This is a genomic window from Haladaptatus sp. AB643 (genome assembly GCF_024136975.1).
In the GTDB taxonomy this organism is placed as follows: Archaea; Halobacteriota; Halobacteria; order Halobacteriales; family Haladaptataceae; genus Haladaptatus.
Genome location: NZ_JAMYJW010000007.1, coordinates 173,015 through 230,028, shown reverse-complemented (window position 1 = coordinate 230,028; position 57,014 = coordinate 173,015). Strand labels below are relative to the sequence as shown.

Genomic DNA, 57,014 nt, shown 5'->3' with positions numbered 1-57,014 from the left:
GAGAGCCGCCGTTGTAGGAAGGAGGGTGTGGCGAGCGCAGGGGGAGTATGGATCAGGAGTGATAGCACCAGACCCACGCGAGACCGATTCAGGGTGTCAGAGATAACCGCGCCACAACTGGTCCCTTCTGGGCTTCGGTATATGCTTTGTGCAACTGTTTGAAAATAATATAGTAAGACAAACAATAATAAGTAGGACTGTTTTGATGCCGTCCACACCTCGGGAGAAGAGTTAGTACACTATCCATAGAACATGTATTGTGATGTCGACGGACGATCGAATCGCGAAAACGCCCTACCCCGAGGAAACGTTCAACGACCTCCTCACCTTTGCTGAACTCCTGAACACACCCCAACTGGCCCGCCTCTACATCTACATTCTCCAGAGCGAGCCGGTTGCAATCGAGACTATCAAAACGGATCTCGACATGGCCCATTCGACGACCTACAAATATATCGGGCAACTCGAGGAGATGGGTGTGCTGTCCCGCCACGACGATGAGACCCCAACAATGGTCACTGTGGAGCCGATTCGTCTCCAAATCGAGACCGATCATGGCGACGTGACTGCAACACCAACCCTCATCGACGCGATTGGCCGCCAGCACGATACGGAGGACATTCGTGTCTTCATCGAGCGACAGGGCATCGCGAAACTGGCCGCGGCGCTCCACTATACGCTCCGGGTGATGAACGGTGAGCTCACACAACGGACTGGGGCATCCAAACTCGGTGTTCATCCCGTCGAGGGAATGACCGTCTTCACTGCGCTACAGGATGTCGTCGAAGAGGCGGCTGACTACGATCCCTATCTGGAGCGGGCCGAATAATGCCAGGGGCGGAGATTCCGAGCGACAGCACCGCAATCATCGACAGTAGCGTCCTGTTCGCGATGGGTGGGCGGGCCGTCGAACGAGAAATACCAGGCGTTCGAGCGATTCGTTCGCCAGCGAAACCTCACCGTCACCGTTCCTGAACAGGTCGCCACAGAGTTGGGTGAAAACCCCGATGCATACGCCTATCAGCGTGATCGATTGCGAGCAGCCCAAGATGCGGGATGGTTAGAGCCGGGTCGGATTGATTTCTCAACTCCTCGTGTTCCGGAAGTCGTCGACAAAACGCGGAGACGAATGTTGAGTCTCTCTGCAGATGATGTCACCGAAGACGAGATTGAGAAAACGGATACTATTCTCGCCGGGTTAGCCTATCAATACGTCGTCGAAGATGCAGCTCACGTTGCGGTACTTGTGAGTGATACGATTGCGGAACAAGCTATTCGAGATGTCTTGGTAGCCGTCGGTGTTGAGGACCGAACATCGGTTGTCGAGGGGCGAGTGCTGTTGAACGATCTTATTGACTGATAGCGGCGCTGCACGAATAACGCCATTTCAACTCTCCCGTGCCCGGTTTACAGGCATTTTTGAATACAACTAAGCAGATCACACTCTGAGCGACTTCTTCGGTGCCCCCAGACTCATCGACGTCACCAATGAGAGTTGCGAGATTCCTACAGACCACCAATATGCGCTCTCCATCGACGACGTGACCAAGGAACTGATGGCCTGCACGTGCCCGCATCACGTCCACCGGAACGGCTTCTGCAAGCACATGGCCGCCGTCGAAAACGCAACCGACGACGGGATGATCGACGCGTTCCCAGCGGAGGACAACGACGATGCCGAACCGGGCGACTGTGACTGCGACTGTGAGGGCCTCGGTGGTTTCCCGTGCTGGCCATGCGTACAAACGGGACGAAAGGAACTGCCGAACTAACCACCGCTTCAGTCTTTTTACTTGAATCCACCGAGTTCTGTAGTGATACTGACCAACAACACGTCCAATACTCTGACTCTACTATTCCTACTGTATGTCACTAAGTACCATGGAGATGAGGAAACGACTTGGCATTTACGTGTTCGATGGCGTCGAAGTCGTTGACTTCACCGCTCCCGTCGGCGTTTTTGCCGTTGCCCAGCGAATGGATCCTGAATTAGAAGTCTTTCTGATCGGGGACAGCACAAGCTCGGTCAAAACGACGGCGAACATGCGTGTCACACCACGCTACTCCCTTGATCAGAACCCGACGATGGATGCATTCCTCATTCCCGGTGGGATCGGTACTCGACGAGAGATGCATAACAAGCGCCTTCACGAATTCATTCAAGACCTCCCAGACGAGACGCTTCTGGTGAGCGTCTGCACCGGCTCATGGATCTATGGTAAAATCGGGCTCCTCGATGACCGGAAAGCCACCAATCGAAAACACGGCGACCCGAGCGAAGAAACAGTACCTATCGAACGACTCGCCGAAATCGCTCCAGATACCGATATCGATGAGCACCGAGTTGTTGACACCGGTCGAATAATGACTGCTGGGGGCATCTCGTCCGGGATTGAGATGGGCTTTCATCTCCTCTCTCGGTTTGGATACGACGAGGAGTTCATCACAGAGGTTGCCTACATCATGGAGTACGATCAGCAGTGGGAACTCATGAAAGACGACCTACTCGTGGTTAATGATTCGTAGTCATCGCTTACAGTTTCTCACTCGCTGAGCTTCGTTTCTACTAGTGAATAGATTCGCTGTCGGGCATCGGAAAAATAAATATCCTCATTGTACTGCGAGAGCTTTGCTTTGGCACTCTCGTACCCGAGCTTCTGGAAGTAATAGAGCAGGCTGTCTCGCTCACTGACTTTGCCATTGAGCTCGTCGTACGCGAGCGGTTTGTAGATTTCAAACGGTTCGAGGCTATCGGTCGCGTTGCCTATCTACTAAGCCCAGACGATGTGTGATCCATTCTCAGACATCCTCATCGTGTTGACGAGTAAACGCCTAGAGCGGAGGTATCGAGGCTGCCTTCGAGAATTGAAGCAGCCTTCTCGAAGGGGTCTTCTCGATTCTCACTGTGATTCGGATGAGGAATGTCAGCCCGTTCAAAGAGATGGGTGACGAGGGCTGTTCGAACGTTTTCGTTCTCGAAGAGTCCGTGGAGATACGTCCCTAGAACTCCGTCAGTCACAATGCTTTGGTCGCCAATTGGGCGCGGTATCGAACTCTCATTCAGTTCTCCGTCCGCCAGACTGGTCTTTCCCATATGTATCTCGTACCCCTCCACAGTGCCCGACGCTTCCGCAATTGGACCCATACCATCGACGGGAACAGAAACTCGTTCGAGTCGTTTCTCCGTCTCGAAGGTGGTGGTGACAGGGAGCAGACCAAGTCCTTCGACATAGTCTATCTCCTCGGTACTTTCGAGTGACGCATTCGTGATCGCCTGCCCAAGCATCTGATAACCGCCACAGAGTCCGATGATCGGCCCGAGGAACGTCCGAATCTCCTGGTCGAATCCTGTCTCGTAAAGCGCACGCAGGTCGTCCACGGTGTTCTTGGTGCCGGGGAGGATGACCGCGTCTACATCGGACAGAACGCCGTTGAGGGGAACATACCGAACGCGAAGGCCGAGCTCGTCTGCGAGCGGCTCGAAATCGGTAACGTTCGAAATATGTGGGAGTCGAGGGACGGCGACGGTGACGGTCCGCTCGTCAGGAACTCCGTCCTCGTCACCCATCGTGAATACCTCATTCACGTCGGGGAGAGAGAGGCTGTCCTCCTCGGGAAGTCCCGGATCGTCATAAGGAAGGACGCCTAGTATCGGTACGCCGATTCGTGATTCTATCGCCTCGATGCCTTCCTCAAGCAAACTGGGATCGCCTCGAAACTTCGTTATGGCTGCGCCGACGACCCGTTCTCGGATGTCGTCGGGGAGCAGTTCGAGCGTGCCGTAGAGGCTCGCAAACGCCCCACCACGCTCGATATCGACGAGAAGCAGTATCGAGGCGTCGGCGAAGCGCGCCGTCTCGAGGTTAGCGAGGTCGTGATCATGGAGGTTGATTTCTGCAATGCTCCCTGCACCCTCGGCAACGACAACGTCGTAATCAGCCGCGAGCCGCTCGTACGCTTCGGTTGCGGACTCACGGGCCCATTCCCAGTACCCCTCATAGTAGTCGCTGGCTGCAAAGTGCCCGACGGCCTTCCCGTGAATGATGAGCTGGCTCTCACCGTCACCGCGCGGCTTCAAGAGAACGGGATTGGCGTCCGTCGTCGGTGTGATTCTGGCAGCGCGGGCCTGCGTGTATTGGGAAACGCCGATCTCTCCCCAGTCGCCATCCGGCGTCGAGACAACCTGCGCGTTATTGCTCATATTCTGCGCCTTGAACGGCGCGACCGAAACCCCTTGGTTTGCGAGGAGGCGACAGAGCCCAGCACTGACCGTGCTCTTGCCGACGTGACTCGCCGTTCCCGCGACGAGAAGTGTTTCCGTCATCAGTACTCGGTGCCTTTCCTGGCGCGCTGACCCGCGTCGATCGGGTGTTTCTCCTTTCGGACCTGCGTTACGAGGTCGGCGTATTCGTAGACGTAGTCTGGCTTCTCATGACTTCCCGTCAACACGAGTTCGAGACTCTCGGGCTTCGATTCGACGAGATCGACGACGTCCTGTTCGTCGAGGAGGCCCTGCGCGACGGCGTAGAGGATCTCGTCGAGGATGAGCATGTGGATGCCGTCGTCCGCGTCGCCGTCGAGTGGGAGCGGGCCGTCCACGTCCTGGGCGGCCTCTTCGAGTTCGTGCGCGCGATGCAGCCCGCCGCGGGCGCGAGCGGCGTGCTCGTCGTCGTTCGAGCCGTCCATGAAACCGTGCCAGCCGAAGTGACCCGAGTTCTCGTACGTATAGCCGGGAAATGCATCGATGGCATTGTATTCGCCGCGGACGTCCTCGACGCTCGACGCGCCACCCTTCATGAATTGGAGCATGTGGACGCGGTAGCCGTGGCCCGCAGCCCGGAACCCCATCCCCATCGCAGCGGTCGTCTTCCCTTTCCCATCGCCCCACCAAACCTGCACGAACCCGAACTCCTCCGGCACGCTCGGCTCGATACCGCGAGGCGTCGGCGTTCGGCCCTTACCAGGTGTGTGTCGAAGCTGTTCTTCTCGTCGGCTCTCGTCTGTTTGAGTTTCTTTCTCAGTCATAGTTACAGTTGGTCGATTAACGACTCGAACGCACCGCTCTCGGCGTGGCAGTGGCAGTATGTGCCGAGTGTCGCGTATTCGGTGAGCCCATCGGCATTATCCGTGATGCCGCTCCCGCGAGTGACGTCGAACGCGAACTGGGCGTCAGCTGCGACGTCGGCGCTCGAGTAGTGGAATTCGTGGCCGCGCCGCGTCTCCCCCACGTCGGCCGTTAGCGTATCGCTCCGTGCACGTAACTCGACGTGGTCAAGCGCCTGATACCGCTCGTGCATCCGGACATCCGCGGGGAGAATTCCTGCCATCTCGTACGTCTCTCCGTCGGTCGTCGTGAGCGACTCGGTGAGCGCCATCAACCCACCACACTCGCCGAGGACGGGAAGGTCGTCCGTCGCGCGTTCACGGAGCGTGTTGAGGGCTGGTGAGTCGGCGAGCGCGTCCGCATGGAGTTCCGGATACCCTCCTGGAAGGTAGACGCCGTCGCACGCGGGGAGGTCATCACCTGTCGTCGGGGCGAACGTCTCGATGCGCACTCGGTCGCCGAGTGTTTCGAGTACTGCCGGATAGATGAAGCGGAACGCGTCGTCGCGGGCGACAGCGACCGTCTTCTCGTGTGTCGGTTGCCGAGGAGTCGACTCGATTGCAGGTGGTTCACGAGCGTCATCGAGTAGGCGTTGGACGGGGATCGATTCGGCGGCTTCGTCGAGCACATTAGAATCAACGGACGATTCGTCGCCCATCTCGAGGCCGAGGTGGCGCTCGGGTATTTCGAGGTCGGGGAGCGGCGGAATCCGCCCGAGGTACTCCATACTGTCAGGGAGGGCGTCGCGGATTCCGGCTTCGTGGCGGCCACCGTGTGCGCGCTGAAGGAGTACGCCGACCACGTCCACGTCGGATCCATCGTGCGCGGCGTACTCGCGGAAGCCGAGCGCGGTCGCGGCGACGCTCTCCATCCCCGCGCTCGCGTCGACCACGAGGACGACGGGAAGGTCGAGCGCGGCCGCGACGTCCGCGGTACTGGCGACCGTGCCATCGTAGAGGCCCATCACGCCCTCGATAACGCAGACATCCCCATCGCCACGATGGTAGTTCCGGAGGACGCCGACCTCTCCTTCGAGCCAGACGTCGAGCGTCCGCGATGGTGTTCCGGTGACAGCGACATGGTGACTTGGGTCGATGAAGTCCGGGCCCGCCTTCGCGGGTTGGACCTCGTAGCCAGCGTTCTCTAGGGCGCGGCAGACAGCGAGCGTCGCTACCGTCTTTCCCACACCCGAGGCCGTCCCTGCAAGCACGATGCCTCTCACGGCGTGAACACCTCCGCTCGCCGGTCCGTGATTGTCCCGTATTTCGCGTCGTCGACGGACGCAGGGAGTTCGCGGTCCGCGTATCGCGAGGTGAGACTCGCCTGAACGGCCTCACGAACACAGACACGCGTCGATGCGCCAATCGCAGTCGCGCTTCCCGTGAACGTCGTCTCCTCTCCCGACGTCACCGTCCCGGCGATGACCGCGTCGGTCGTGGTCCCTGTGAATCCGGTTTCCGCGAGGAGCGTCGCGGTCTTCGCTTCCACGACGACCCCGAGGAGATTCGTGAGAGCACCTTCCGAGAGCGCGTGCGTCGTCCCGACGATCACGTTGACGGTACCGACCGGAGAATCGGACACACCATTATCGCCGTCCATCGACCCGTTTCTCCGCCGTTTAACCGGATTCATCGGGAGTGCAGCCGGATTCGAGACGCCTGCCGTCGCGTACACAACGACCGAGCGGTCCCGAGCGCCCTGGAGATGCCCAAGATCGACACCTGTCAAAAGGGCAGGACCCGACGATACGAATCCCGCTCGCTTTCGGCGTTCCCCGACGTACTCAGTGAGGTCCGTTCGCTCCCAGCCCTCGGGAACCGAGATATTGTATGCGACGTCCGTGTCGTGGAACCCACCGTCCCATCCGGAAGATAGCCAGCGAGCGCCTGGCTGCGTTACCTGGAGGACGCCATCCGTGACGGTCGCATCAAACATCTTCGAGTACCTCCAGCAAGCGATCGTTCTCCTTGGAAAGACGAACGGCGACGCGAATGTGCGAATCGAGCCCGCGGAACGTCGTTGCATCCCGAATCGCGATACCTCGTTCGCGTACGGCCTCGACGAGCGCGGCGATGTTTCTACCACCAACGTCGAGGAGAAGGAAGGGTGCATCAGACGCATGTACTTCGTAGTGCCCCGAGAGAGTGTCTCGCATCCGTTCACGTTCTTCGGCGACACGCTGGCGTGTCTCGGAGACGAATTCCTCCCGTTCGAGGCAGTAAGTCCCGACATCGAGAGCGGGCCGACCCACGTTCCACGTCCGCCGCGCAGCCACAAGCTCATCGAGGAGTGTCCCGGTCGCGACGGCGAATCCCGCCCGGAGGCCAGGGAGGCCGAAGAGTTTCGTGAGCGAGCGCGCGACCACGACGCCCGGTGTTCCTGCGAGCGACGGCTGGTCCGTGAATCCGAGGAACGCCTCATCAACGAGGAGCGGCGTCCCCGCCTCGCGGCAGGACGCGGCGAATGATCGGAGGCGCTCTGCATCGTAGCATTCGCCGGTCGGGTTGTTCGGGTTGCAAACGATTGCGAGCGCGTACTCACTCGGGTCGGTGTCGGGAATGGCGTCGTGCGTGACGAAGACTGGGTCAGCGCCTTGAAGTCGGACTTCCCGTGTGTACTCTGCGAAACTTGGTGCGGGGACCAGGACCGAGTCGCTAGGTTGGACCGTCGTCTCGATAGCGAGTCGGATGGCGGCGAGTCCTCCAGGCGTCGGAACCACTTGATCGGCTTCACATCCGGCGAAGTCTGCTGCGGCTGCACGATACGCGGTGGGTGACTCTGGTGGATACGTGCGCGCGTCGTGCAGGGCGCTCATGTAGACATCCGTGACGCCGTCGGGGATCAGCGGGTTCGTGTTCGCGCTGAAATCGAGGATGTAAGGATCGTCACTGCTCCCGTGGGGCACGCGCTTCACGGCACGAATCGCGTCAGGGTCCATTGTCCCCCACAAGGTTGTCGTACCGTTCGATTAGCCGTTGGCGAACCGCATCCATCGGGACGTTTGCTTCTGCCGCGAGGTAGAGTGCGCCGCCCATGCCGACGCCTTCCTTCGCGACACCCGCGAGGTAATGGTCCATTGCGACGTGCACGCCCTCCTCGAACTCGGGGTCGGTAATGTGCAACTCGACGTCGAGGCTGTTCGCGGTCGCGTGGATGTCGACGCTGTCATCGTCGGCGACGAACGAGGTAGTCGCGACGTCGAACGACTCCGTCAGTTCCGCGTGTCGGGCGAGCGTCGCCGCGGCGAGCATCTGCGTGCCACCTGCGAGCGTCACGTCGCCACCGCGGTTGAGGGCGCCGTCGAGAAGTCCCATCGAGACGGCGAGTGTCGGATCGCCCATCCGTCGGACGGCTTCAACCGGCTGGCCAGAGAGGTCGCCCGGCTCGAGGTTGCTTGCGTCGAGCGCATCCGAGACGACCTCTCGTTTGAGGTCGAGCGGATTCGCCGGGAGTGATGAGGAGATGCTGTAATCTTCGCCGAGTGCCCGGAGGACGCCCATCGCGGTCGTCGTCCCACCCGGGATGCTTTCAGCGATTACGAGTTCGTCGTCCGGTATCCCGACTGCATACTCACGTGCCGTCTTGTAGAGTTCGCGAGCGTTCGGGACGGGATCCGATTCGCGAATATCCGCTCCGGGGGATTCACCGATAGTGACGGATGGTGCGGCGGTGCGGGCTGTGAGGCCAGCGTTCGCAACGACAAACTCGAAGTCCACATGATCCCGGACCGCACGGGTTACGAGTCCGGGTGTCGGACAACCATCGGGGCTGACCGGGACGATTGGCGCGAAAACCGGCTGTCCATAGGCAACAAGTTCCGCGTCTGCGCACGGTGTGTGCGCCATCAGCGCCGGGTTCTCACCGGCGGCGCTGATGCCGTCGATAGTCGCAGTTTCAGTCGTGCCCGCGACGAGAACGAACTTCATCGCAGGGTCTCCGCGATGGTGGCATCTTTGAGACGATTCACGTTGATTGCGTATCGAGTGTTGTATGTCAGGAACATGGTTTCAGTGTCAGTGTTGGTGACGATGTTGATGCCAGCCGGTGCGACCTCACGACCAGCGGAATTGTACGTTGTGTCCGCGCTCACGCCGAGTTGGTGCTTGAGCGTGGCCGGAACGCAGACCTGGACAGCGGCAGTACCGTTGTACTGATTCAAGACACGATTGACGGCGTCCCCGGAAAGAAGCGGGAGATCCGAAGCGACCGTGAGTACGGGAGGAGAGAGCCGTTCCAGCGCGGTGCGCAAGTCCGAGACGTAACCTTCGCCGGGGGTTTCGATGAGGTCAACATCTCTCAATTTGAGATAGTCTGTCGTTTCGGGCGTGTCCGGACTGATGGCGGTGTGGACGCTCTCGACCTGGCTGCTCTCCAGCGCTTCGAGGACGTGACCTATGAGGGGATAATCACCGACCTCAAAGAGTGGTTTCTCACGGTCAGTATCGAGGCGAGTTCCGCGACCACCGCACATCAGGAGTGCGTCCACACGATCACCCCCGTGAGGAGTGCGGCCAGCCGCGCAAGCTCGTTCGCACCGCCCATGACGTCCCCGCTCACGCCGCCGAGCCGCCGGGATGCCCACGCGAGCATGACGAGCGCAGCGGCGAACGCCCCGACGAGGCCGATGGCGGCAGCCGGATTCGGCCACGTGAAGGCGGCCGCTGGAAGTGCAGCGACGATTGGGAGTACGAGCGAGCGAGGACCGTGGTCGTCGGCGACAGCTGAGCCGAGACCCTCATGAGCGGGCGTCCCGAGACAAGCGATAGTTGCCATTGCGAGCTTTGCACCGACTTCGGCTGTCACGACGAGGCCGAGCACTCCTAACGTAAGACTCGAGAGTTGGAGTCCTACCGTCCATAGGCCAAGGAGGACGAGTCCGAGTGCGAGGACGGCGCCAACGCCGACTGTCGTATCCTGCATGACGGTCTGTCGCTCGTCAGGGGGGCCGTGAACGACCGCGGCGTCGCCGAGGTCTGCAATCGCGTCTGCGTGTGGGATTCCAGTGACGATGTATATCAATGTAACAAATGCGAACGCGGTGAATGGCCCACTAATCGGGAGAACGAACGGGAGTGCGAGAACGAGCCCGATCGGGTAGCCAGCGAGAGGGAAGGAGGTCGGTGTCGAACGGAATGCGTTCCACGAGTCTTTGTCCTGGCCGACGGGTGCTCGCGAAAGAAATCCCACAGCACCCCGGAAGGCGGTCAGAACCACGTGACCACCCCTGCGAAACCGAACGCGACGAGAGCTGCACGGTCAACGATTCGGACACTGCGTTTCGCCCGCTCGTCCGCCGGCAAATCGGCATCCAAGTTCAGCGTGTAAACACCAGGCTTCGTGAGGCGAACATTGAGGATGGTTGCGAGAGTCGCCATCGGCCAACCCGAGTTCGGCGACGGAGGTGCATCCACCCACCGCGCGGCGCGGGTCGGTGCGGTGAGGTCGCCTGCGGCGATGGAGAGTAGAACCGCGCTTACGCGAGCAGGGAGCCACATGACGAGGTCGTCGAGTCGGGCACTGGCGGTCCCATGAGGCTTTGCGGGGTAGCCAAGCATCGAGTCGAGCGTGTTTACAGCCTTCACCCAAACGGCTGCCGCAACAGCCATTGAAAGTGAAAACTGGGCGGCGACCATGAACGCGAGCAGCGGTGCGACGAGGCCGTCCGCGAGATTTTCGGCGGCGCTCTCGACCGCGCCGCTCCGGAGTTCTGCCGGAGAGAGGTTCGTTGTGTCGCGGCCGACGAGTGCCCGAATCGAGTTTCGCGCTCGTCCTGGATCCGTCTCGATGTCGTCGAGGACGCCGTGAGCGACATCAAGAAGCATCCGACGACTCGTGGTCGCAAAGAGCCACATCCCTGCTACGCACCCGAGGAAGACGATCGAAACGACGTTTTCTGTCGGTGCGATTTGGCTGAGGAACGTGATCGTCACACCTGCGACTATGGCTGCCGTAAAGGGAAACACGCAGGCAATGAGAACACCGGTGAGACGCGGATACCGCCAGGATCGATCGCACGCACCGACGACGCGGCCGAACCACGCGACCGGATGAAGGCACACCGGCGGTTCAGCAATTGTTTCGTCAAGTATGAACGCTAAGAGAACCGCGACGACTGGGGTGAGCGTCATCGCAGGCCCTCCAGAACGGCGGGGAGATCGGTCAGTGGCGTCTCCGAGACGAGTACGCTCGTGGCGCCTACTGCGTCGGCGCCCCCATCGGCTTGTGGATCGTCACCAACGTGGACGAGTTCGTCGAGCGAGCCGTCGAGCCGATCCGTGACAGCTTCGAACGCGTGCGGGTCGGGCTTACGCCAACCGCACTCGACACTGCTCACGACTGCGTCGAAGTGTGCCTCGTCGAGTGTCGACTGTTCGAGTGTGCGGGATACGAGATTCGGAACTGTGCAGTTCGAAAGTATCGCCACATCGCCACGCTCGGACGCTACGTCCACGGCGGCAATTGCACTCTCGCGAGTTGTCACAGGTCTTGGATCAAAGGCATCGAATACGGCTCGAGCGACGAGATCGCTGTTGACACCAGTAAGAGGATTCTGATTGTTTGGGTTGATACCGCGGCTGGCAAGTGCGGCTTCTGTATGCTCGGGAAGCGAGAGTTCAGCGCCCTCGGGCAGGTCGAGGTGGTACTCGCTAAAGGCGTCTGGCCAGTCGTCGGGAATTGGAACGTCGCGGGCTTCGAGCGCCGCTGCAATCGCGGACGCTGGATTCTGCGGCCGCGGTGCCTCAACGAGCGTCCCGAAGAGGTCGAATGACGTGATCATCCTCGTCGTATCCTCGGTTGTAGTCTTATTCCGACTGTGCTCGCGGGTGCTACGGTCATTACGTGTTTCTCCTCATCGCGATGACAATGAGAGTGCCTACGATTCCAACGAGCGCGATTCCGACCCCGAAGCCAGGATTGCTCGTCGAAGTCGTCTCCTGCTCAGATTCCGACGTACTGGTGGTCGACGTTGATGTATTCGCATTGCCAGTCTGTGTCGTGTTGGGTCCAGCAAGCGTTGTCGACACGTTTGTCGCCGCATACGCATCGGGGTGAAGCTTCTTCGCAAGCTTCGTAATCGGTTGGATAACTCGTGGAGCGGGCTGACTGATGTAGTTGCGATTTAGAACGATAACATTTCCGTGCTTCACCGCACCGGTACTATTGTAGGCCGGGGTGTGTGGAACGGTCGGCTGTTGGTCGTTTCGGATGATCCACTGTGGGTTCTGGTTGACAATCGTCTCCTTACTGATCTTCTTGTATCCTGAGATGCCGGCGTCGGCGGCGACGTTGTCTCCACCCGCCGTTGTAATGATTTGGTTGATGAACGTTCCCTTACCTGCGGTGTACCCAAAGAACGTGTAGAGGACGCGCGGTCGGTTCGTCCCGTTAACCGCATGGTGAATCGTTGCGAGTCGAGATTGCATTTGTGAGGCAGCCTGTCGAGCGCCTGAACACTCACCCGTGAGCTTGCCCGTGAGTCGGGTCTGGTTCTTGATGTCGGTCATTGACGCAGCCGCTCGGTACCGGTAGACGATTACGTTCGCCTGACGGAGTTTCTGAACGGTACTGTTCGGAACTGTGTCTGGTGCCAAGACTAAGTCTGGCTTGAGTTTGACTACTTTCTCTTCGCTGACGTACGCGTTCCCGGAGCCAGAGATGTTCGTGCGCGAACTTGCTCCATCGAGATAGGCTGCATACTGGGAGGCGCCGACGACCTTGGACTTTCCACCGATTTCCCACATCATTTGCGCAGCGCTTGGATTGAGCGTGACGACCCGCTGTGGCTCCTGCGTGATGGTGATTTGTGTCCCGGTTGCATCGGTGACGGTGATCGGGAATGAGCACATCGTATTCGCCGAGTGGACAGTCCTACTCGTGCCTGTATTTGCTGTAACTGGAGCAACTGCCCCAGTGGTCAGGAGAATCAAACTGAAGATAGCGATGAGTCGAGCTCGCATCAGTAGAAACCAATATTGGAATGAAATAAAAATTTATCTATAGCAAGCTTACTTGATCAGGTGCGTCTGCTATTGGGCATGAACGTCTGGAGTAGCAATTGGTAAGGAAGAACGGTGCCCTCGGGCGTGTGTAGAAACGCGCCGGGTGCTCTAACACCCGGCACCGGTCTTCCGTAATGCTACCCAGAAGACCATGTCAACGAAATCGCCTAGTGAACTTGAAGCTGACGAGACGGCACAGAAACGCGCACAGGCCGAGCAATTCGCCTTCGACGTCGATGCCCCCGGACTCGTCGAAGTCACCAACGAGAGCCACGAGAACCCCACAGACCACCAGTACACAGTTGCCATCGACGATGTGACCGACGAACTAATGGACTGTACCTGCCCGCATCACGTCCACCGCAACGCCTACTGCAAACACATGGCCGTCGTCGAAACCGCAACCGACGACGGAACGCTTGACGTTTTTCCCTCCGAGGACGACAGCGAGACCAAACCCGAAGACTGTGACTGCGACGGTCTTGACGGCTTCCCGTGCTGGCCGTGCGTACGAACGGGACGGAAGGAACTACCGAACTAACCTCGTATTCATTCACTATCAATCAATTTCTTTTGTGTCTACGTTTCTTATCCCCCCGATTAGCGGATAGCTGTGTACACCACTGCTCCGAGTGCGATAGATCAAAACCATGTCTCGAGTCAACAGAGCGACGACTGAACTTGGAATGGGCAACCATGTCCGAGTGGACGGAACCAATGAAACGGTCGAACGGCTCGACTGATATATCTCGATACAGTTGATCTCCGAAAAACGTGGTCTAGCGCTCCAGTTCGGACCAAACGTGACGGAATTTCCCACTTCGTGTATTCCGTTGTGGTGCCTCTGATGCGGCTTCGATGGCCACTCCACTGATTCCCTGGTTCCGAAGAAACGAGTGAAGGTTCTGCTCGACTTGCTCCCAGACGTCTCGCTCGGTCGTATCAGAAGTACCCTCAATGCGAACCTGGAGTGTGTCGGGGGCTGTACGAACGATTTGCGTTCGATGTACTCCCGACACTTCCTCAACAACACTGGAGAGTGCGAGTGGAAAAATCGGAATTTCTTCTCCATCATTGGTTTCGAACCGGAGAACATCCCCTTGCCGTCCTTCGACTTCGATGATGGGGAACGCACTCCCACATGGGCAGCGTTCCTCGTACATCGTGATGCTGTCACCGAGGTCGTATCGGACGAGCGGTTGAATTCGGTTTGCTAGGTTCGTTATCAGCACGGTATCGGAAGGCTCACCGAATTCGACCGGTTGATACTCCTCATCAACTGGCTCGAGAACCACCCAGTCAGTATTAGCGTGGAGGTTTCCATGTTCACACTCGACCGCAATCGGGAAGAACTCCGTGGCACCGTAGATCTCACGCACCGCACAATCGAATGCCCGTACAAGTTCCTGTTTTTCTGGACCCGAGATTGGCTCCGCAGTCGGGGCAATGAATACCGGATTGAGGTCGAGGCGACCATCTCGTTGGGCTTGCGCCAGTTCAACGAGGACGGTCGAGTAGCCAACGAGGAAGGCTGGCTGGTATCGATTGAGTTTGTCTATGAGATCAGACATCGGCTGCATTGGCGATAACATTTCAATGCGATTTCGGTAGAACGTGGACTCACGGCGCATTAGCGCGACTCCAGACGCACCAGCGAAATGACCACCGGTGACTGCAATCTCTGCACCTCGAGCACCGTTCTTGACGATTCGGCTGAACTGCTCGACGCCAAGTAATACCGGTAGTGTCCACCGATCCGGGACGACGTTGAGGATGGTTAGTGCGGTCTCATCCTGAACGAAGATACCCGGTTCGCCGGTTGTCCCAGACGTTACCCAGACCGGATACCGATCGAGAAAACGCGTTCCGATCGTCGCTTCATCGGCGACGAACTCGTCGATTTCGGCTTTCGTCACGGCGGTGTCCGTGACCACGTCGTCGAAATTCTCCATCAGCACCGACTTCGTTACCGGTGGAAACGCTTCGAGGTTGGTAACTTCGTCAGGGATATCCGCAAAGTGTTGCTTGTAGAACCGTGACTGTCGCCGGACGAACGACAGTATGTTCTCCAGCCGTCGTTGTTGTTGTAGATCGATTTGCGAGCGAGTCGCTCGCCTGGCACGCCAGATTTCGAATGTAATCTTTCCTTTTGTAATCGGATTCATGATAATCGCTTCGATAGGACGATCGTTCTCGGATTCTCCGTGCTGCGTAGTTCATCTACACTTTGCCAGGGACAGACTTTGTTCTTGGCACGTCCCAAGCTGGCCGGTAGACAATATTCCTAATATTTCCCTGCCACAGGTCATCGTGGTGGACAGGAGGATCTCATAGTGACATCCAAAATTTGGTATCGTTTGATAATCGTTGCTGTTGATGGATAGACGATGGAAGGGCTGCTTTGGTCCACGCTGGTTGCCATCGTCGCCACCGCTGTCGTTTGGAAAGGGAGTGGGTGGCTCGAAGATGCAAGCGAACAGTTGGCCGCGTACTACGGTTTACCCGCCATCGTGCAGGGGGCAATCATCACTGCCATCGGTTCGAGTTTCCCGGAGCTATCGAGCACCGTCCTTTCGACGCTGCTGCACGGAGCGTTCGACCTCGGAGTCGGTGCCATCGTCGGGTCAGCAATATTCAATATTCTCGTAATCCCTGGGGTGAGCGGATTAGTCACCGACCGGTATACCTCAAGCCGAGATGTCGTCTACAAAGAGGCGCTCTTTTACATGCTGGCCGTGGCGTCACTCCTCCTGATCTTTGCATTGGCGGTTATCTACAATCCACTCGGTGGGGGCGACCTTACCGGGGAGGTGACACGGCTCCTCGTTCTTCCGTTGGTCGGTCTCTACGGACTCTACGTCTTCATTCAATATCTCGATTCTCGAGAGTACGGCGTCCCTCAGGTGACGAGTATTCGTGTGGGTCAAGAGTGGATCCGTCTCATCATGAGTCTCATCGTTATTGTCATCGCCGTGGAGGGGCTCGTCCGGGCCGCACTCACCTTCGGTGAGGCGTTTGGAACACCACCGTTCCTGTGGGGATTGACGATACTCGCCGCGGCGACGAGTCTTCCTGATGCATTTGTCAGCGTGCAGGCCGCCCGCAGAGACGAGGATGTCACCAGCCTCGCGAACGTACTCGGTAGCAATACTTTCGACCTGCTGGTGGCAATCCCGGCAGGTGTACTTATTGCCGGAGCAGCACCGGTCGATTTCGGGCTCGCCGTTCCAATGATGGGAGTGCTGGTCGTCGCGACTGTAATCCTGTTTTCGTTCCTCCGAACGGCGATGGAATTGACCACGCCAGAGGCATACAGCTTGCTCGTCGGCTACGCCCTCTTTCTCTGCTGGATGATACTCGAAACCACTGGCGTCGTTCGGACGCTCCCCGGAGGCTAACCGATCGACACTCCATCATGATAAAGAACGAGCATTCGTGGTTGGGAATGGTTGAGGTCACCAATGAGACTCACGAAAACCCCATAAACCACCAGTAGATGGCCACCCATCGACGACAGGACGACTCCGAACCCGAAGACTGTGACTGCGACGGGCTCGGTGCCTTCCCGTGTTGGCCATGCGTGCGAACAGGCCGGAAGGAACTGCCGAACTAACCACCGCTCCAGCTCTTTGTATCCATGACACGCCAAGTGACGTTCTCGAATATTACCGACCAGCGAACGCTCGTGAAGTGTGAATAATATCACTCGGCAGGTCTCCATCTAATGTTGGAAAAAATCGGTTCGAACACGAGCTAACAAAGAGTGCGTTTTATGTTTGAATACGTATATTACTCTCTTGGGAAGGGATTTTCATGACGGGGGAACATCACACATCACAGACACAGATTGAACCATGCGAGACTTGCAAGCGTGATACCACACATACAGTCTCGATCGAGATCCGAACGGAAAGTACGAAACAAGACAATACCGAGTTCTCGCGTGAACCATATCGAATTGCCACGTGCCAGAAGTGTGGTGAGACAACAAGCCAACGAATGAACAACGCATAACGGCACCAAACATCTGGAAACTGTCATATGATGTCTCCTCTGAAGTCGATTTCACATGATCCACTCACCATTATTGTCTGGTGGGCTATGAACGTGTTCGAGTAGACCGAAGAGTGATGCAGTCGCTCGCTGTATTTAGAGCGATTAAGCATGTTCCGTGGATTCTACATCGGTCGATTCCAGCCATATCATGATGGTCACCATGCGGTTATCGAAGAGATTGCGAGCGAAGTTGATGAGTTAGTTGTGGGTATTGGAAGTGCCGATCAGTCACACACCCAACGAAACCCATTCACTGCTGGCGAGCGCGTCATGATGCTCACAAAAGCTCACCGGCAGCTCGATATTACGACTTACGCTGTTCCGATTGAGGATTTGAATCGGAACGCTGTTTGGGTAAGCCATCTTCAAGGGATGAGTCCCCACTTCGATGTTGCGTATTCGAACAATCCACTTGTTATTCGGTTGTTCGAAGAAGCGGGTATCAAGGTTCAACGGTCACCGATGTTCGATCGGGACAAATTGCAGGGATCGGAGATTCGCGATCGGATGCTTCGTGGTGATCGCTGGCGCAATCTTGTACCGGACGGCGTTATTGAGGTTATTGAAGAGTGTGATGGTGTCAAACGAACGCAACAGATCGAACGATCTAATGGTGATTTGAGGGGCTGACCCCACCAACAGCCCTGCTCGACCGAGCACGACAGCACGCAACGAACGTTGCCACCGAACACTTCCCTGACTTGCCGGTCGAAACTATCGACTGGGAGATTTCACACCGAGCCCAACGACAGGTAGGCGTCACCACGTACGACCCTGCAACAGAAGAGATTACGATCTCGCTGACTTGGAAGGCCGACGAACAACACGGGTGGGAGCAATTCAGTTCCACCATTCAGCACGAACTTGTCCACTTCTAGCGATATCACAAGTTCGGTGAGGCAGATCACGGGCGAACGTTCACCCGCTGGACGGACGCCCTCAATACCTCGCGGCACTGCGAACGCTTCACTGCACCCAATTGGTGGCTTGTATGCGAGGACTGTGGCGGTCGGATTGCCCGGTTTCGACGCTCGAAGACCGTTCGCAACCCTGAGGAGTATAGCTGTAGTGAGTGTGGAGGGTCACTCCGTGTCGAGGAGGCCAACGACCACTGACCGATTCTCATTTAAGTAGTTCTCGCGATAAGGAATAGATATGAGGAAGATTCTCGCGGCTCACTGCTTTCTGGATGAGTCAGTTCTATCGCTTTTGCTTCGAGTTTTAGAGCAATCCTTGGTTAGTAGCTCATACTAACTTATGGTGCCCGCTCCGACGACGAGTGACACTCGACAAAGGGCCGTGAATATCACTCGAAGACGTACTGCGTCATCGTTTCGACCGCGGTATCCACAAACTCCGATGTAAGTCGAGCAACTGTACGATCAATATCAATGTCCATGAGTGAAACGACAGCCCACGGAGAGACAAACGACTCTCGATTCAGTGTGCCCGCCTCGAATTCGTCCACTAGTGAGAGTCCTTCGGGATACTCTTTGGTGGTGATTCCGAGAGCAATATACTGTTGCCCAGCAAACGGATGATTCTGACCGCTGATAATCAAATACGGTCGTCGAGGTGTATTTCCAAACGGATCAGAAGCGATGACCACGGAACCACGGTCATACATCACTCCTCCTCCGTCGACGCGCTCTCTTGCTCCTCTTCGTCAAGATCTGGCAGATCTTCGTCCCAGTCCGGATTCTCGTCGTAGTAGTCGCCCTCGAACTGAATTGCAACCGTCTCTAATCCGATGAGGCTCGCCGTGTGAGCATCGTACGCTTCAGGGTTGATTGCCCAGTATTCTCCCTTGTGCCGGACGAGTCCCCGCGTTTCAAGTCGACTCAGTGTCGTTCCAACACTCCCACGGGGGATATCGAGTTCCTTGGCTAATTCACCAGCACGGTATCCCAACTCTGGATCGTCGGCAAGAAACTCGAGGATGTACCGTCCATTCGTGTTTTCATTCGGTAGCTCTGTTGGGTGATAGCTCTCGAAGTCAACGGGCATACGTAACAGTATGTAATAGAGAGTAATAAGACTGCTGTAGTGGACTCCACAGGTACGAAACGATGCACCAATCACAGTCTCCATCGACGACGTGACCGAAGAACTGATGGCGTGTACGTGTCCGCATCACGTCCACCGCAATGCCTTCTGCAAACACATGGCCGCCATCGAAAACGCAATCGACGACAGGACATTCGACACCTTCCGGTCCGAGGACGACAACGAGACCGAACCCGAAGACTGTGGCTGCGACGGTCTCGGTGACTTCCCATGCTGGCCATGCGTGCGAACGAGACGAAAAGAACTGCCGAACTAACCACTGCTTCAGCCCTTTTTATCCATGGCACGCCGATTGACGTTCTCGGATTTAACGACCAACGAACGCTTACAGGAAGCGCGGATGTATCGACCGATGATACACCTGAGACACCGACAGCACTACTCACCGTTCGTAGACAGTACACAATCCGGAACAGTACAGTAGAACAAACCCGAGCAGGATAATTGTGTAAGCCATTGAATTTTCATCCCAATCAGTAGCCGTGCAGTGGCCGACTGTGATTGGATTTTGTTTGTCTTTCTGGTCACAAGCAAGAGGCTACTGGAGCCAAACGCGGCAAACGCGAGATCGAATAGTGTGGCTAGATATATCAGAAGTAAATGATTATTTGGAGGGGAAGAATATAGATATCGTTTTACAACATCTAATCCCACTCCTGCCTCCTCTCTTGCATTGTTCTCTTGTCTTTCATCTCTTAATAGTAAACAGACCCTGACTGTCGTACCCCTCCCTGTATGGGTGTACATTCTGACTGCAAACTCGTCAACGCGAGCTTTGATGGGAAATAAATGTAGGAGTAGGTGTAATCAAGAGTGAATTACTAAATAATAGCTAATAGTCGATGGACAGACAGATGACGGAAAGACAAACGCTGGGGCGACGAAGTGTTCTCAAACTTGGTGGGGCGCTCTTCCTGACACCGGCGGTATCGACGGTTGGAGGGGCAGAGTCCAGGCATCTCGATGAAAAATCGATGGGGCTATTGACGCAGATCGGCCGGTACGAAAGCGGCGTGTACAACGAAGATGCCGCGGAAATCCCTACCTACGACGCACGCACGGAGCGTGCGTTCGTCGTGGATGCGAACGAAACCAGTGTCGACGTCCTCGACATTTCCGATCCTTCGAACCCGACGCTGGTCGATTCGATTCGAATTACGGATGTCTGGCAGAACCCTGGCCCCGCAAACAGCGCTGCTGCTCGCGATGGCGTCGTTGCTGTCGCCGTCGCTGCCGACCCGGAAACCGAGCCGGGTCGGATCTTTTTCTACGATACCAAGAGTCTCGACCTTCTGAATTCGGTAACCGTCGGTTTTCTCCCCGATATGGTGACGTTCACCCCCGATGGTGAGTCATTGCTCGTCGCCTGCGAAGGCGAACCCAACGATTCGTACGACATCGATCCACCCGGTTCGGTCAATATCATAGATGTTTCCCGTGGTGTTCAAAACGTGGACGTTGCAACCGCTGGGTTCCAAAAATTCAATTCGGAAAAGGAGGCACTCCGCAAGAAAGGCGTCCTCATCTATGGGCCGAACGCGACGGTTGCACAGGACCTCGAACCGGAGTACATTGCGGTCTCCGCCGACTCGAAGACGGCGTACGTTATCCTTCAAGAAAACAACGCCATCGCCATTGTCGACATTGCCCAGGCGAGCGTCCGTGACATCGTTCCACTTGGAATTAAGAATTTCTCGCTCCCGAGGAACGCGCTCGACGCGATAGACGACAAACGGATCGATATCAAACCGCAACCGCTCTTCGGAGTCTACCAACCCGATTCGATAGACGCATATACAGTCGAGGGGGAGACATATTTGGTAACTGCCAACGAGGGCGACCCTCGTGGCTACAGTGGGTTCACGGAGTTCGGCACTCTCATCGAGGAGAATGGAACCTTCGGCGTCGACACGAATGATGACGGACGTATCGACGTTCCGATCGACGAATCACGGTTCGACAGGTGCACGCTCTCGTCATTAGTCGGTCTCAGAGTATCGAGCATCTTCGGTGACGTAAACGATGACGGAATACTCGAAGAGCTGTATATCTACGGCGGTCGTTCGTTCGCGATTTGGAAACCGACTGACGACGGTATCGACCTCGTCTTCGAGAGCGGCGACATGATCGAGAGCACCATCGCTGACCTCATCTCCAAAGGAAAGCTCCCTAAAGCTGCGTTCAACACCGGTTCGGACTCGATTCAGCTCGACGAAGAGAGTCCAAAAGCCGGCCCCCAACCGGAAGGAGTGGCAGTTGGCACCGTCGACGGAACCGACTACGCGTTCATGGGGTTGGAGGAAGTTGGCGGTGTGATGGTGTTCGACATTTCTACCCCCCAGAAACCTGTGTTCGTCCAGTACGTGAACAATCGGATATTCGATTTCACCGAACTGGGATTGACCGGTCCCAACCCGAACCTCGCCGAAGCACTCGAAAGTGGTGAACTGGCGGCCGGTGCAGCTGGTGACCTCGCACCGGAGGGGCTGACCTTCGTTCCGGCCGAAGATAGCCCGACGGACAACTCGCTTCTCATCGTCGCGAACGAACTGAGCGGGACGACGACTATTTACGAGGCCACAAAAATATGAATTGAGGTTCTTGGCTATCACCGAAAGCGCGAACGCTCACCGAAAGCGCGAACGCTACGACTGACGATACACCGGAGACACCGACAGCCCTCCTCGACCGAGCACAACAGCACGCAACGATCGTCGCCGCCGAGCACTTCCCAGAGCTGCCAGTCGAAACGATCGATTGGGAGATTTCACATCGAGCGCAACGACAGGCAGGCGTCACGAAGTATGACCCCACAACAGCGGCAATCACGATTGCGCTGACCTGGACGGCTGACGAACACCACGGGTGGGAGCAATTCAGCTCCACCGTCCGGCACGAACTCATCCACGCATAGCAGTATCACGAGTTTGGAGAGGCTGACCACGGACGAACGTTCGAGCGGTGCATCCGTTCATTACATGACTGAATGCTAACCAACTGAATCAACCACTTCAACGTCTGTTGTAGACGAATCCACGGCGTTAGCATTTCAGTCACGACAATAGACGTCTGTCACTCGGTCGTGGAACGAACGGTAGTGGGTGCTGTCACGGGATTGTAGTTCACAGTGGACCCTCGTGGGTTGTAACTCCTGTGGTGGGACAACTACACCCGTTCCACCACTACGGGTGTGAAAGAGGGTTGTGACAACGTGAAACGGTGATGGCTCCCATACATCCATTCAATCACTGGGGTAGGGATGTAGAATGATACCACCGTGATGGTCCGCATTCCGCTGGGTGTCAGTCTTTGCTTTGACACGCCAGCGGCACACGTAGTAATGTCATTGGTACATGTTAGGTACAGAATCACGCGAAAAACAGGGCGGGTGTTCCCTTTACAGACATGACGTTTCTGAAGCGGGGACTGTTGTCGAAGGAAATGTGATGTCTAAATACAGTTCTATCGACAGGTATTCATTAGTGTGGGGAGGGGGTTAGTAGATGGGTTGCATACGCCAACGATTTAAATAGCCCAATCTGTATACTTCTCTTCCCAATAGCCATGGTTAGTATTGTATATTAACGAGAACGCCAGTATCGAAAAGCCGTGGGAGTCATTGGGTTCAACAAGGTTCTACCACGGATGTCGGGTACTGACCAATTCAATTGTTGTGGATGACGTACCGACATTGTTCTCTATTACCTCCATCACCATCAATATTTTGATTATCTATTTATCGTGTAATTAAAATCAAGATAGTCTGTATACATCATGCTTGTTTTATCTGTTTGTGTCTGTGGGGTTGATTCTGGTGACGTGCCAGCCATGGTTGACCTAACCTGATTCTCTGCCGGTTAAATCCATAAGCGGAAGTAACACCACCCCGGGACCCCCGAATCAATCTGTGCGCAGTTCGTAGTGTGGTCCGATCATCGACCAGACTCTCAACTGAGGATACTGTTCGTCACGTTGTGTTGCATAGAGGGCGGTATCGGTTACAGGGAGAGGTGGTGTTCGACGGTGAGTGAAAAGAAACGGTCAGAAGAATGGTTAAGATAACAGCGAATAGAGGGGAGGTATGGCTGACTCATCACCCCCGCCAATTCCGCGAAGTTGGGCTGCCACGATAATTGTTCTATATGTACTATTTTTACTATATTCAATTCTGTTAGCGGGTTCACCTCTACTTGGACTGCTTCCCGCACTAATCATCATTCCGCTCTACTTACTGTGGCGATTTCTCGTCGCGATAGAAGCTATTGCCGACGCTCAACAGCGTATCGCCCACCAACAAGACCAGAAGAAATAGACACGGCAATCTACTGGTGTTCTATTACGATTTACCGGCTAAATACACGCTCTCTATTGCTCTTGGGTCTAAGAAACTCCATCTCTCCCAGATGAAGATGAGCGAGGACGGATCAATGATAGATTTTTAACGCTTGCTAATAAAGAAATAATCGGTATCAAATGACCAACTCTCTCAATGAATATCTTAAAGAAAGGCCGGCACTCGGTGGTCTTACCGTCCTTGGCATGCTCCTCATCGGAATGATGATCTGGGCAAAAATATACTATCCTCATCGTTCCGTCGGAACTATCCTCTTTGACCCCGGTCTTTGGTTTGTCTTTGTTCTCATCGCCCCTATCCTGTTCCTTAGCTACTATCTCAGTTCTAAATATTTAAACTGACCAATAACAAATGGCGTCTAGTCAATAATCCGAAGATAATACAAATTGTAGCTACAGATCGTACAAAAGACACGTGATGCCCGTTTTCTGCTTTCTAACCGCTAATCGCCACGATGATTGGCGGATGACGAAGAGGTATTAATCCCCTTCGTAATCACATAGAGTAATCCAGTGAGGAGCGCGGTATTTTGGATGACTGTGATGAGAGTACTCCGTAGTCCATAGTGGAGTTCAATACCGAACGCTGCGATGAATTCGTCGAGAAAATAGGCGAGGAGAAAGCCGATTAAGAGGATTGTTCCAACGCGGAGGCTTTCGGTGAGTAGCCACTGACTATTGATGCCGAGTTTATTCATAGAACTAACTGGTTTTCTATTGCCATAAATCTACGCTCTCAATTTAGCATCTTGCTCGGAGAGTTACAAAGTGCGTGATGCGTATTTAGCGTGCCATCTGTTGATGAAATCGACGACTGGATTCGGCTATGCCGAACAACTGGAGAAAAGTAGTCTACTTTCTGGGATTTTGGCGCGTTTCAAAATGCGTGATTGGTTCTATAACCGAAGTAGAACGTGCGACGGCAGCGAGGTCGATTTTCCAAAATCACCGATTTTGTGCGATTGACTTCCTGTGGGCAGTATAAGCGGCAGTGGAATTGGGGAACACCGGTCTAAAAAACGTATGAAATTTTTCGATCCTTAACGTGGCTCTTGTCCACTGAGAATCCCGTAGACCACCGATATGTCATCTCTATTGACGATATAACCGGCGAGATAATATCTTGCACATGTCTGCATTACATCCATCGTGACACCATCTACACGCACGTGATCACGAGTGAAACTTGACCAACAACAGCAAGCTGAGTGCCATCTTCTCAGAGGCTGACCAGAACGGCGAAGGCGATGCCGAGTCTACGACTGTGACCGTGACGGCCTTAAGACCGTCCCATACTGAGCGTGCGTAAAAGCGGAATCAACACTGCTTTCGTGGGTATCGCTGGAACCTCAGACAGAGGGCTTAACCACTTTGCGACCTTATATATCTTAACTAATCAATGGTACGTTCTTCCCGTCGGACAGAATGAGATAAGACAGAGCAAAATGCAGATGAACACGAGGTCGTCCAGGACTGTCTCGAGTGTGACTCAGACTGAATTCTCAATGGTACTTACAGTAATACTACCTACGTCATGTTATGAGTATTTTAGAGATTGTGTACGAAATAGAAAGAGCGAGGAAATGTGAGGTTGCATAAATTAATGGCCATGTTGAGAAATCAGGCTTAAATAATTGTGAAGCCACTATTGCTATTACAAGGAATACCAGTATAAAACCAGCAATAAAAAATAAATCTTGCTGGCGCGTATTGGACTCTTCTTCTGGGGTCGAAATCGATCTCTTGATATTCATATATCCATAGATGAACGGGATTATGATAGAAGAAAGAATTATTAGCCCGATAAAGGCCATAATTGGCGATGTTTGGAACTGACCGGCTCCACCTATTACATAGTAAACCGACACAAGAATTGATATCGTTGCATAGCTTATTAATGAAAGATAAAAGCCGGAAATTAGCTTTGTCGCAAAGGTAGGTTGGTAATTGGAAGGAACTTGAGTAGTCATGGAATTAGTGACATATCACCACATGGTTGCCATCTACATAAGCCTTAGTGCAAAAAGGTGCTAGTTTAGATAGCGGGCCAAAGAACTCTTAACTTGTTAACATTTGCGTACCCAGGAGTTCCGCAGACAGTGGGGAGACTATTATTGATTGGTTCGTACCAGTCTGAAGATCCATAAGCAATCCCGTCTGAAGAGGCAACTGCTTCAAGACGGATTCCTACTCGATATCTGTATCCCGCATAGACTGTACTAACGATGTTCTGGTTTGTATAGTTAGTACACCATTTTTTCTGACCCGCATATTGGATTGATTTGGTAAAGATAGGTTCTGTCTGCACCATTCTGTTCAGAGTCACATTATATAGGAATGCATTAATCTTTACAGATGCATATCCTATAATCGCTGACATTCCTCCTTCGTAGTGACCTCCAAATTGAATTCGGATGTCACCTTTATTCCTGCCATTTGCTTTAACAACATCTATAATCTGAAACACTTCGGCCCAGGATCCAGTTTGACTTTGTGCTAATGTTCCTGCACTAGCTGCTACGAACCCTGCACTGTCCCAAGCTTCAGCATGATTCCCTGCTACACCCCCGTTTTTAACATATGCACCTTTCCGACCGGTATACGATCCTCCACCTAAACCGTAGTCAGTTCCAATTTTTATAGTTCTAGCCATTTTATCATTTCCTATATTGGTGATTTGTTCGCTTTGTGTCTTGCCGAATCGATTTCTGAAGATTTCTTTCGGCCTTCAAATGTTCTTTTTCCATCTCTTTTTTGTCTTTATCACTGACAGTGCGAGTATATTTTGTACCATCAAATTTTGCTTTTAGAGTGGATGTATCCGGCAACTCCATTTTGAGCACCTTTTCAATACCGTTGCCATATTCGATATGTACAATAAAAGGTCCATTATCCGGAAAGATCTCTCTTTTCGGCCGTTCTCGATGAGTCTTTACAATAGGACCGTTTTTAGAGATTGATGATTCAATTTTATTCTGTATTTTATCCTTTTTTGTATCAGTGGTCTCCTTCCCCATAGTCGGGAGAATGCCGAATAAGGACGCTGCACCAATACTCCCTGTTGCTTGAAGGAGTTTTCTCCTTCTTTCCTTGTCGGATTTTTTTGAATCCATTAAGATATGATTCTCATCATCGCACATATATCTTATTGAGTTTAATATTATATATGATGTCTAATATAAAATAATAACATATGGGGATGTACTCAAAACAAATCTACCGATTACATCTGGTATCTGCCCCGACAAGAGAGTGGAACGATCTAAATCGGTTGCTTACACCAATGGATCTGCTCTACACGTTTCGGCGGAATCTATCCCACGATGATCACGGCTCACAGCTACTTGCGACGGGGTTTCTTCAACCATATTCCGGTGCTACTGATATCAGTCGCTCAGCGATCGTACCATCACCCTTGACCTTGCCCGTTGGCGTCACCGGATACTCGTCGCTCTCATCGGTCTGACCGTTGTCTGCCGACCGGTTGAAGTGTAGTAACCACCTCTTTGAAAACCAGTAGTGATGGACACTATTCGCTTGGGCGCACTCGAAGAGGTCTGCTGATCCTGCCTTGTACCATCCTGACATGCCCATTCATCGCGCTCTTGAACGCGATAATCACGAGCTCGCTGTAGGCTAGATACTCGGGGTTAATCTCAGCGGTATAAATTGATTGACCAGCGCTAATATAAGCTACTAACTTTCGAGAGGCCACACATGCATGTTATACACTACCAATTCGAAGGGTCGAAACTGGGTTCTGAAGTCTTCTTATGCTGGCAAGCAAGATTTCACGTTTCTCCAAGGGTGGGGAGCCACCTATTTCGACAACCGCTTAGTGCAACATGGAGGTGTGCGATCTGAGTATTTCTGTATACGATACCGCTGATTTCACCACTGGCTCCCAAGAGTACCGTCCTAAGTATCCATCGCAGAGACAGAAACCGTGTGATCGGAATCAATCGTAACGTGAAACCCAATATACTCGAAGCTCACTTTCGGTGAGCCATGCTGATAGAGATCCTCGAGTGCATCTGGGTCAATCACCTCATAGAGGGGCGTCACAGGCTTCGTGCCATTCGCTTCAGTCACTGCCGTCACCACGGCAGCAGTGATCGACTCGGTGTCCGGACGTGTCGTTCGTATCGATGGCTTTGACTGTGACGATGACGCGTTCTCCATACGCTCTGCTCAGGGAAGGTGTGCTAATAGAGTTTAGGGGCTAATCGGTAACATATCATTCGATCTTCAAACACTCTCAATGACTAGAATCCCGTCTCTGCCAGATAACCGCCCCCGCCCACGCCCAACACCAACCTATTAGCCCATCTCCCCTAACAAACTCTCCTACCAAGCGGACAGTCAGCCAGCAGATACAGGGTGTCCACTCCAGCGTACACCATCGTCAACGACGAGCGATGTCATCGGCGTCTCCTTGATTGTCACCTCCACATTTTTCACTACGGCTTTTTCGACCGCGTGCTGAATCGTGAGTGACCATCCCGTCGGCTTTGTCTGGAGGATTTTCGTATTCGACACTGTGCATGTTCCATCATCGAGGCGAATCGGGCGCTGCTCTGAGTAGAACTCGTCACCAAACGAGCAATCGGTCACGACCACACAATTGTGGATCCGTGAGCCAGCACCTCCGATGCGGATATTCGATGCTTGGCTGTTCGCTGCCACACAGTTCACCACGTCGACCGTCCCATCGCCTGTTCCGGGGTTGCCACCCTTGACGTAGATACCATTGTCTGGCCACCCACCGAACAACGAATTCTCGACACGAAGATAGCCCTGTGTCCTCGGATGCATCGTAATTCCCGAGGTTGCCCATGACCGACCCGAGTTTGGACCATTATCGTACGTATCTCGCGTGTTGATCGTCTTCTGGTAGGTGAGGCCACCAAACCGGAAATCGACGTTGTGCACGCGAGCTCGCGCTGCTTCTGTGGCCGGATTGACCCGAAGTGGACCTTGGCACCCGAGAGAATGCAGTCCAACCTGACGAAGCGAGCGAATTTCGGATGTTCCCGCTGTGTGGTGATTCAACACCTGCATCCCTTGGTCCTTCCCGCGCCAATCGAGCGTGAACCCGCCGAACACGAACTTCCCTCGATGTGGATCATCAGGAATTCCGATTTTGAAGTGTTGGGCAGGACCGTGGAACTCGCCTGCTGTCACATCGAAGCCTTCGATCGCATCCACTTTCCCGTGGACAAGCGTCGCGTTCTGGCCTATAATCCCGAGATTCCGAAGCCCGACGCGCCGAACTTGGCTATTCATCTTGTAGCGACCGGGCGGGAAGTAGAGCAGTGTGTGACTCGCAATCTCGCGCTGGATTATAGGCGAGACGTCTTCCTCACCGGTCGGATCCGCACCGGCCTTCGCCATATTTACGACATTCTGAAACTCTCCGCGCCACTGCTTGGGGTCGACTGCTTGGAAGTTACCGCTCGTTGCGTTCGTGCTGTTGTTCGTCGGTCTTGCTGGTGAGACACTTCCACCGCTCGTGCTAGCCGGGAGGAGACAGTCAGCGAGCGCCGTCACTCTAGCACTTGCACCAGCTGTGAGAAACGCTCGTCTGCGTGTCGATACGGTACCGGAGTCTTGCGTACTGTTCTCGCAGTCGTGCATTGTAGCTCACCCCGTGAGGACCCAGCACCGGGCGTTTATACGAACAAGCGATCCGTTGTACTGCTCTAAATCGTCTTGAGTGCGTTCATGTATAGAATGTAATAATATGTATAACTAGATAGTATTTATGGACAATATAGAAATTCAATATAGAAGTTAAAAATGAGACGCCGGTCACCCGACACGAGTAGCTGCAAAGCCCAAAGAGAAAACCGGTGGAATGTGTAGTTAGTATGGGATACTAACCGGTGAGCGACCGATTCCAGGCGCACAATCTCAATCTTCCTAATTGTCTCTTTGATCGTAGAGAGCACGATTATGACTCGTGCTATGCATCCTTCGCGCTACGAACGGTTGCCTCAACCGCTTCGATACCAGCGTCGTGGAGCACATCACCCACAACGACTGTGTCTGCCACTTTCGCCATCTCATAAGCTGAGTCGTAGTCGTGAATCCCGCCTCCATAGAAGAGTTGTGCTGACGAAAGTACATCTCGTGCGGCAGCCACGACAGCTGGATCACCAAGCATACCAGAGTATTCGAGGTAGACGATTTCTTGGTCGAGGATCTGTTCGGCGAGTTCAGCATAGGCAACGACGTCATCGACATCAAGGTCACAGTCTACCCGTGTGTACGTCGCAACTGACGACGCTGGATTCAGAACAATGTACGCTTCCGGCTGGACGTAGTCCCAATCAAGATCGACCGAGCGAACCCATTCATGGTGCGCTCCTGTGATCCACATCGTGTCACCGGCATTCAGAACGATCGGCAGCAAATAGCCAGAGATTGTCTCGGTGTGAGACGACGACGGGAGATAGGTCGGCTCGACAAATATGGGAATCTCGGTAGAAGAAAATGCATCGAGAATTGGTTGTACGCGTGCTTCTGTGACATTCGTGGTGCCACCGATGCATCTGTTCCAGTCGTTGGGCTCGATGTGAAATTTCCCAGTCGATCGCTTCAACCGGAAGGTCAGGGAAGTGCTCGGTGGCAACGTCGGCTGCGTGCTGTCGTGCTCGGCCGAGCAAATCCGTCGGGGTCTCTGGAGTATCGTCGGTCGCAGTGCTCGCGCTTTCCGTCAGCGTTCGCTGGTCGGTAATGTCCGAGACGGTCAATCGGCGTGCCATGAATAAAAAAGACTGAAGCGATGGATACAAGTCATCCAGTTTGCTAGTTTTGATTTGATGGCGCCCCAACAACTGTCTCTTCAGTGTTCCTGTACCCCGGCATACAAAACGTGGGCAAAGCCAGAAGGGGAGATACCCCCGTCTGCAGCAATTATTGAAGGACTCGCTGAAGTCGAAGACGCCAATCCATTAGAACTCGATCCGCTGCTTGAGCAGATTGACCTTGATGCTGTTGACCAACTGTTGGACCACTCTGACGGAGCCCAATCAGCACTCCTTAGTTACTCTCTTGATCGCTGGAACGTGTTCGTTCGACATGATGGACACATTCTCATCTGTGACTCTGACCGGCAAACAGATCCGTCGCCTATATTCGACTGAGTTAGCACGGAGAAACTCATGTTGATTCATTTAGGGCGTAGGTAGAGTAACATCGAGAGCGCTGCCCACCATACCAGGGTAAAAAGAGCTGTAGTGGTGGTTAGTTCGGCAGTTTTTTCGTCCCGTCCGCACGCACGGCCAGCACGGGAAGCCACCGAGGCCCTCGCAGTCGCAGTCGTATGGTTCGGAATTGTCTTCGTCTTCCGACGGGAAGGCCTCGAGCGTCTCGTCGTCAGTGGTGGTTTCGACGGCGGCCATGTGTTTGCAGAAGGCGTTGCGGTGGACGTTGTGCGGGCAGGTACACGCCATTAGGTCCTCGATCACGTCGTCGATGGAGACCACGTATTGGTGGTCTTCGGGGTTCTCGTGGCTCTCGTTGGTGACTTCGATGAGTCGAGAGACATTGTACACACTCACCTCTTCAGGTAAGTAATCCACCTCTCCGCTTTCACAGGGGATCCCTCAGCTTTTCTGCCACTTCAATAACGACAATGTTCACGTAAAACAATCCAAATGATAAATTTAGACTAATATCCATGGATTTATAATGGATAGATTTGAACCGAGATAGCATGGTCCACGTAAACGTCCCTCTAGTGTTAGGCGGACAAGGTCCGCTTGTCTCATTGCTCGTCGGTGTTATCGCCGTCGTACTTCTCCTCGTCGTGCTTGACCTTCCAGCATTCGTCGGACTCGTCATCGCGACGTTTGTCGTTGGAACAGTCTCTCCACAAGTCCCGTTGGGCGATGTGGTAAGTAAAACGGCCACCGGATTCGGTGACGGGATGGCTGGGATTGGAATCCCGATCCTGATGGCAGCGATCATCGGGAAGGCGATGACAGAGAGCGGTGCGGCCGACCGCATCGTGCGCGCATTCGGTACGCTGAGTAATGGAAAAACCGAGATCTCTCTGTTCGGCAGTAGTTTCGTGATGGCGATTCCCGTGTTTTTCGACAACGTCTTTTACTTGCTTGCGCCCCTCGCGCGGTCCGCTCGATCACGGACAGGCGGGAATTACACGCTTTACATAGTGGTTCTCGCCGCCGGTGGGGTGGTGACACACGGGTTCATCCCGCCGACGCCAGGACCATTGCTCGCAGTCGATAATATCGGAGCTAATCTCGGGACCACGATGCTGATCGGCGTGGTGGTCGGTCTTCCGACCGCACTCGTGTCGGGATTGGCCTACGGTCACTGGATCAACCAGCGGCTGAACATCCCGCTCCGGGACGCAATGGGGACGACGGTCACGGAAATCGAGGAAGTGGCCACGACGCCGATAGACCAGCTTCCCGGTCTGCTCGAGTCACTCCTGCCGATCATTCTCGCCGTTGGACTCGTAGGCGCAGCCACGACCGTCGATACGTTATTCTCCGATAACACGCTTGCGTCCTCTGTGACGGGATACGTGGGCGACCCGAACTTTGCCCTGACCGCCGCTGCGATGGCGGCGGCATTCACGTACTACCGTATCAGTGACATAGGCCAGTCGGTGTTCTCAGACGAGTTGACCGACGCTCTCAAAAGCGGCGGCAACATCGCCGCGATCACCGCCGCCGGAGGCGCTTTCGGAGTTATGTTGCAGGCAGCGGGTGCCGGCGATTACATTGCCGGGGGACTCAAGGGCGTTGGATTCGGGCTACTCGTGACGGCGTGGATCATCGCCGCCGGAGTGCGCGTCGTTCAGGGATCCGCGACCGTTGCTATCGTGACTACGTCCGGAATCATGGCCCCGTTCGCCAGTCAACTCTCCGTCAACCCTGCGTACCTCGTAATGGCGATTGGTGCCGGTGCCTCAATCTTTTCATGGTATAACGACAGCGGCTTTTGGATCGTCAAAGAGATCGGTGGTCTCACACAAAAAGAGACACTCAAGACGTGGACGGTGGTCACCACCTTGGTCGGCGTCGTCGGTCTCATTACCACGCTGATTGCCTCACGAATAATCCCGCTCGCCTGAGGAGGAATCTCCTTTTCAGTCGATTCGTTCCCTTCCGTTCAACTCTGTTTTCTGTGCTCTTAGCGGTGGGGTTGTGGGAACTACGCCTCGAGATAGGACAGTCGAACACATCAACGATAGTCTCATCTCAGTCAAACACGCCTGTCTTCGTTACGACAGGCGTTCCGTCCGCCTTTTACCTCGAGCACATCGACGGGGACGCTGACGTCGATCTACTCCTCGCGAAAGTATGCCCGCATCGAGATTGTCGAGCATACCTTTTGCGACGGACCCACCGGTGAGTAGAAGATGCGATAATTATTATATAATTGCTTAAAACCAGTGTACTTTCACATAAAATCCGAATTGAGAGAATAGTAGAGCACGAACTACCGCCGATAGTGACTGACTAGAACTTCTTCAAGCGATTTGGGAGTCCGAGCTCCCGGCAGTGATCATCCGGTAGGTTGCAGATACGGTTGTGATGAAACGGCGGCCAGTGCATCAACGGCTTGAGGAGCTTCATGAGCGTGGTGCGTTAGAACGAGGGAAATGGAGTCCACAGGAGGTTATCTGGTGGATTCCAGGGGAATAGATGCTTCATTCAAATAGAACTCGACCCGTCTACATCTGTTTCTTTTTGGATTCTAAGCCACATTTTAATGGAGTAATCGCCTCTCTCTGGTATGAACGTCAGATTACTCGAAGCAACCGAGCATCCGGAAGAACTCATCTGTCGTGGCGTACGGAACGACTACATAGCCTTGCAACTCCCATAATCCAATCTGCTACCCGTGTGAACGATCGTACACGAACTTCTGATCGGATGTTACGGGAGTATATATCCGGAAATACCTACGAATTTTCAGGACGCTCATTCAAGCAGCGGGGCTATTACTATTGACGATGAATAAGGTACGTAGTTCAAAAGAGCAGATGGCTATCCTAACATCATTTATTGTCGTAGCTGGTGCGATCGCTACAAGTCTAGCGATGGCGTGGGCATTAGGAGCGAGTAGTAATTCTCCCCCATTTGCACCTGCGGTCGGTGCAAATGCCCTCTCGACAATGCGCGCTGCATTTCTTCTAGGACTACTTGCTGCTTTAGGAGCGATCACACAAGGTGGCAATATTTCGAAAACGGTGGGGGAAGGGCTGATAGCGGGCGCTCAATTAACACCGCTCGCGGCGATTGCAGGTCTACTGACAGCAGCAGGCTTTATTTCACTTGGAGTTCGGGCAGGATATCCGATCCCAGCCGCGTTTGCAACGACGGCGTCGATCGTTGGCGCGGGACTGGCACTTGGTGGGGAGCCTGCATATGGGACCTATCGTAAGATTGCAATATTCTGGGCGGCAGTACCAGTGATGTCGATTACGATTGCTTATACAACGGGATACTTGCTCCGTCGCACTGGACTTTCCGAACAAAGCACGCTCCCGATTCTCGGTGGGATCGTTGGGATCATCGTTGCGAATATGCCATCGGCCCTGATTCCTGCTCCTGGTACTGCACAGGGAACCATCGCGAGTTACGTCGCTAACTCATTGAGGCTGACTAGCCCGACGATAATTGGAGGGTATGATTTTGTGATGGCGTCTACGAGTTTGATTCTGGGTCTATTCGTAGCCGGGTTACTTCGACGATCACTCAATCGTTCGATCGACCGTGGAGTTCGGCTTTTTTTGATTGGTCTTGGGAGTTTAGTTGCCTTTTCGAGCGGTGGCAGTCAAGTTGGCTTAGCGACCGGTCCGTTAGAGCCTCTGTTTGAATCACAGCTGCATCTTCCAGGGACGATATTACTATCGATCGGAGCAATTGGAATTCTGTTGGGAGCATGGATGGGGTCGCCCCGAATTCTCCAAGCGGTCGCACGTGATTACTCATCGCTCGGCGTTCTACGATCTATTGCAGCGCTGATTCCGGCGTTTATCATCGCTCAAACCGCGATAATTCTCGGCTATCCGATCTCGTTCAACAATATTATCCTCTGGAGTATCATTGGAAGTGGTCTAACTGAAGGGACAGAAAGTATCTCCGTCCGAAAAACGGTTTATACAGTCGCAATTTGGTTTCTCACACTCTTTGGTGCCGGAGGCACTGGATTTATACTGTATCGAGTTTTTGCCTTAGTTCTGTAACCGAGACTAACCTAATATTTGTCCTGTCAATTTCATTATAGGGCCGTCAATCCGTCTCGATTAGCAAGTCGGTGTCTCGCTAAGGAAGGCTATGGAAGAAGACTTCTACGAATACCATGGAAAGGACAGTCGGTCAGCTCACGCACCGCCTGCGAAATTACGATAGCTGATCATCATCAATAGAATACATCAGTTATCATCTCAGTCTTGTATCTAAGAATAGTGAATCAACGGAGTAAAGCTAGTCACGCTCGGCTGAACTTCCCACGCTACCGCTAAGCGGCCGCATCGTACCGCGTTGTTTAGCGCGAAATCGAGGTCGAAGGCGAATTGGTCGGCCTGTGCGCGGTTCTGTGCCATCTTGACAGTGTCACGGTCTGAGGCGAGTTTGTGCCCTTGCTTTTGTGAGTGCAATGGGGAGACTGGTGCCGGGTAATGGCTCACCCAGTGCGATGAGTCATCAACCAATCAGAGCATCCCAAATCACACTCCGAAGTATCTCCTTATCGAACTATACGAAGCCATTTCATCGTAGTTGTAAAGCAGTATCTCATATGTTCCCGGACAAAGATTAGATAGGATGGAAAAGATACAAACGATCTAAACGATGGCTCTCTTCGGAATTCTACAAAATTCGCTATAGAACCGATGAGAGCTCCGATTTGTACGAGTTAGGATAGCACCGTTTATCTCATTTGAGTAGACCTTCGAAAATAACAGTTCGATTGAAAATCGAAACAGTCGACGGAAGTTATCAAGAGCGGTGGCCACCCTCAACGTGCAATGCGACGAATACAACGCCTGGGTTGTCTACTTGTGGGCGCGGTACTCCTCACATCCGTAGCGATGGGTGCCACAGCCTCCAGTGGCGATTCAGCAACACATGTGAACGATCACGCGGGGAGAGAGCACCAGATTCAACTTAGTGATGGAACGGTCCAGATCCAAGACACACACCTGTCAGGACCAGGACTTCCGACCACTTCGATTGAACACCGGGCGTTTACGATCGATTCGTCGACAGTCCACATCGACGGAGTAACGCTCACCATCGACGGTCATACGCAAACAGTTGGCCAAACATCCATTACAATGGATAATGTCGGCATCGTTCTTGACGATGTATCGACGAGTTCGTCCTAATGGTATGAAAGATTAGTTTTTTAATTACCATCCCTCAATTTTCAGTTACGATTCCCAGTTGGCGTATCAGACTGATATTGTCCGCATAGAGATAGAGGTCAACGATTCTCCCGTTTTCAATACGAAAGACACCAGCATTCTCTAGGGTAATCTCGTTGCCCGTCGGCTCGACTCCCATAATTTCCCCCTCGTGCGTCCCGGTCAAAGTATGCCGATATACAACGGTATTCCCTTCAGCAATGCATCCATCTTCCGTGACAATGAGGTCAGGAAATGCAGCGAAAAAGTCTGCATTCCCTGCTTTAAACTCCTCACGGCTTTGGAATGATTCCCCATTCCCGGTTGCGTACTCCGAGTAGTCCTCAACCAAGAATTCGTCAGCAGCCTCTATGTTTTTCTCGTTAAAAACTTCCTCCATGAGGCTACGCACAATCTCCTTGTTTTCTGCTTCCATCTGCTCCTGCTCGTTCATTGTTTTTGCCCGAGGAGAAGTACGCTATCGCTATAGATAAGATGTCTCTCGCCTTTATAGGAATTCTCTACTGGAGAAACTGGGCTGAAGCGGGTGGTTAGTTCGGCAGTTCTGTCCGTCCCGTTTGCAGGCACGGCCAGCACGGGAAGCCACTGAGGCTGTCACAGTCGCACTCTGCCGATTCAGCGTCGTCTTTGTCCTCCGATGGGAAGGGCTTGAATGTCCCGCCGTCGGGTGCATTTTCGACGGCGGCTATGTGTTTGCAAAAGGCGTTCCGGTGAACGTGGTGCGGGCACGTACAGGCCATCAGTTCCTCAGTCGCGTCGTCGCTGGAGGCGGTGTACTGGTGGGCTGCGGGGTTCTCGTGACTCTCGTTGGTGACTTCGACGAGTCTGGGGGCATCGACGTCGAAGGCAAATCGTTCGACCTGTACAATCTCGAATTGTTCTATATCAGTGAGATATCATTCTCATTAGTTCACTCCATAGCAACTGGGGAAATTCATCCGTCGTAAGCGAGGGGGCAGATTTCCCGACAGAGCGACCTTTAGCTAGTGATCTTGGTTCCCACTAAACATTGACAAAGGACTTAACAGATGATACCGCATGGTTCTGCTATGGCAGAGATACTCTTTCTCATTGGACTTGCTGTTGCAATTTTCGTAGGGTTCAATGTTGGAGGTTCGAATACAGGTGTTGCGTTCGGTCCCGCAGTTGGGAGCCAAACAATCTCAAAGTTCGGTGCTGCGTCTCTTATGAGTATCTGTGCACTTATTGGCGGATGGACAGTTGGCCGCAATGTTATCAATACAATGGGTGGGGAAATTGTTCCGAGTCGATTTTTCACTCTGGAAGCGAGTATTGCAATTCTCTTTTTTATCGGATTGGCGTTGTTCCTTTCAAATATTGTTGGTGTCCCTGCCTCGACCTCAATGACTGGAGTTGGCACAATTGCTGGTCTCGGCCTTGCAACTGATGCACTGAACGTGGGAGTGATGGGGCGAATTGTTTCATGGTGGCTTGTCTCTCCGGTGATTGCCTTTTGGGTGAGTGCTATTATTGGTCGATACTGGTACCCTACCCTTCTCGATTGGTTTGCGATTACACAGACCAAAGGTACACTGCTTCAGATTGATCGCTCGGGAGGGATTGCCCGGCCAACACTCGGTCCAAATACAACTATGCGAGAATTCATTGGTACCTTGTTGGTTATCATCGTTGGCTGTTATACTGCATTCTCAGCAGGGGCATCGAATATGGCGAACGCAATTGCTCCACTCGTCGGCAGCGGTGCCATTGAAATGAACTATGGTATTTTGATTGCGGGGACTGCTATTGCAGTCGGTGCGTTTACCATTGCTCGACGGACTCTCGATACGATGGGAAGTGAACTCACTGATATGCCTCTACTTGCAGCATTGATCGTCGCACTTGTGAGTTCCACACTTATCACTGTCCTTTCAGAGCTCGGGATTCCTGCTAGCATCGTTATTGTTTCTACGATGAGTATTGTCGGTCTTGGATGGGGCCGTGCCACTCGCGTAAAGGAGTATACTCGTCGCTCTACAATGATCGAAGAAGGTCCACTGGGGATCACTGGTGGCGCACTTGCTGTAGATTCAGCGGACACGCCAACAATAAAGAAAACCAAACCAGAAGAGAACCACCATTCCTCGACTAGTGAAGTAGAGAGGAATCAACACCCCGATATTAATTCGCTTTATGAACCGTGGACTACAGCACGGGTTATTGCCATGCAAAATATTGTTCCAGGGATTTCAACAGTCTCTGCGTACCTGTTGTTCGAATTCGTTCCTCTATTCGGTTAGTCTGCTTTTCGCATTTATCAGACAAATTTGTAGATATTCTCTTTCATAATGAGTCACAGTGACCCGAGGTATCGAAAGTATCCGTCAGCGGGTGAACGTTGCGCCGTGATCCGTGGTGCCCAACTCGTGGTACTGCCAGACGTGAATGAGTTCGTGGCGGACAGGCGCACTGAATTGCTCCCGGCCGTGGTGTTCGTAGGCCGTCCAGGTCAACGAAATCGTGATCGCCTCTGTTGTCGGGTTGTACTTCGTCACACCTGCTTGTCGTTGCGTCGATGTGAGACTTCCCAGTCGATCGTTTCGACCGGCAGATCCGGAAAGTGTTCAGCGGCGACGGTAGTTGCGTGCTGTTGTGCTCGGTCGAGGAGGGCCGTCGGTGTCTCGGGTGTTTCATCGGTCGCTGTGTTCGCGCTTTCTGTCAGCGTTCGCTGGTCAGTGATATCCGAGAACGTCAATTGGCGTGCCATAGATGAAAAACTGAAGCGGTGATTAGTTCGGCAGTTCTGTCCGTCCCGTTCGCACGCACGGCCAGCACGGGAAGTCACCGAGGCCGTCACAGTCGCAGTCTTCGGGTTCGATCTCGTCGTCCTCGGAGGGGAAGGCGTCGAGCGTCCCGTCGTCGGTTGCGGTTTCAACGGCGGCCATGTGTTTACAAAAGGCGTTGCGGTGGACGTGATGCGGGCACGTGCAGGCCATCAGTTCACCAGTCACGTCGTCGATGGAGACTGTGTACTGGTGCTCTTCGGGGTGCTCGTGGCCCTCATTGGACATCTACAGAAGAATCAAGGCGAGTTCCTCGGGGCTTGACCCCGAGGCGGTTCACTAAGCGAACTTCAACATCGAAAGGGAGCAACTATCAGGAATTAATACCCGAGGAATTCGTTGAGTGTTCTAAATTCCTCAGAGGAGAGGATAACCTCGGTGGTCAGCTCATCAATCCGATTAAAATCGTCGTCTAATGTGAGTATTGTTTCTGCTCCCTCCTCAATAGCAACTTGAGCATAGTATCCATCCCAGCCATCAATATTCATTTCACCAGCACACTCGAAGCCAGCCCGAACAGTGTCTTCAGCGAGTTCCTCGTACCAGTGAATCCGCTTTGCATCCATGAATCGTTGCATGAGCGCAGATGCCCTCTCGTTCGCGAAACCATAAACAGAAGAGAGGATGTGATGAGCACCAATAAGAGATGCATGCGGGACGATTGCCTGGATCTCTCCAGCAATGGCTTGTCGAACATAGGCGAGCGCTACATCGCTAACTGGTGTCCCTGCATGTGCGAGTGCAGTTACTCCAACATCGAATAGGTATGGTTCATCACTCATCGCTCGTCTCTTCGCTATCTGCTTGCCGTCGAATAATATTGACGTGGCGCTTCGCTTCGGCATCTAGCTCGTCGTATTCGGATTGGTCTCTATGTGCCGCGGCATCTTCGATGATAGTTTCGAGATCAGTGATGATTTGGTCGGGATTGTCCTCTGGTTCGATGACTGCCTTACCGTCTTCTTCGTGGATTTCGACTTCGGTACCAGGTGTAATCCCGAGACGTCGGCGGACGTTTTGTGGAAGAACAATTCGTCCCTTTGAGTCTACTTTGCTCACATTCCCACTTACGGTGGGAACCAATTTAATCATTTTGACTCTCATTGTGTTTCACTACCTTCGTCGAGAGTCACTCCCAACGAAACGAATGTCCGTAGGGTTAGTTCGGCAGTTTCTTCCGTCCCGTTCGTACGTACGGCCAGCACGGGAAACCACTGAGGCCGTCACAGTCACAGCCTTCCGGTTCGGAATCGTTGTCGTCCTCGGAGGGGAAGGCGTCGAGCGTCCCGTCGTCGGGTGCGGTTTCGACAGCGGGCATGTGCTTGCAGAATGCGTTCCGGTGGACGTGGTGCGGACACGTGCAGGCCATCAGTTCACCAGTCACGTCGTCGATGGAGACCACGTATTGGTGGTCATCGGGGTTCTCGTGGCTCTCGTTGGTGACGTCGACCATTCCAGGGGCATCGACGTCGAAGAGAATTGTTCCCATTGTGCGCGTTTCAACACACGCCCGAGGGCACCGTTCTTCCCACCATATTGTATACGCCACATGAAATAAAGGTTGGTGTTCACCACATGGTATACACCAACAGGACTATACTTCGGTAGTATGTACTGTGGAGTATGTCCAAAGACCGCAGTGATTCAGGGCGGTACGTCGAGACGGTGACGCTCGCCGACGTACTCGCTATCTTCGAGGAAGTAGAGGGACCAGTGGTGACCTCTGGTGATGTCGCCGATGCCCTTGAGTGTTCACGAGAGACTGCTCGGCGAAAACTCGGGCAGCTCGAGGACCGGAGCCGCGTGAAGAGTCGCCAGACTGCTGGAAGAGTCGTCTGGTGGCTAGTCGATGATGATTCGGTGAATGAGGTTGATCCGGGTGACCCAATCTTTTCACGGACGACCTACAGCTCTGGGGAGTCCACTGATGCGTCCGAACATGTGGATGATATCCTCTATGGGAATCGGTCGAAATGAGTCGGCCACTGCCGCTGTTCGTCGATACTGGTGGGTTGTACGCTGCCTTTGACGAGAATGATGTGAATCATGATGAGGCGAATGCTGTGTTCGATGGCATGGAAGCAGGCGACTATGGACCGGTGTTCACCAGTCGGTATGTGCTTTCGGAGTTTGCGACGTTGATGTGGTACCAGATTGGGCATGCAGCGGCTGTTGAGGCGCTTTCGACGGTTCGGCAGTCGAAGACGTTCAATATCTTTCCGGTGGGCAAGCAGACGTTTGACGCAGCGTGTGAGGAGTTCGAGCGTTTCGACGATCAGGGGATTTCGTTTGTTGATCAGACGAGTGCAGTGCTTGCTCGAGAGCACGAGATTGAGCATCTGTTCGCTTTCGACAGTGATTTTTCGACGATGGGATTCGAGCGGGTGCCAGTGGATACAAAAGCGTAACTCTCCAGAATTCTTTTAGCTGAGCGGTTCCTGTCTTATGATATGCACCGCTCACATTCGTGCACCAATACGGTCGTGCAGTCGATGAGCGGCATCTCTCTGTTTTCATAGCTGGTGGCAGGGGTCGTTAGGTCGGCCCCACGGAATCGCCAATCAACTACTCACAAGCTACCAGTATACAATGTCACAAATATACGACCTTCGCGACCAGATCGAGCACCTCGAATCACTCACAGGGGACGGCACTGAACTCGTCACCGTTACTGTTCCCAACGGCAAGTCGTTGGGATCGATTCGAAAACGAATTGCCCAGGAATACGCCAGTGCTGAGAATATCAAATCTGATCAGACACGGGATCATGTCCAGCAAGCGCTCAAGCGTGTCCAACGGCTCCTCCGTCGATACGAAAGGACACCAGAGACGGGACTCGTGATCTATGCGGGTGTCGTTGATGGGGACTTAATCTCGACAGTCTTCGACGACTTGCCGACACCAGTTGCCGAGTCCACATACCGGTGTGATGATCACTTCGATCTTACTCCCTTGGTTGAATCAGTTACGCCGAATGAGACCTTTGGACTCATCGTCATCGAACGTGGTGGTGCTGCCATTGGACGACTCGTTGGAGAGCGCATCATCCCGATTCGGACGTTCGAAAGCCAAGTGATGGGGAAGTCCAGGGCCGGTGGACAATCTGCACAGCGGTTCGAGCGCGACCGCGAACGGCAAGTCCACGAGTTCTTTCAACAGGTCAGTAATATTGCCACCGATGCATTCACTGGTGACGAAGGAACGGTTACCGGGCTCGTCGTTGGAGGGACGCTCGCGACTGCGAAGCGGTTCGTCTCCGACGGCTACCTCGATCATCGGTTGCGCAATCGGCTGCTCGGAACGTACTCGGTTGAATATGCGACCGTACAAGGGTTAGACCAGCTTGTCGAAAAAGCAGATGAGCAACTGCTCGATGCCGAACAGCGAGAAGGACGCGAGCGGCTCGATGAGTTCTACTCGCGACTTCGAGATGGTGAGCTGGTTGCATATGGTGGTGAGGAGGTAGAGCGAGCGATCGAGTTCGGAGCGGTTGAGTCCCTGCTCATCGCATCGACAGTGCCGCGAGACCAACGAGGAGAGTTGGAAACAGCTGTCGAACAACAGGGTGGCGACGGATATGTGATTGACACCGATACCGAACGTGGGTCGCAGTTCGTGAAGGCCTTCAATGGTGTTGGAGCACTACTTCGGTTTCCGGTGAAGTAAGATCGCTTTCTATTATGCAAAGTAGCCATAGTTAGTAGACAGAATCGATGACGATATTTTTCGGGTGATGTCTTGAGAACACCTGTGGTTGTATCGGCTCTCCCACGAAATTCCGGCGGCACACGGCTTTCGAGTCCCAATATATTTATAAGATAGAAGTTAGTTTCAAAACGATAATAGATGGCAGTATTGGACGACCTGTCTGGCTTCGAATTCGAAGATGTGATGGAAGATGTGTTTCGCAATCTTGGTTACGAGAATGTCCGGCAAGCGGTAAAGACGGCTGACGAGGGCCGGGATATTCTCATGGAAGAAGTCGTCGATGGGACGCGACGTGGAATCGTAGTCGAATGCAAACACACCGGAACTGTCGGCCGACCCGTTATCCAAAAACTCCACTCTGCGATTGCGACCTTCGAGTACGACGGTCCCAAGCGAGGGATGGTCGTCACGACTGGCCGATTCACTGAGCCAGCAAAAGAGTATGCAACGCGTCTTGACCAGAACGACGACCCATACTTGATCGAACTCATCGATGGGCAACGACTACGTGCAATCGCCAACAAGGTGGGACTCGACCTGTATAACGGCCGTATCGAGATTCTTTGCGACGAGACACTGCGACCGTTCGATCCAACTGGTACTATCGAGGCTCCGGTGAAAGAGGCGTTCCATGATATCGAGAACATTGAATCCGCAGACATCCCGCACTCCACGGCCCATGTAACGTTCGAACCCACTGCGGTCATTACTGCCAAGACGAATGCTGTCTTCGAAACGACGGTCGGCGTCATCCACCGCATCAACGAAACGGACAAGTTTGTCGTTCACGCTGACCAGTCTCGACCGACGGTTCTTGATGACGACGTCGGCCAACTCGTCGCAACTAATTTGCGCCAGAGTGTGGACCTCGACGAAGATGCGTTCCGTGACGAGTTCGACGACCTCGATGTGAAGCGCTTCGGCCAAACAGAGACCGAATACAAAGACTGGGCCGTTGACCAGATACGGGCCCGACACACGACGACGGTCCACTACACTGGCGATAACAACGTCGACTATGAGAAGACCTGCGAACCCAAACAATCGGATGTTTCGATGCAGTCCATCACGCCAATGTATCTTCCGCACGTTCGCCAGCGTACGGATTTACAACAGTATTCGTATCCCTACGAGTACTACGCCGCTGGGCCATCGCGTGTCTCAATTGAAAACGGCATTCACCGTTGTGTGCAATGTGGCGACGAGGACGCGTCGGCGTTCACCTACTGTGCGAACTGTGGCAGCATCAACTGCGGTAGTCATATCAAGTCCGAACGAGTCGAGGAGACGCCGATCTGTACGGGTTGTGCAGTGACCGAACGGTTCGCGCTTAAGACGAAGTACTTCTACGACGAGAAGAACATGGAGTCGTTCCGCGAGGAGTACGCCTCGATGCCAATCCAGCAGAAGGCAATGGAGAATAAACCGCTCGTGGCTGGTACCGCGGTTTCGGTCGTGCTAGTGGTGTTGCTGGTTCTTACGTCGATTGGTGCTCTTTGAGGGGTCTAGAACACTGACATTTTTCAAGCGGAATCTACGAGGGTACCAAAAAGTACTCGAAACGAGCAGAGTACCTCTCGGTATACTACGATGACTTACATAGGACTATGGATGTTTGCCGCGAACGATCTCATCTTTTTACTGCCATTGACACTCGTTATCGGCTGGGTACTTGATTACCGACGTGACGCCTTTTATTCGTTCGCCGTCGTTGTAATCAGCCTCCTGTTCTCATATGGGATGGGGTTGTTCTATCATCACCCAGCCCCCTACCAAGTTCATCCAAGAGCAACGGCGGCATCAGGTTCACCAGAGAACTCGTTCCCAAGCCAACATGCGACAGCAACAGTTGCATTCGCGCTTGGGGTCCTTCGGCGACGACTCTTCGTGACAGGAATTTGCTTTGCCATCGTTGCTGGTCTTGTGTCTGTCGCCCGTGTTGTCGTAGGATACCACTGGACGGTAGATATATTGGCAGGTGCAATGGCAGGAGGAATTGGACTTTCTCTCACGGAACTCGGTGCACAATATATCAACCAGATTGCGGACGCCTGCATCGGAATTGATGAAAACCTGCGTGAAATCGCGGGGTTCAATTGAGAATACCTGCGGTATAGTCTACGAAATCAAGGCAAATATCGTCGGATCCAATGTAGTAAACTGGGGATGAATGATAACGAAGACTGAACGGGATACAAAGCAGTCAAAGCAGCAGGGGAAAGTATCCCAGTCGACTGTAGTGACTGCCTTGACGACCGATTTCTTCCGCCACAGTCAGTGATCACTCCTCATCTTGTAGTGCAACTGCAATCGCTTTGAGCTCTGGCTTCCGGAACGCGTTTGACGTTTGTTCTGGATCATCGTCGTCCAGTTCGCCGATTTTCCAGAGGATTCCGGCCCGCATTTGTGGTTTGGATGGTAGATTGTTCGTGTCGATATCGTAGTTTACCGTCGTACAGATTGCTGCAAGGGCTTCTTTCGTGAACGCCGTCGATTCCATCCGTTCGTATCTCCCGACAGCCTGTCGAATTTCGTTGCGGAGTTCGTTGACGGTTTGTGTCATAAGGACACTGGTGCTCGGGATGGTCCTGTAGGTTCTGGTTTCTGCTATGATGGAGTGATCCTCGTTGCGTCTATGGGATGGGTGTGATCAATTGCCCACCGTGCACGCCGTCTTCCGACGTATCTCGGTCATCCCTACTGTAGTCTTATTTGTTCTCCGAAGTATGGTAGAATTCACAGTAAGGAGCCAGTAGTCGTACCGAGACTAGACGTTAGCTGTTGGTGTGTCTGCAGCCCTGTCTGAAAGCGCTGAATAATCTTTGACTGGTGTTCCGGACATGCAATGGGTACAATTGCTCCGTCTTGGACGGAGACTATGGATTGGGCTGCAGAATACGACGCGAAGCGACAGCCAGGACAAGAAATACCACCAGCGGGTTGGTGATGAAGAAGCGTCGCTGTGTCATTAGAGGTAAGTCCACAGATCGAAGTGAACTGCTCAAGATGCTCATCACAACTGAGCACAGGAATTCGAAGATGATCCAGGAGGAGAAATGACACGGCTTGCTGGCTATCAGGGTCGAGAGCAGATTGGCACGCATTACAATCGATAGCTGGGAGATCGTCGGCGATTTCCGACTGAGATTGCGGAAAATCTGCGGGTTGCATTACATCATCTAACAGGCTGCAATACGGATAAGTAATTGGGGCGTTCGTCATGAGCGAAACTAGAGGGACGATTCGCGTGACATTTATCGAGGTCGTCCTCGGACGGAAAGGATTCGAGCGTTCCGTCGTCGGTTGCGTTCTCGACGGCGGCCATGTGTTTGCAGAATGCGTTCCGGTGGACGTGGTGCGGACACGTACTGGCCATCAGTTTGCCAGTCACGTCGTCAATATTGTTTACGTGAGATCGGCTAAACCACGTTCACAGCAGAAATGCAAATACTGGATAGGAGGCAACAACCGCTAGCGAGGGCGTCAACACCCACATTGTAACGATACGTTTGGCCGCCGCGGAGTCGAACAGGCTCCGCTGATCGAGATCCACCGGTCCCTCTGCACCAACGTTAGGTACGTCTGGTAGTTCCTCCGGCTTCTCTGCCGGTTCCTCGTGACGGGCAATATCACCGATCGTTGGACTTGCAGGCATATCCTCAGCACGGGAGGTGACTAGCGCTCCTGTCGAAACCTCTAAATCCGGATGTTCCCGTTCTGGCGTCGCAAACTCCACGATTGTCGCTGCTCGGCTTGCTCGACCCCATCCGAGTCCAATAATCGTCGATGTCGTACTTACTGCGAGGCTCGCCGGGATCCCGAAGTAGGACAAAATTGTGATGACTGTGCCACCAACTATGGAGACGATCAGTGAGGCGAGAATGGGGAGCTCTGTAATATCGTCTCCGACCGTCTCCAACGTGCGACGGGCGATGGTGAAACTGCCGAGACCGAAGGCTACGACCGCGAGCAAGACACCCTGGTTGACGGTGAGCGATCCTCCTTCGCTGACGAGGGGAGCCACAGCGTTCGCCGCGTTTGACGCCCCCGCCGAAAACGCCATGTAACACGCAATGACAACTACCGAGAGTGATCCAAGGATATCCTGTCGTGTCGCGTTCGGATTCAGGTAAAGGCGGGGAATCGTCCCAGAACGGTCGATTTGGATGAAGTGGAGATCAAACTTTGTGAACGCGACATAGCGATCCAGGTACGGGTAGAGGTAACGCCCGACCACGATTCCGATGCTGAGGCTGATCAGCGGCGCGACGATCCATGCTGAGACGATAGTAAACATCAGTGCCTGATTGAGCGTGTTCGACGCGAGGCCCAGTCCAACGATGGCGCCAACGGCTGTCATTGAAGTTGAGGCTGGAACACCGTACAGATTCGAAATAAGGAGCGATGCGCCGGTAAAGAACAAGACGGCGACGCTCGCAGCAGGCGTGAATTGGGTTGCTGGTATGATACTGCTGCTCATCGTCGCGATGACGTTTCGACCGACAGTCCATGCGCCGAGAAAGCCAAAGCCAACGAACAGGGCTGCTGCGGTCGCCTTCCGTAGGAGACGCGAGCCGACTGCCGGACCGAACGCGACACCCGTCGATGAGCCACCAATATTGAAGCCAACGAATATGGCGACGACTACACCGGCGACGGTTAGGACTGATACCATTGGTTTCCCGCTAAATCAACGTTTCTGACTCCTATATAAAATCCACGAAGCCAGCTCAGAGATGGCACTGTCCAGCCTGCATTTCGATGCACCAGACACATTTGCTGCGACATGGTTTACGACGTTCAAAGCCATCTGTATTGGAGCAATCTTTAGTGTCGTCGGTGCTGCCACAAGCTGATAGCCTCTTCTAGAAATGAGACAGGTTGTATGAGCTGGTCTATTCGGGAGGTTGTTAGGCAATTGGTAGAAGATGCTGATTGGTATTTGCATTCATCTTCACCCGAACTTTTTGCCCAAAACAGCTATCTGAGCGATTTGAGATAGCTACTCTCGATGTCCGACAAAATACTCCACGAAGATAAAATCTCGCGAGAAGAGGTCGCTGATCGATTGCAAGCAATTGCACACGAACTCCGAGAGGGTGGGGATGCCAACATCGATGTCGGCAATAAGACTGTGACGCTCTCACCAGCAGATTCTGTGGGCTACGAAATTGGTACTCGAGAATCGTCATCGGTACTTCGTGGGAGTCGCGAATCGGTGAACATCAAACTGGACTGGAAACCCGAGTAAGAGAACAATTGTGTATCGTCGATAGAATCTTGAGATCGGCCCATCTTTATCGATTATGTCCCCATCAGTTCAGAATGGTATCACAGTCGCTCGGTCAGTTCAAACTGAAATACAGGAAAAGCGGGTAACGTTTCTCGCTGGGAGTATTGCGTACCACGCATTTATCTCTCTTCTACCCTTGCTTCTTCTTGCGTTTCTAGCGTTTGCAGCGATTGGAAGCACCAACCTGCAAACCCAAGTGATCAACTTTGCAGATTCCCTTTCTCCCGCAATCGGTGATCTCGCTAAAACAACTCTCGAGAGTGAACAAGGACGAGCGAGTGCGTCCATTGTCGGGATTCTAACGCTTACATGGGGGGCGTTGAAGCTCTTCCGGGGATTGGATACTGCTTTCTCCGAGATTTATGTGGCTGAAACCGATGATTCCATTCTCGACCAGATACGTGATGGACTCATCGTCTTGTTCGCGATTGGATTTGCCGTGATTGCAACGATCGTTGCAGGCACACTGCTCGCCCTTTTTCCTGCAGTTCCATTTATCGAACTGCTCAATCCACTCGTGTTAATCGTGGCTCTCGTCATCGCATTTTTCCCGATGTATTATCTCTTTCCTGGCGTCGAAACCACACCGCGTGAGGTGCTTCCTGGAACAATATTTGCGGCCGTGGGATGGACAGCACTTCAGGGCCTGTTTCAGATCTATGTGCAAGTAGTTGGGTCAAGTGCTTCGGGTGTGCTTGGTGCGGTGCTTCTCTTAGTCACGTGGCTCTATTTCAGTGGGTTGGTACTACTCATTGGGGCAGTGTTGAATTCCGTCCTTTCACACCGAACGGAAACAGCAGCTGAACAGACAGAAACCCGACAACGAACGCTCACCCGCGATGAAGCTGCTCGGTATGTTCGCCTCATTCGCGAACGAGTGTTCGGACGTTATGAGCGCATGGAAGCAATAGAAGTTCCAGCCGATGAATCGTTCTTGAACTCAATTACGAAGCAACCTGCTACAGTCGAGTTGATTGAAGAGATATCGAAAACGGACGATGGTACGCAATACGAAATTCGAGTGCGATGGACTGAAAACAGCGATGAAAAAGCAGACTAATGTGGGCAAAACACTCATTAGACGCCTCTTCGATTTTCGATTTGAATTATGATACTGAATTTTGGCCTGGACAGCGGTTCAATGGTCCCGTTGCAAGCGAATAACACACTCACGACTTCATCCGTTGTCAGCAATTACGTGATTCCCGCCGCACTGTTCCTTGTAACACTCGTCGTGGTATATCTGATCGGACGGAGTGTCCTTATTCCACTGCTCACACGAGTGCTGAAAGAGCAGGGACATGATCCTGCTGTTCGCAGTCTGGCCGAGAATATTGCGGGTGTACTTGTTTGGGTACTTGCTATCGCGCTTGCGTTCACGGTCGCTGGCTTCGAGGGCGTTATCGCCGCATTCGGTGTCTTCGCTGGTGCTATCGTCCTCGCAATCGGGTTCGCCGCACAGGAACTCCTTGGCAACTTCGTTGCTGGAATCTTCATCCTCAAAGACCGGCCGTTCACAGTCGGTGATTGGATAGAGTGGAGCGGTGGCGAGGGCCAAGTCGAGGACATCGATTTGCGTGTGACTCGAGTTCGAACGTTCGATAACGAGCGAATTACGGTTCCAAATGGTGATTTGGCGAATGATGCGGTGAAGAATCCAGTGGCCTATGATAAGCTCCGGCAGAAATTCGTCTTTGGAATCGGCTACGATGACGATATCGACCATGCAAAGGACGTGATTCTCGACGAGGCACGACAGCACAATGAAATTCTCGCAGATCCAGCACCCGATATTCGGGTGACTGAACTCGCTGACTCATATGTCGGGTTGCAAACTCGCTTTTGGATCGGTGAGCCTGGGCGAGGAAACTTTACGCGCATTCGGTCAGAGCTAGTACAAGCAGTGAAAGAACGACTTGATGCTGAGGCAATCGATATGCCCTATCCGGTTCGAACGCTTGAAGGGTCGATCGAACTCTCGGAGTAGCGTGCGACGAACATTCGTAATAGCTCTTCTGCTTGGGGTGCGCTACAGCGATAGAGTCACGGAGAGTTAGTATACAATACTAACGAGTGCAGACTCTTATCTCAAGTCGGAGCGATAGCAAGGACTCAGTCAGAAAGCAGCAGACCGTGAAAATCGTCCTCGTATCTGCTCCTTATCTCGAGAACTAGTTAAATGGGAATTAGTTAGGGACCGTCACCCTCCTCGACATAGATTGACCCACCGCACTCACTACAGCGGTACTGCTCGGAGTTACGAACTGTCTTCGAGCGCCGATACCGTGCAATCCGAACGTCACCGTCCTCACACACCACACCACTTTGGTGTAGTGAAGCGCTCGCAGTGCTGCGAGGTATCGAGAACGTCCATCCACCGGGTGAACGTTCGCCCGTGATTCGCGTCGCCAAACTCGTGGTACTGTCAGGAATGAATGAGTTCGTGCCGGACGGTCTCACTGAATTGCTCTCAACCGTGCGAGTCGCAGGCGTCCCATGTCATCGATTTTCCATCGGTTCAATAAGTACCCCACCCTTCGATATATCGGGTATGGTGCAGGCGCTGCTGTCAAAACAACATGGTCTGCGCTGACCGTCTTCCAGTTTCGAACAGGCAGTCTCGTTCCGTCGCTCGCGTGTCTCGGACTTTTTAGCGGAGCGGATCCAGCGGATATATTCCCAGCGTGCTTTCGTTGTGATATCATTCCAGAGAGTCTGTGCCTCTGGATGGTCTGCAAGAGCATTCTCCAAGTCCGCTGGCACCGTGGGTTCCGGCCATTCACTTACCGGCTCAATCTCCAGTGTTACAGTGTCGCCAACGTCTGCTCCAGCGTTTTCACACAGAGATTTGGGGACTTCGAACCAGTGGCTTCCTTCACCGTCCGGTTCAAGTGGAGTCTGAAAGTGGAACCCGTTGTTGGTTCCGCGGGCCATTACCATGCCACGTGATGGGAGCTTCTCACTCGCGCGCTCAGGTAGCCTGAGGACTGTCCGCGAGCCGATTGTAACCAGTTGAGCGGTAAAGTTGATTTTTGATTTTGACATTGTACTTTGGTTAACGCAGCTTAGTTTCCATCATATGCAGATTGCAATTCTGTAATGTCGAGCTTCTTCATCTCCAGTAGCGCCTCCATCATGCGCGCACTGGCCTCTGAGTCGTCGTCCGGTAGCTCGTTCAACATTGTCGGCGTAATCTGCCATGAAACGCCGTATTTGTCCTTCAGCCACCCACACTGCTCGGCCTCGGGTACTGCGCTGAGTGCGTCCCAGAGTTCGTCGATTTCGTCCTGGGTGTCACAGTTGACGATGAGGGAGATGGCTTCGTTGAACGCGAAGTCCTGTTCGACACCAGTATCCATAACCGCCAGCCAGACGTCCTCAGCTTTGAAATCTCCGTAGGCAAGCGCTCCCTTTTTGGCTGGACCGGTGTCTTCCGGATACCGTTCTAGGTGGCCCAATTCGGTATCTGCGAAGACATCGGTGTAAAAATCGACAGCTTCCTCGGCTTTGTTGACGTTATCCTGTGTAAACATGAGGGACGGCATTAGATCCGGTCGCCAGTCGCCTTCGTTGCCGGGGAGGATGAGCTGCCACGTGACACCATATCGATCCTGTACCCAACCGTAATAGTCGCTGAACGGGTATTCATCAAGCTGGATGAGCACTGCCCCCCCATCGACAAGCTGTTCCCATAGCTCATCGATTTCCTCTTTTGTTTCTCGACTCACGAAAAACGATATCGACGGGTTGAAACTGAACTCTGGCCCGCCGTTGAGCGCGACAAACGTGAACCCCTCAACCTGGAAGGCAACCGTCATCACGCTGCCGGCTTCCCTGCCGGTTATCTCCTGTCCGGCATCTGGGTAATGGGTAGTGTCCTTAATCTCCGCGTTTTCAAATACGGAGGTGTAAAACTCTGCGGCTTCCACTGCCTGGTCATCGAACCAGAGGTTCGGGGTGATTTTTTGCCTGGATTCGACCGCATTTTCTGTTTCAGTATTTGATGTCATGCCCTTCTCCTGTACAGTAGATACAGGCTAGCAAGCGTCATATAAACGCGCCAAGTGCAATGAAAGTGAATCAGCACTACCGGTGTATCCATTTCTCCCTAAAATTAGATATATTAAAAGACTAAAGCGGTGGTTAGTTCGGCAGTTCTGTCCGTCCCGTTTGCACGCACGGCCTGCACGGGAAGTCCCCGAGACCGTCACAGTCGCAGTCCTCTGGTTCGGCATCGTTGTTCTCCTTCGACGGGAAGGCCTCAAACGTCCCGCCGTCGGTTGCGGTTTCGACGGCGGCCATGTGCTTACAGAAGGCATTCCGGTGGACGCGATGCGGGCAGGTGCAGGCCATCAGTTCGTGAGTCACGTCGTCAATGGAGACGACGTATTGGTGGTTAGCAGGGTTCTCGTGGCTCTCGTTAGTGACAGTGAGGAGTCCGGGGATATCGACGTCGAAGAAGAATTGAACGAGATCATTTGTAAGAGATAGACCAGAATAGTTCCGAATGCGATTCCTATTCCAATTGAGACGATGACCAGCGTGGATGTGAGCGATCTCGTATAGTGAAATGAGAACAGAAAGGGAGCGGTGCTGAAGACGAAAAGCGCGAGTACAAACCATCCAATCGAGTAAAGCATTTCATTGGATGACTCTGTGTCAGTCCAGTTGTCGGGGACAACCGGCATTCTTGCTATACCATAACCACAGAAACGGCGAGGGGGCGCAGATTGCAAACGATAATGAGGTTTGACTACAGATTACTGAACGATGAGTAGGTCCCCTTCTCTTCGCCGGAACCTTCACGTGATATTAGTCGAAGAACCGTATCGCATCTCTCAATCCTGCGCATTGATGACCCTCTTTCTCGCTGGACTAATCTTTGCCGTGAGGGCGACCTATATGGGGGCTGGCTTTGCCGTTGTAACGGGCTTTCTCTTGTTAGTCAGTTTCGTCCAGTATCGAAAACACGGACAACACAGGACGAATTCCAAGAGAATGGAGCGATTGTAACATTCTTCCCGCTATTTCTATATCCGAGAGAAAGAGTGGTCCGCCAATCGTAATATCAATCATTCCGATCCACATGAGAAATGACGCGAAGACCGTTCTCACTGTGTAATTACTCCGCTCTGATTTATGACGGATGAAGGGAATTCTCAAACAATTGCACCGAATGTGAGCACAGTAAAGACAGAGCTAGCGACGAGGAAAATCGAAAAACAAATCCGGGTAGATGCTGATAACTGGAGCGACTCATTGCCGTTATTCCAACTGATATATAAACAACACTTTGTTCGTAAATTAAAACTTCGTGACGCCCGCCTGCCGTTTCGCACGGTGGGACACCTTCAAGTCGATCGTTTCGATCGGCAGCTCTGGGAAGTGCTCGGCGGCGACGATCGTTGCGTGCTGTTGTGCTCGGTCGTGAAGAGCCGTCGGTGTCTCGGGGGTATCGTCACTCGCTGTATCTGCGCTTTCGGTGAGCGTTCGCTGGTCGATGCTATCCGAGAACGTCAGTTGGCGTGCCATGGATAAAAACAGCTGAAGTTGTGGTTCGTTCGGCAGTTCCTTCCGCCTGGTTCTCACGCATGGCCAGCACGGGAAGCCGTCGAGACCGTCACAGTCGCAGCCTTCGGGTTCAGCATCGTCGTCTCCGATGGGAATGCGTCAAGCGTCCCGTCATCAGCTGCGGTTTCAACGGCAGCCATGTGTTTGCAGACGGCGTTGCCGTGAACGTGGTGCGGGCAGGTGCAGGTCATCAGTTCCTTGGTTATATCGTCGGTGCAAACAACCTATTAGTGAACCTCTAAATCCATTAGGGGGATGAATTGAAGATATTGACATCTTTCGTCAGATGCGCAGATCAATCAACGAGGTTGGTCTGACTCAACAAATAAGTGATAAGCGGATAGTGTGTCCCTCTGCTCCAAGCATATTCTATTCGGTTTCTGCGAAGTCGATTGCTTTCCAGCACTGACTTTAGGCTGGTTGGTACGACTTTTCGTCGAAGATGTTATTCTCGTCGTTAGCGGTCACTACGGTATCGGGGTGGCTGTTGTTCAAAACTGCAAGGTTCCACCCGGTATAGAGAGTCGACTGAGTATCCTCCCCACTCCCATTTCGTACAGTAACTGACTCGCCAGTTCCGAGAGTAAAATCGCCGAACGTATAGTTTTGTCCACGACCGTCTTCGAAGCTGAGGATGAAGTCTGTCATGTCAATATTCAAATCACCATCATTCTTGAGGGTGGCGTACTCGTTATTGAGATCTCCGTCCTGATTCGATCGAATGTCGGTGATCACAATCGGTTCTTCCTCTGGCTGCTCAGAGGTCAGTTGTGCGCCAGGATTGCCAGCTTCAGTCATAAATGACGCGGGGGTGTCGATTGTTGGGTTCGGTTTTTCAACGGTTGAGACGACTCGAGAATCGGTCTGCAGTTGCTCGGGAGTAGTCGTACAGCGGACGTAGCCTTGATCAGCATTCGAAAGCGTCGGATGCGAAACCCGACTTATGTAGTTCCTGCCAGACCCAGTGGTAGGTACCCAGAATATAACGAGTAGCTGTTTCAAAAATGGACCGAGAGAATTATGCATGAACGCTCTCTATCCAGCGTGATGCCGACCTCTTGCCGCCTAAATTCATAAGCGGCTGTAGAAACCCCTCCGGTATCCGAATTTCAACCTAGGCGATATTATTTGAGACCATGATGTTATCGATTAGTACTTTATCCCTTCACATCTAAATTTGTGAGAATATTAAATAGTTGGCCAAATTCATAAACGATAAAAACTATAATCGGTCATCAGTTGTCAATATATTACCCATTCATAGATAAGGATGAATATATTCAAATAGTGTTAGTGAATAGCAGACCTACATGGTTAAGTTAACACTTGAACCACGGACGTACGAGGACTTGGAACCTGATCGGCGACCATCGCTTGGTCAGGCGCTAACTCCAGTGGCCGGTATGGTTCTATTTTTAGGGGTCGGAGCAATCGCTCTTGGTCTTGATCCTCAGATGCCGTTAATCTGGAGTATTGCACTCACAGGTCTTGTCGGGCGGTATTGGTTGAATATCTCTTGGGCAGAAATGTACGAGGGTATCGTTGATGGACTCCGAATGGGAATGCAAGCAATTTTGATCCTGTTCGTGATCTATATGCTCATTGCCACATTGACCGCAGCTGGAACGATACCGGCGATCATTTACTACGGGCTAGAATTACTCTCCCCAGGGATCTTTCTACCACTCACGGCCATTTTCTCCATAATAATCGCGTTCACAATCGGTTCATCATGGACGACTGCTGGGACGCTCGGTGTGGCGTTTATGGGAATCGGAACCGGTCTGGGCATCCCTGCACCGATGACTGCCGGAGCAATTCTTACTGGCGCATATACCGGAGATAAAGTTTCCCCTCTCTCAGATACGACTAACCTTGCTGCTGCTGTGACTAATACTGAATTGATGACCCATGTCCGTACGATGCGTGTTGGTACTGGAATCGCCTTCTTACTTTCACTTCTTGGATATACTGTACTTGGGTTCCAATTTACGGGTACAATCCCGGTTGGCAAAGTCGAGACGATTCGAACCGCGATTCTGCACACCTACTCGGTAACACCTCTCGTCTTCCTTCCACTCCTTATTACGTTTGCATTTGCACTATACGGCTACCCAGCTCTCCCATCGCTTGTGGCGGGTGTTTTTGCGAGTGCAGGGACAATGATACTGACTCAGGGAATTTCATTTACGAAAGCCTGGGATATCGCACAGAATGGAACAGCCCCACACACGGGTGCAAAAGTCGTAAACGAATTGTTGGGGACCAGTGGCCTTATTGGATCTGCGTGGACAATTACCATCGTTGCAGCCGCCCTTTCACTCGGTGGATTACTAGAACGAACAGGAATTCTTGCCGCACTGGCCTATCACATGCGTCGAATTATTAGTGGGAAAAAGAGCCTCACAATTGGAACTGGTCTTTCATCGATTACGATGAACCTACTGACTGCTGAACAATATATGAGCATCGTCATCCCCGGTATGACGCTTCGAGGCCTCTATGACGAGTACGATCTTGAAAACCGAAATCTCGCACGAGCTGTCGAAGCTGCCGGGACGACGACAAGTGCGCTCATTCCTTGGAATGCGGGCGGTGTGTATATGGCTGGTGTTCTTGGTGTCTCCACGCTCTCCTATGCGCCATACTATTTCCTTGGGTTCCTCTCACCTGCAATTCTCTTCTTTATGGGACTGACTGGATGGCGCATTACGCATCGTGAATCTCCTTCAGAGAGTTCAGCAAAAGTAGGACAGAGTACCCCAGTTGATGATTGACCGTGCCGCAGTCCTGTCATCTCTCAATCCGACCCATCTGTGGGCATGGTCCCGGTGTCGTGCTCACGGCGTAGACCTTCCGGGTCAGATTTTGATCCAAGAGAATGTAAAACAGACACTACCACCGGTGAAGACGAATTCTCGACTCCGTTAGACCATCAGTATGAACGAGTAGCTGATCTATCGTATTCGTCGACCTAGTACTAATCATGAAAAGACGTGACACTATTTGTCTTCGATGTTGCTAGACATTTTCGCTGCGGCCTCGCGGTCTTTGCAGAGTTGTTCTCCCGATTGGCTCGTTGTTTTGGCCACTTGTTCGACTGTGAGTATCTGTTCTAGCGCCATGTTCGTCTATTTCCCTGCTTGGTCTATCTCAGTTGTACGTAACATCGAGATTGGGAACGCTGCGTGATTGATACGCGCATTGTATGCAGCATGGGTGGAAGACCCCCCGCTGCTTGTTGGGATCGCCTTGCTAGGATAGCACTGAGCGTTGATGCTCTCATTAAAGGATTTGACAATGAGACACTTGCTGCGTTCGAAGACCGCATCCACTCTCCATAATCTTCGTGAGCGAGGACGAACAATTGACGACGAAGATCTATCCGGTCGGAAATAAAGCACACCAGAACCCTTACTTCCGAATCCGATGGTGGGCTCTCATTTGATCGCTTTACAGGCAATTCCGTCAGCGTTCATTGATTGTAGATGTCGAGAATGTCGCGGCCAGACATCGATTCCGAGTGAACAAGTATAGTGTGTGAAAATAAACTAGATTTTAATTTCACAAGTATCCAGCCAAAAAGCTGATTCAAGCGGGAAGAATAGCACAGTTTGTCGGGCCCTTCATCCCATGGGTGTGATTG

59 protein-coding genes are annotated in these 57,014 nt (G+C 53.2%); 23 read left to right on the top strand and 36 right to left on the bottom strand.

Features of this window, described 5'->3' with window-relative positions:
• Positions 1 to 262: 262 nt before the first annotated feature.
• The 4 genes from NKF25_RS15500 to NKF25_RS15485 all read left to right on the top strand — a co-directional run bounded on the left by NKF25_RS15500 (position 263) and on the right by NKF25_RS15485 (position 2,526).
• Positions 263 to 829, top strand: a complete 567-nt coding sequence (locus tag NKF25_RS15500) for a transcriptional regulator TrmB (RefSeq protein ID WP_253227559.1) — start codon at positions 263 to 265, stop codon at positions 827 to 829.
• Between the two features lie 66 nt (positions 830 to 895).
• A complete protein-coding gene (locus NKF25_RS15495; protein WP_253227558.1) occupies positions 896 to 1,360 on the top strand; it encodes a hypothetical protein in 465 nt (154 codons plus the stop codon).
• A 181-nt stretch (positions 1,361 to 1,541) separates the two neighbouring features.
• Complete coding sequence (locus NKF25_RS15490) at positions 1,542 to 1,772, top strand: SWIM zinc finger family protein (RefSeq protein ID WP_253227557.1); 231 nt, start codon at positions 1,542 to 1,544, stop codon at positions 1,770 to 1,772.
• Between the two features lie 94 nt (positions 1,773 to 1,866).
• A complete protein-coding gene (locus NKF25_RS15485; protein ID WP_253227556.1) occupies positions 1,867 to 2,526 on the top strand; it encodes a DJ-1/PfpI family protein in 660 nt (219 codons plus the stop codon).
• A gap of 283 nt (positions 2,527 to 2,809) precedes the next feature.
• Here the strand turns inward: NKF25_RS15485 and NKF25_RS15480 are convergent, their stop codons facing one another.
• From NKF25_RS15480 to NKF25_RS15430, 11 genes are read right to left on the bottom strand one after another with little or no spacing between them, the layout of a single operon-like run.
• The gene (locus NKF25_RS15480) at positions 2,810 to 4,324 is read right to left on the bottom strand and encodes a cobyric acid synthase (protein WP_253227555.1); all 1,515 of its coding nucleotides are present in this window, start codon (positions 4,322 to 4,324) and stop codon (positions 2,810 to 2,812) included.
• A complete protein-coding gene (locus NKF25_RS15475) occupies positions 4,324 to 5,025 on the bottom strand; it encodes a cob(I)yrinic acid a,c-diamide adenosyltransferase (protein ID WP_253227554.1) in 702 nt (233 codons plus the stop codon). Before NKF25_RS15475 ends, NKF25_RS15480 begins: the two co-directional genes overlap by 1 nt.
• A gap of 2 nt (positions 5,026 to 5,027) precedes the next feature.
• Positions 5,028 to 6,326, bottom strand: coding sequence for a cobyrinic acid a,c-diamide synthase (locus NKF25_RS15470; RefSeq protein WP_253227553.1), 1,299 nt, complete (start codon positions 6,324 to 6,326; stop codon positions 5,028 to 5,030).
• Entirely contained in the window at positions 6,323 to 7,039 is a 717-nt protein-coding gene (locus tag NKF25_RS15465; protein ID WP_253227552.1) for an adenosylcobinamide amidohydrolase, read from the bottom strand. The genes NKF25_RS15470 and NKF25_RS15465 overlap by 4 nt, the downstream gene beginning before the upstream one ends.
• Entirely contained in the window at positions 7,032 to 8,042 is a 1,011-nt protein-coding gene (gene cobD, locus NKF25_RS15460) for a threonine-phosphate decarboxylase CobD (RefSeq protein ID WP_253227551.1), read from the bottom strand. Before cobD ends, NKF25_RS15465 begins: the two co-directional genes overlap by 8 nt.
• Positions 8,032 to 9,030, bottom strand: a complete 999-nt coding sequence (cobT, locus tag NKF25_RS15455; RefSeq protein WP_253227550.1) for a nicotinate mononucleotide-dependent phosphoribosyltransferase CobT — start codon at positions 9,028 to 9,030, stop codon at positions 8,032 to 8,034. The genes cobD and cobT overlap by 11 nt, the downstream gene beginning before the upstream one ends.
• The gene (locus tag NKF25_RS15450) at positions 9,027 to 9,575 is read right to left on the bottom strand and encodes an NTP transferase domain-containing protein (RefSeq protein ID WP_253227581.1); all 549 of its coding nucleotides are present in this window, start codon (positions 9,573 to 9,575) and stop codon (positions 9,027 to 9,029) included. Before NKF25_RS15450 ends, cobT begins: the two co-directional genes overlap by 4 nt.
• Positions 9,575 to 10,318, bottom strand: coding sequence for an adenosylcobinamide-GDP ribazoletransferase (cobS, locus tag NKF25_RS15445; RefSeq protein ID WP_342766335.1), 744 nt, complete (start codon positions 10,316 to 10,318; stop codon positions 9,575 to 9,577). Before cobS ends, NKF25_RS15450 begins: the two co-directional genes overlap by 1 nt.
• Entirely contained in the window at positions 10,309 to 11,232 is a 924-nt protein-coding gene (gene cbiB, locus NKF25_RS15440) for an adenosylcobinamide-phosphate synthase CbiB (RefSeq protein WP_253227548.1), read from the bottom strand. Before cbiB ends, cobS begins: the two co-directional genes overlap by 10 nt.
• Positions 11,229 to 11,882 carry an HAD family hydrolase gene (locus tag NKF25_RS15435; RefSeq protein WP_253227547.1) on the bottom strand — a complete coding sequence of 218 codons (654 nt, stop codon included), beginning with the start codon at positions 11,880 to 11,882 and terminating at the stop codon, positions 11,229 to 11,231. The genes cbiB and NKF25_RS15435 overlap by 4 nt, the downstream gene beginning before the upstream one ends.
• 58 nt (positions 11,883 to 11,940) lie before the next feature.
• On the bottom strand, positions 11,941 to 13,062 hold the full coding sequence (locus NKF25_RS15430) for a PGF-CTERM-anchored ABC transporter substrate-binding protein (RefSeq protein WP_253227546.1): 1,122 nt from the start codon (positions 13,060 to 13,062) through the stop codon (positions 11,941 to 11,943).
• A 193-nt stretch (positions 13,063 to 13,255) separates the two neighbouring features.
• Here NKF25_RS15430 and NKF25_RS15425 point away from each other — a divergent pair, with 193 nt between their 5' ends.
• Positions 13,256 to 13,645, top strand: a complete 390-nt coding sequence (locus NKF25_RS15425) for an SWIM zinc finger family protein (RefSeq protein WP_253227545.1) — start codon at positions 13,256 to 13,258, stop codon at positions 13,643 to 13,645.
• A 238-nt stretch (positions 13,646 to 13,883) separates the two neighbouring features.
• Here the strand turns inward: NKF25_RS15425 and NKF25_RS15420 are convergent, their stop codons facing one another.
• Positions 13,884 to 15,269, bottom strand: a complete 1,386-nt coding sequence (locus tag NKF25_RS15420) for a phenylacetate--CoA ligase family protein (RefSeq protein WP_253227544.1) — start codon at positions 15,267 to 15,269, stop codon at positions 13,884 to 13,886.
• A 222-nt stretch (positions 15,270 to 15,491) separates the two neighbouring features.
• Between NKF25_RS15420 and NKF25_RS15415 the strand changes: the two genes are divergently transcribed.
• The 3 genes from NKF25_RS15415 (at position 15,492) to NKF25_RS15405 (ending at position 17,790) form a co-directional block, all read left to right on the top strand.
• Positions 15,492 to 16,502 (top strand): sodium:calcium antiporter, encoded by a 1,011-nt coding sequence (locus tag NKF25_RS15415; RefSeq protein WP_253227543.1) that lies wholly within the window; start codon positions 15,492 to 15,494, stop codon positions 16,500 to 16,502.
• 415 nt (positions 16,503 to 16,917) lie between these two features.
• Positions 16,918 to 17,118, top strand: coding sequence for a hypothetical protein (locus NKF25_RS15410; protein ID WP_253227542.1), 201 nt, complete (start codon positions 16,918 to 16,920; stop codon positions 17,116 to 17,118).
• Positions 17,119 to 17,268: 150 nt separating this feature from the next.
• The gene (locus NKF25_RS15405; protein WP_253227541.1) at positions 17,269 to 17,790 is read left to right on the top strand and encodes a nicotinamide-nucleotide adenylyltransferase; all 522 of its coding nucleotides are present in this window, start codon (positions 17,269 to 17,271) and stop codon (positions 17,788 to 17,790) included.
• A gap of 676 nt (positions 17,791 to 18,466) precedes the next feature.
• Here NKF25_RS15405 and NKF25_RS15400 read toward each other — a convergent pair.
• Positions 18,467 to 18,787: a hypothetical protein gene (locus NKF25_RS15400; RefSeq protein WP_253227540.1), complete on the bottom strand. Its 321-nt coding sequence runs from the start codon at positions 18,785 to 18,787 to the stop codon at positions 18,467 to 18,469.
• Positions 18,787 to 19,167, bottom strand: coding sequence for a helix-turn-helix domain-containing protein (locus NKF25_RS15395; protein ID WP_253227539.1), 381 nt, complete (start codon positions 19,165 to 19,167; stop codon positions 18,787 to 18,789). The genes NKF25_RS15400 and NKF25_RS15395 overlap by 1 nt, the downstream gene beginning before the upstream one ends.
• 91 nt (positions 19,168 to 19,258) lie before the next feature.
• Between NKF25_RS15395 and NKF25_RS15390 the strand changes: the two genes are divergently transcribed.
• Together NKF25_RS15390 and NKF25_RS15385 are read left to right on the top strand one after the other, a co-directional pair.
• Positions 19,259 to 19,483: an SWIM zinc finger family protein gene (locus tag NKF25_RS15390; RefSeq protein WP_253227538.1), complete on the top strand. Its 225-nt coding sequence runs from the start codon at positions 19,259 to 19,261 to the stop codon at positions 19,481 to 19,483.
• Between the two features lie 598 nt (positions 19,484 to 20,081).
• Entirely contained in the window at positions 20,082 to 21,818 is a 1,737-nt protein-coding gene (locus NKF25_RS15385) for a choice-of-anchor I family protein (RefSeq protein WP_253227537.1), read from the top strand.
• Positions 21,819 to 25,112: 3,294 nt separating this feature from the next.
• Here NKF25_RS15385 and NKF25_RS15380 read toward each other — a convergent pair.
• The 7 genes from NKF25_RS15380 to NKF25_RS15345 all read right to left on the bottom strand — a co-directional run bounded on the left by NKF25_RS15380 (position 25,113) and on the right by NKF25_RS15345 (position 31,139).
• Entirely contained in the window at positions 25,113 to 25,550 is a 438-nt protein-coding gene (locus tag NKF25_RS15380) for a hypothetical protein (RefSeq protein ID WP_253227536.1), read from the bottom strand.
• Positions 25,551 to 25,615: 65 nt separating this feature from the next.
• Positions 25,616 to 26,233, bottom strand: a complete 618-nt coding sequence (locus tag NKF25_RS15375; RefSeq protein WP_253227535.1) for a hypothetical protein — start codon at positions 26,231 to 26,233, stop codon at positions 25,616 to 25,618.
• A gap of 4 nt (positions 26,234 to 26,237) precedes the next feature.
• Positions 26,238 to 26,693, bottom strand: coding sequence for a hypothetical protein (locus tag NKF25_RS15370; protein ID WP_253227534.1), 456 nt, complete (start codon positions 26,691 to 26,693; stop codon positions 26,238 to 26,240).
• A gap of 247 nt (positions 26,694 to 26,940) precedes the next feature.
• Positions 26,941 to 27,168, bottom strand: coding sequence for a hypothetical protein (locus tag NKF25_RS15365; protein WP_253227533.1), 228 nt, complete (start codon positions 27,166 to 27,168; stop codon positions 26,941 to 26,943).
• Positions 27,169 to 27,942: 774 nt separating this feature from the next.
• On the bottom strand, positions 27,943 to 28,974 hold the full coding sequence (locus NKF25_RS15355; protein WP_253227531.1) for a hypothetical protein: 1,032 nt from the start codon (positions 28,972 to 28,974) through the stop codon (positions 27,943 to 27,945).
• Between the two features lie 571 nt (positions 28,975 to 29,545).
• Positions 29,546 to 30,184 (bottom strand): heptaprenylglyceryl phosphate synthase, encoded by a 639-nt coding sequence (locus NKF25_RS15350; RefSeq protein WP_253227530.1) that lies wholly within the window; start codon positions 30,182 to 30,184, stop codon positions 29,546 to 29,548.
• 574 nt (positions 30,185 to 30,758) lie between these two features.
• Entirely contained in the window at positions 30,759 to 31,139 is a 381-nt protein-coding gene (locus NKF25_RS15345) for an SWIM zinc finger family protein (RefSeq protein WP_253227529.1), read from the bottom strand.
• A 161-nt stretch (positions 31,140 to 31,300) separates the two neighbouring features.
• Between NKF25_RS15345 and NKF25_RS15340 the strand changes: the two genes are divergently transcribed.
• Positions 31,301 to 32,689, top strand: a complete 1,389-nt coding sequence (locus NKF25_RS15340; RefSeq protein ID WP_253227528.1) for a GntP family permease — start codon at positions 31,301 to 31,303, stop codon at positions 32,687 to 32,689.
• 915 nt (positions 32,690 to 33,604) lie between these two features.
• The gene (locus NKF25_RS15335; protein ID WP_253227580.1) at positions 33,605 to 34,810 is read left to right on the top strand and encodes an inorganic phosphate transporter; all 1,206 of its coding nucleotides are present in this window, start codon (positions 33,605 to 33,607) and stop codon (positions 34,808 to 34,810) included.
• Between the two features lie 1,177 nt (positions 34,811 to 35,987).
• Here the strand turns inward: NKF25_RS15335 and NKF25_RS15330 are convergent.
• A complete protein-coding gene (locus NKF25_RS15330) occupies positions 35,988 to 36,425 on the bottom strand; it encodes an ester cyclase (protein ID WP_253227527.1) in 438 nt (145 codons plus the stop codon).
• Between the two features lie 124 nt (positions 36,426 to 36,549).
• On the opposite strand from NKF25_RS15330, the gene NKF25_RS15325 reads away from it, so the two are divergent.
• Positions 36,550 to 36,939 (top strand): hypothetical protein, encoded by a 390-nt coding sequence (locus tag NKF25_RS15325; protein ID WP_253227526.1) that lies wholly within the window; start codon positions 36,550 to 36,552, stop codon positions 36,937 to 36,939.
• 102 nt (positions 36,940 to 37,041) lie between these two features.
• The gene (locus NKF25_RS15320) at positions 37,042 to 38,253 is read left to right on the top strand and encodes an inorganic phosphate transporter (RefSeq protein ID WP_253227525.1); all 1,212 of its coding nucleotides are present in this window, start codon (positions 37,042 to 37,044) and stop codon (positions 38,251 to 38,253) included.
• Positions 38,254 to 38,337: 84 nt separating this feature from the next.
• On the opposite strand, the gene NKF25_RS15315 is transcribed toward NKF25_RS15320, so the two are convergent.
• The 6 genes from NKF25_RS15315 to NKF25_RS15290 all read right to left on the bottom strand — a co-directional run bounded on the left by NKF25_RS15315 (position 38,338) and on the right by NKF25_RS15290 (position 40,285).
• The gene (locus NKF25_RS15315; RefSeq protein ID WP_253227524.1) at positions 38,338 to 38,508 is read right to left on the bottom strand and encodes a hypothetical protein; all 171 of its coding nucleotides are present in this window, start codon (positions 38,506 to 38,508) and stop codon (positions 38,338 to 38,340) included.
• The gene (locus NKF25_RS15310; protein ID WP_253227523.1) at positions 38,505 to 38,720 is read right to left on the bottom strand and encodes a hypothetical protein; all 216 of its coding nucleotides are present in this window, start codon (positions 38,718 to 38,720) and stop codon (positions 38,505 to 38,507) included. The genes NKF25_RS15315 and NKF25_RS15310 overlap by 4 nt, the downstream gene beginning before the upstream one ends.
• A gap of 22 nt (positions 38,721 to 38,742) precedes the next feature.
• Complete coding sequence (locus NKF25_RS15305) at positions 38,743 to 39,024, bottom strand: SWIM zinc finger family protein (protein WP_253227522.1); 282 nt, start codon at positions 39,022 to 39,024, stop codon at positions 38,743 to 38,745.
• 92 nt (positions 39,025 to 39,116) lie between these two features.
• Entirely contained in the window at positions 39,117 to 39,578 is a 462-nt protein-coding gene (locus NKF25_RS15300) for a hypothetical protein (protein WP_253227521.1), read from the bottom strand.
• Positions 39,571 to 39,855, bottom strand: a complete 285-nt coding sequence (locus NKF25_RS15295; RefSeq protein WP_253227520.1) for an AbrB/MazE/SpoVT family DNA-binding domain-containing protein — start codon at positions 39,853 to 39,855, stop codon at positions 39,571 to 39,573. Before NKF25_RS15295 ends, NKF25_RS15300 begins: the two co-directional genes overlap by 8 nt.
• Before the next feature lie 100 nt (positions 39,856 to 39,955).
• Positions 39,956 to 40,285, bottom strand: a complete 330-nt coding sequence (locus NKF25_RS15290) for an SWIM zinc finger family protein (RefSeq protein WP_253227519.1) — start codon at positions 40,283 to 40,285, stop codon at positions 39,956 to 39,958.
• A gap of 134 nt (positions 40,286 to 40,419) precedes the next feature.
• Here NKF25_RS15290 and NKF25_RS15285 point away from each other — a divergent pair, with 134 nt between their 5' ends.
• From NKF25_RS15285 to NKF25_RS15265, 5 genes are all read left to right on the top strand, one after another.
• On the top strand, positions 40,420 to 40,773 hold the full coding sequence (locus tag NKF25_RS15285) for an HTH domain-containing protein (RefSeq protein WP_253227518.1): 354 nt from the start codon (positions 40,420 to 40,422) through the stop codon (positions 40,771 to 40,773).
• Positions 40,770 to 41,204: a PIN domain-containing protein gene (locus NKF25_RS15280; protein WP_253227517.1), complete on the top strand. Its 435-nt coding sequence runs from the start codon at positions 40,770 to 40,772 to the stop codon at positions 41,202 to 41,204. The genes NKF25_RS15285 and NKF25_RS15280 overlap by 4 nt, the downstream gene beginning before the upstream one ends.
• A gap of 181 nt (positions 41,205 to 41,385) precedes the next feature.
• Complete coding sequence (gene prf1, locus NKF25_RS15275; protein WP_253227516.1) at positions 41,386 to 42,462, top strand: peptide chain release factor aRF-1; 1,077 nt, start codon at positions 41,386 to 41,388, stop codon at positions 42,460 to 42,462.
• A gap of 180 nt (positions 42,463 to 42,642) precedes the next feature.
• Positions 42,643 to 44,004 (top strand): restriction endonuclease, encoded by a 1,362-nt coding sequence (locus NKF25_RS15270; RefSeq protein WP_253227515.1) that lies wholly within the window; start codon positions 42,643 to 42,645, stop codon positions 44,002 to 44,004.
• A 111-nt stretch (positions 44,005 to 44,115) separates the two neighbouring features.
• The gene (locus NKF25_RS15265; protein WP_253227514.1) at positions 44,116 to 44,604 is read left to right on the top strand and encodes a phosphatase PAP2 family protein; all 489 of its coding nucleotides are present in this window, start codon (positions 44,116 to 44,118) and stop codon (positions 44,602 to 44,604) included.
• A 181-nt stretch (positions 44,605 to 44,785) separates the two neighbouring features.
• On the opposite strand, the gene NKF25_RS15260 is transcribed toward NKF25_RS15265, so the two are convergent.
• A complete protein-coding gene (locus NKF25_RS15260; protein WP_253227513.1) occupies positions 44,786 to 45,067 on the bottom strand; it encodes a hypothetical protein in 282 nt (93 codons plus the stop codon).
• Between the two features lie 867 nt (positions 45,068 to 45,934).
• Positions 45,935 to 47,179, bottom strand: coding sequence for an inorganic phosphate transporter (locus tag NKF25_RS15255; protein ID WP_253227512.1), 1,245 nt, complete (start codon positions 47,177 to 47,179; stop codon positions 45,935 to 45,937).
• Positions 47,180 to 47,515: 336 nt separating this feature from the next.
• On the opposite strand from NKF25_RS15255, the gene NKF25_RS15250 reads away from it, so the two are divergent.
• From NKF25_RS15250 to NKF25_RS15240, 3 genes are read left to right on the top strand one after another with little or no spacing between them, the layout of a single operon-like run.
• The gene (locus tag NKF25_RS15250; RefSeq protein WP_253227511.1) at positions 47,516 to 47,755 is read left to right on the top strand and encodes an amphi-Trp domain-containing protein; all 240 of its coding nucleotides are present in this window, start codon (positions 47,516 to 47,518) and stop codon (positions 47,753 to 47,755) included.
• 55 nt (positions 47,756 to 47,810) lie between these two features.
• A complete protein-coding gene (locus NKF25_RS15245; protein WP_253227510.1) occupies positions 47,811 to 48,857 on the top strand; it encodes a YihY/virulence factor BrkB family protein in 1,047 nt (348 codons plus the stop codon).
• Positions 48,858 to 48,905: 48 nt separating this feature from the next.
• Complete coding sequence (locus NKF25_RS15240; protein ID WP_253227509.1) at positions 48,906 to 49,784, top strand: mechanosensitive ion channel family protein; 879 nt, start codon at positions 48,906 to 48,908, stop codon at positions 49,782 to 49,784.
• A 512-nt stretch (positions 49,785 to 50,296) separates the two neighbouring features.
• On the opposite strand, the gene NKF25_RS15235 is transcribed toward NKF25_RS15240, so the two are convergent.
• The 6 genes from NKF25_RS15235 to NKF25_RS15210 form a co-directional block, all read right to left on the bottom strand.
• Positions 50,297 to 50,842 carry a YdeI/OmpD-associated family protein gene (locus NKF25_RS15235; RefSeq protein ID WP_253227508.1) on the bottom strand — a complete coding sequence of 182 codons (546 nt, stop codon included), beginning with the start codon at positions 50,840 to 50,842 and terminating at the stop codon, positions 50,297 to 50,299.
• A 20-nt stretch (positions 50,843 to 50,862) separates the two neighbouring features.
• Positions 50,863 to 51,807, bottom strand: a complete 945-nt coding sequence (locus NKF25_RS15230; protein WP_253227507.1) for a VOC family protein — start codon at positions 51,805 to 51,807, stop codon at positions 50,863 to 50,865.
• Positions 51,808 to 51,940: 133 nt separating this feature from the next.
• Complete coding sequence (locus NKF25_RS15225; RefSeq protein WP_253227506.1) at positions 51,941 to 52,165, bottom strand: SWIM zinc finger family protein; 225 nt, start codon at positions 52,163 to 52,165, stop codon at positions 51,941 to 51,943.
• Positions 52,166 to 53,101: 936 nt separating this feature from the next.
• Complete coding sequence (locus NKF25_RS15220) at positions 53,102 to 53,329, bottom strand: hypothetical protein (protein ID WP_253227505.1); 228 nt, start codon at positions 53,327 to 53,329, stop codon at positions 53,102 to 53,104.
• Between the two features lie 53 nt (positions 53,330 to 53,382).
• The gene (locus NKF25_RS15215; protein ID WP_253227504.1) at positions 53,383 to 53,559 is read right to left on the bottom strand and encodes a hypothetical protein; all 177 of its coding nucleotides are present in this window, start codon (positions 53,557 to 53,559) and stop codon (positions 53,383 to 53,385) included.
• 220 nt (positions 53,560 to 53,779) lie between these two features.
• Complete coding sequence (locus NKF25_RS15210) at positions 53,780 to 54,166, bottom strand: lamin tail domain-containing protein (RefSeq protein WP_253227503.1); 387 nt, start codon at positions 54,164 to 54,166, stop codon at positions 53,780 to 53,782.
• 512 nt (positions 54,167 to 54,678) lie between these two features.
• On the opposite strand from NKF25_RS15210, the gene nhaC reads away from it, so the two are divergent.
• Positions 54,679 to 56,145 (top strand): Na+/H+ antiporter NhaC, encoded by a 1,467-nt coding sequence (gene nhaC, locus NKF25_RS15205; protein WP_253227502.1) that lies wholly within the window; start codon positions 54,679 to 54,681, stop codon positions 56,143 to 56,145.
• Positions 56,146 to 57,014 lie beyond the last annotated feature (869 nt).

Excerpts from the sequence above, each read along its gene's own strand:
- NKF25_RS15285 (WP_253227518.1), top strand. The coding sequence starts at position 40,420 with ATGTCCAAAGACCGCAGTGATTCAGGGCGGTACGTCGAGACGGTGACG.
- NKF25_RS15245 (WP_253227510.1), top strand. The coding sequence starts at position 47,811 with ATGTCCCCATCAGTTCAGAATGGTATCACAGTCGCTCGGTCAGTTCAA.
- NKF25_RS15400 (WP_253227540.1), bottom strand. The coding sequence starts at position 18,787 with ATGTATGACCGTGGTTCCGTGGTCATCGCTTCTGATCCGTTTGGAAAT.
- NKF25_RS15500 (WP_253227559.1), top strand. The coding sequence starts at position 263 with ATGTCGACGGACGATCGAATCGCGAAAACGCCCTACCCCGAGGAAACG.
- NKF25_RS15425 (WP_253227545.1), top strand. The coding sequence starts at position 13,256 with ATGTCAACGAAATCGCCTAGTGAACTTGAAGCTGACGAGACGGCACAG.
- NKF25_RS15300 (WP_253227521.1), bottom strand. The coding sequence starts at position 39,578 with ATGAGTGATGAACCATACCTATTCGATGTTGGAGTAACTGCACTCGCA.
- cobT (WP_253227550.1), bottom strand. The coding sequence starts at position 9,030 with ATGAAGTTCGTTCTCGTCGCGGGCACGACTGAAACTGCGACTATCGAC.
- NKF25_RS15405 (WP_253227541.1), top strand. The coding sequence starts at position 17,269 with ATGTTCCGTGGATTCTACATCGGTCGATTCCAGCCATATCATGATGGT.
- NKF25_RS15335 (WP_253227580.1), top strand. The coding sequence starts at position 33,605 with ATGGCTATCCTAACATCATTTATTGTCGTAGCTGGTGCGATCGCTACA.
- NKF25_RS15375 (WP_253227535.1), bottom strand. The coding sequence starts at position 26,233 with ATGGCTAGAACTATAAAAATTGGAACTGACTACGGTTTAGGTGGAGGA.
- NKF25_RS15420 (WP_253227544.1), bottom strand. The coding sequence starts at position 15,269 with ATGAATCCGATTACAAAAGGAAAGATTACATTCGAAATCTGGCGTGCC.
- NKF25_RS15395 (WP_253227539.1), bottom strand. The coding sequence starts at position 19,167 with ATGCCCGTTGACTTCGAGAGCTATCACCCAACAGAGCTACCGAATGAA.
- prf1 (WP_253227516.1), top strand. The coding sequence starts at position 41,386 with ATGTCACAAATATACGACCTTCGCGACCAGATCGAGCACCTCGAATCA.
- NKF25_RS15370 (WP_253227534.1), bottom strand. The coding sequence starts at position 26,693 with ATGGATTCAAAAAAATCCGACAAGGAAAGAAGGAGAAAACTCCTTCAA.
- NKF25_RS15435 (WP_253227547.1), bottom strand. The coding sequence starts at position 11,882 with ATGATCACGTCATTCGACCTCTTCGGGACGCTCGTTGAGGCACCGCGG.
- NKF25_RS15240 (WP_253227509.1), top strand. The coding sequence starts at position 48,906 with ATGATACTGAATTTTGGCCTGGACAGCGGTTCAATGGTCCCGTTGCAA.
- NKF25_RS15290 (WP_253227519.1), bottom strand. The coding sequence starts at position 40,285 with ATGGGAACAATTCTCTTCGACGTCGATGCCCCTGGAATGGTCGACGTC.
- NKF25_RS15260 (WP_253227513.1), bottom strand. The coding sequence starts at position 45,067 with ATGACACAAACCGTCAACGAACTCCGCAACGAAATTCGACAGGCTGTC.
- NKF25_RS15485 (WP_253227556.1), top strand. The coding sequence starts at position 1,867 with ATGTCACTAAGTACCATGGAGATGAGGAAACGACTTGGCATTTACGTG.
- NKF25_RS15450 (WP_253227581.1), bottom strand. The coding sequence starts at position 9,575 with ATGTGCGGTGGTCGCGGAACTCGCCTCGATACTGACCGTGAGAAACCA.
- NKF25_RS15410 (WP_253227542.1), top strand. The coding sequence starts at position 16,918 with ATGACGGGGGAACATCACACATCACAGACACAGATTGAACCATGCGAG.
- NKF25_RS15380 (WP_253227536.1), bottom strand. The coding sequence starts at position 25,550 with ATGACTACTCAAGTTCCTTCCAATTACCAACCTACCTTTGCGACAAAG.
- NKF25_RS15250 (WP_253227511.1), top strand. The coding sequence starts at position 47,516 with ATGTCCGACAAAATACTCCACGAAGATAAAATCTCGCGAGAAGAGGTC.
- NKF25_RS15480 (WP_253227555.1), bottom strand. The coding sequence starts at position 4,324 with ATGACGGAAACACTTCTCGTCGCGGGAACGGCGAGTCACGTCGGCAAG.
- NKF25_RS15465 (WP_253227552.1), bottom strand. The coding sequence starts at position 7,039 with ATGTTTGATGCGACCGTCACGGATGGCGTCCTCCAGGTAACGCAGCCA.
- NKF25_RS15280 (WP_253227517.1), top strand. The coding sequence starts at position 40,770 with ATGAGTCGGCCACTGCCGCTGTTCGTCGATACTGGTGGGTTGTACGCT.
- NKF25_RS15255 (WP_253227512.1), bottom strand. The coding sequence starts at position 47,179 with ATGGTATCAGTCCTAACCGTCGCCGGTGTAGTCGTCGCCATATTCGTT.
- NKF25_RS15340 (WP_253227528.1), top strand. The coding sequence starts at position 31,301 with ATGGTCCACGTAAACGTCCCTCTAGTGTTAGGCGGACAAGGTCCGCTT.
- NKF25_RS15365 (WP_253227533.1), bottom strand. The coding sequence starts at position 27,168 with ATGTCAGGATGGTACAAGGCAGGATCAGCAGACCTCTTCGAGTGCGCC.
- NKF25_RS15355 (WP_253227531.1), bottom strand. The coding sequence starts at position 28,974 with ATGGCGAAGGCCGGTGCGGATCCGACCGGTGAGGAAGACGTCTCGCCT.
- NKF25_RS15430 (WP_253227546.1), bottom strand. The coding sequence starts at position 13,062 with ATGCGAGCTCGACTCATCGCTATCTTCAGTTTGATTCTCCTGACCACT.
- NKF25_RS15230 (WP_253227507.1), bottom strand. The coding sequence starts at position 51,807 with ATGACATCAAATACTGAAACAGAAAATGCGGTCGAATCCAGGCAAAAA.
- NKF25_RS15215 (WP_253227504.1), bottom strand. The coding sequence starts at position 53,559 with ATGACCTGCACCTGCCCGCACCACGTTCACGGCAACGCCGTCTGCAAA.
- NKF25_RS15310 (WP_253227523.1), bottom strand. The coding sequence starts at position 38,720 with ATGGCACGCCAATTGACGTTCTCGGATATCACTGACCAGCGAACGCTG.
- NKF25_RS15475 (WP_253227554.1), bottom strand. The coding sequence starts at position 5,025 with ATGACTGAGAAAGAAACTCAAACAGACGAGAGCCGACGAGAAGAACAG.
- NKF25_RS15415 (WP_253227543.1), top strand. The coding sequence starts at position 15,492 with ATGGAAGGGCTGCTTTGGTCCACGCTGGTTGCCATCGTCGCCACCGCT.
- NKF25_RS15265 (WP_253227514.1), top strand. The coding sequence starts at position 44,116 with ATGTTTGCCGCGAACGATCTCATCTTTTTACTGCCATTGACACTCGTT.
- NKF25_RS15320 (WP_253227525.1), top strand. The coding sequence starts at position 37,042 with ATGGCAGAGATACTCTTTCTCATTGGACTTGCTGTTGCAATTTTCGTA.
- NKF25_RS15220 (WP_253227505.1), bottom strand. The coding sequence starts at position 53,329 with ATGGCACGCCAACTGACGTTCTCGGATAGCATCGACCAGCGAACGCTC.
- nhaC (WP_253227502.1), top strand. The coding sequence starts at position 54,679 with ATGGTTAAGTTAACACTTGAACCACGGACGTACGAGGACTTGGAACCT.
- NKF25_RS15270 (WP_253227515.1), top strand. The coding sequence starts at position 42,643 with ATGGCAGTATTGGACGACCTGTCTGGCTTCGAATTCGAAGATGTGATG.
- NKF25_RS15210 (WP_253227503.1), bottom strand. The coding sequence starts at position 54,166 with ATGACTGAAGCTGGCAATCCTGGCGCACAACTGACCTCTGAGCAGCCA.
- cobD (WP_253227551.1), bottom strand. The coding sequence starts at position 8,042 with ATGGACCCTGACGCGATTCGTGCCGTGAAGCGCGTGCCCCACGGGAGC.
- NKF25_RS15385 (WP_253227537.1), top strand. The coding sequence starts at position 20,082 with ATGACGGAAAGACAAACGCTGGGGCGACGAAGTGTTCTCAAACTTGGT.
- cbiB (WP_253227548.1), bottom strand. The coding sequence starts at position 11,232 with ATGACGCTCACCCCAGTCGTCGCGGTTCTCTTAGCGTTCATACTTGAC.
- NKF25_RS15330 (WP_253227527.1), bottom strand. The coding sequence starts at position 36,425 with ATGAACGAGCAGGAGCAGATGGAAGCAGAAAACAAGGAGATTGTGCGT.
- NKF25_RS15305 (WP_253227522.1), bottom strand. The coding sequence starts at position 39,024 with ATGTCCAATGAGGGCCACGAGCACCCCGAAGAGCACCAGTACACAGTC.
- NKF25_RS15235 (WP_253227508.1), bottom strand. The coding sequence starts at position 50,842 with ATGTCAAAATCAAAAATCAACTTTACCGCTCAACTGGTTACAATCGGC.